Source organism: Polaromonas sp. CG_9.11 (assembly GCF_015752225.1).
Taxonomy (GTDB): Bacteria; Pseudomonadota; Gammaproteobacteria; order Burkholderiales; family Burkholderiaceae_C; genus Polaromonas.
Window position 1 is genome coordinate 55,382 of the sequence record NZ_JADOVE010000002.1, and the last position, 55,590, is coordinate 110,971.

At 63.3% G+C, this 55,590-nt stretch carries 54 protein-coding genes and 3 pseudogenes (2 of these 57 only partly in view); 23 read left to right on the plus strand and 34 right to left on the minus strand.

The annotated features are described in order from the left end of the window. Positions 1–894, plus strand: the 3' portion of a protein-coding gene (locus IWX85_RS02005) for a mechanosensitive ion channel family protein (RefSeq protein WP_196868584.1). The gene continues 219 nt to the left of window position 1, outside the view; only the last 894 of its 1,113 coding nucleotides appear in the window; the start codon falls outside the window, past its left edge; it ends in the stop codon at positions 892–894. A gap of 786 nt (positions 895–1,680) precedes the next feature. On the opposite strand, the gene IWX85_RS02010 is transcribed toward IWX85_RS02005, so the two are convergent. From IWX85_RS02010 to IWX85_RS02035, 7 genes and pseudogenes are all read right to left on the minus strand, one after another. Continuing rightward, complete coding sequence (locus tag IWX85_RS02010) at positions 1,681–1,821, minus strand: hypothetical protein (RefSeq protein WP_196868585.1); 141 nt, start codon at positions 1,819–1,821, stop codon at positions 1,681–1,683. Between the two features lie 56 nt (positions 1,822–1,877). Next, positions 1,878–3,110 (minus strand): acetate/propionate family kinase, encoded by a 1,233-nt coding sequence (locus IWX85_RS02015; protein WP_196868586.1) that lies wholly within the window; start codon positions 3,108–3,110, stop codon positions 1,878–1,880. Beyond that, the gene (locus tag IWX85_RS02020; protein WP_196868587.1) at positions 3,107–4,540 is read right to left on the minus strand and encodes a bifunctional enoyl-CoA hydratase/phosphate acetyltransferase; all 1,434 of its coding nucleotides are present in this window, start codon (positions 4,538–4,540) and stop codon (positions 3,107–3,109) included. The genes IWX85_RS02015 and IWX85_RS02020 overlap by 4 nt, the downstream gene beginning before the upstream one ends. Before the next feature lie 28 nt (positions 4,541–4,568). After that, a pseudogene (locus tag IWX85_RS02025) lies at positions 4,569–4,958 on the minus strand (SDR family oxidoreductase); the annotation flags it as partial. 88 nt (positions 4,959–5,046) lie between these two features. Continuing rightward, on the minus strand, positions 5,047–5,175 hold the full coding sequence (locus tag IWX85_RS20700; protein WP_255529364.1) for a hypothetical protein: 129 nt from the start codon (positions 5,173–5,175) through the stop codon (positions 5,047–5,049). A gap of 269 nt (positions 5,176–5,444) precedes the next feature. Next, a complete protein-coding gene (locus tag IWX85_RS02030) occupies positions 5,445–5,678 on the minus strand; it encodes a DUF2789 domain-containing protein (RefSeq protein WP_196868588.1) in 234 nt (77 codons plus the stop codon). Positions 5,679–5,772: 94 nt separating this feature from the next. Further along, positions 5,773–5,949 (minus strand): hypothetical protein, encoded by a 177-nt coding sequence (locus IWX85_RS02035; protein WP_231379471.1) that lies wholly within the window; start codon positions 5,947–5,949, stop codon positions 5,773–5,775. 189 nt (positions 5,950–6,138) lie between these two features. Between IWX85_RS02035 and IWX85_RS02040 the strand changes: the two genes are divergently transcribed. The 3 genes from IWX85_RS02040 to ddpX all read left to right on the plus strand — a co-directional run bounded on the left by IWX85_RS02040 (position 6,139) and on the right by ddpX (position 8,330). Further along, a complete protein-coding gene (locus tag IWX85_RS02040; RefSeq protein ID WP_196868590.1) occupies positions 6,139–6,471 on the plus strand; it encodes a hypothetical protein in 333 nt (110 codons plus the stop codon). Positions 6,472–7,007: 536 nt separating this feature from the next. Next, positions 7,008–7,721, plus strand: a complete 714-nt coding sequence (locus IWX85_RS02045; RefSeq protein ID WP_036808783.1) for a YebC/PmpR family DNA-binding transcriptional regulator — start codon at positions 7,008–7,010, stop codon at positions 7,719–7,721. A gap of 24 nt (positions 7,722–7,745) precedes the next feature. Next, a complete protein-coding gene (gene ddpX / locus IWX85_RS02050) occupies positions 7,746–8,330 on the plus strand; it encodes a D-alanyl-D-alanine dipeptidase (protein ID WP_036808785.1) in 585 nt (194 codons plus the stop codon). Positions 8,331–8,374: 44 nt separating this feature from the next. On the opposite strand, the gene IWX85_RS20270 is transcribed toward ddpX, so the two are convergent. From IWX85_RS20270 to IWX85_RS02080, 7 genes and pseudogenes are all read right to left on the minus strand, one after another. Further along, positions 8,375–8,572: a sensor histidine kinase KdpD gene (locus tag IWX85_RS20270; protein WP_036808788.1), complete on the minus strand. Its 198-nt coding sequence runs from the start codon at positions 8,570–8,572 to the stop codon at positions 8,375–8,377. Positions 8,573–8,735: 163 nt separating this feature from the next. Continuing rightward, positions 8,736–8,813: pseudogene (locus tag IWX85_RS20275) on the minus strand (hypothetical protein); the annotation flags it as partial. 384 nt (positions 8,814–9,197) lie between these two features. Further along, complete coding sequence (locus IWX85_RS02060) at positions 9,198–9,680, minus strand: hypothetical protein (protein ID WP_196868591.1); 483 nt, start codon at positions 9,678–9,680, stop codon at positions 9,198–9,200. A 133-nt stretch (positions 9,681–9,813) separates the two neighbouring features. Beyond that, positions 9,814–9,954, minus strand: a complete 141-nt coding sequence (locus tag IWX85_RS02065) for a hypothetical protein (protein WP_196868592.1) — start codon at positions 9,952–9,954, stop codon at positions 9,814–9,816. A 342-nt stretch (positions 9,955–10,296) separates the two neighbouring features. Then, a complete protein-coding gene (locus tag IWX85_RS02070; protein WP_196868593.1) occupies positions 10,297–11,796 on the minus strand; it encodes an AMP nucleosidase in 1,500 nt (499 codons plus the stop codon). A 71-nt stretch (positions 11,797–11,867) separates the two neighbouring features. After that, positions 11,868–13,235, minus strand: coding sequence for a glutathione-disulfide reductase (gene gorA / locus IWX85_RS02075; protein ID WP_196868594.1), 1,368 nt, complete (start codon positions 13,233–13,235; stop codon positions 11,868–11,870). A gap of 81 nt (positions 13,236–13,316) precedes the next feature. Next, entirely contained in the window at positions 13,317–14,138 is an 822-nt protein-coding gene (locus IWX85_RS02080; RefSeq protein WP_036808798.1) for a phosphatase PAP2 family protein, read from the minus strand. A 182-nt stretch (positions 14,139–14,320) separates the two neighbouring features. Between IWX85_RS02080 and dbpA the strand changes: the two genes are divergently transcribed. The 4 genes and pseudogenes from dbpA (at position 14,321) to IWX85_RS02100 (ending at position 17,903) form a co-directional block, all read left to right on the plus strand. After that, entirely contained in the window at positions 14,321–15,742 is a 1,422-nt protein-coding gene (gene dbpA, locus IWX85_RS02085) for an ATP-dependent RNA helicase DbpA (protein ID WP_036808800.1), read from the plus strand. A gap of 81 nt (positions 15,743–15,823) precedes the next feature. After that, on the plus strand, positions 15,824–16,552 hold the full coding sequence (locus tag IWX85_RS02090; RefSeq protein WP_196868595.1) for an SDR family NAD(P)-dependent oxidoreductase: 729 nt from the start codon (positions 15,824–15,826) through the stop codon (positions 16,550–16,552). A 227-nt stretch (positions 16,553–16,779) separates the two neighbouring features. After that, a pseudogene (locus IWX85_RS02095) lies at positions 16,780–17,232 on the plus strand (DUF3455 domain-containing protein). A gap of 68 nt (positions 17,233–17,300) precedes the next feature. Next, on the plus strand, positions 17,301–17,903 hold the full coding sequence (locus IWX85_RS02100; RefSeq protein ID WP_196868596.1) for an anti-sigma factor domain-containing protein: 603 nt from the start codon (positions 17,301–17,303) through the stop codon (positions 17,901–17,903). Positions 17,904–18,042: 139 nt separating this feature from the next. Here IWX85_RS02100 and IWX85_RS02105 read toward each other — a convergent pair whose 3' ends face one another. The 6 genes from IWX85_RS02105 to IWX85_RS02130 form a co-directional block, all read right to left on the minus strand. Further along, positions 18,043–19,011, minus strand: a complete 969-nt coding sequence (locus IWX85_RS02105; protein WP_036808803.1) for a branched-chain amino acid ABC transporter permease — start codon at positions 19,009–19,011, stop codon at positions 18,043–18,045. Positions 19,012–19,267: 256 nt separating this feature from the next. Beyond that, positions 19,268–20,149 carry a branched-chain amino acid ABC transporter permease gene (locus IWX85_RS02110; RefSeq protein WP_036803662.1) on the minus strand — a complete coding sequence of 294 codons (882 nt, stop codon included), beginning with the start codon at positions 20,147–20,149 and terminating at the stop codon, positions 19,268–19,270. An 81-nt stretch (positions 20,150–20,230) separates the two neighbouring features. Then, a complete protein-coding gene (locus tag IWX85_RS02115) occupies positions 20,231–21,424 on the minus strand; it encodes an ABC transporter substrate-binding protein (protein ID WP_036803649.1) in 1,194 nt (397 codons plus the stop codon). A 69-nt stretch (positions 21,425–21,493) separates the two neighbouring features. Further along, a complete protein-coding gene (locus tag IWX85_RS02120; RefSeq protein WP_036803645.1) occupies positions 21,494–22,198 on the minus strand; it encodes an ABC transporter ATP-binding protein in 705 nt (234 codons plus the stop codon). A 2-nt stretch (positions 22,199–22,200) separates the two neighbouring features. Next, the gene (locus tag IWX85_RS02125; protein WP_196868597.1) at positions 22,201–22,974 is read right to left on the minus strand and encodes an ABC transporter ATP-binding protein; all 774 of its coding nucleotides are present in this window, start codon (positions 22,972–22,974) and stop codon (positions 22,201–22,203) included. 147 nt (positions 22,975–23,121) lie between these two features. Beyond that, on the minus strand, positions 23,122–23,400 hold the full coding sequence (locus tag IWX85_RS02130) for a hypothetical protein (protein WP_196868598.1): 279 nt from the start codon (positions 23,398–23,400) through the stop codon (positions 23,122–23,124). Here IWX85_RS02130 and IWX85_RS02135 point away from each other — a divergent pair. After that, the gene (locus tag IWX85_RS02135; RefSeq protein ID WP_196868599.1) at positions 23,399–24,472 is read left to right on the plus strand and encodes a DUF6352 family protein; all 1,074 of its coding nucleotides are present in this window, start codon (positions 23,399–23,401) and stop codon (positions 24,470–24,472) included. The two genes, IWX85_RS02130 and IWX85_RS02135, sit on opposite strands and share 2 nt — an antisense overlap. 83 nt (positions 24,473–24,555) lie before the next feature. Here IWX85_RS02135 and IWX85_RS02140 read toward each other — a convergent pair whose 3' ends face one another. Then, a complete protein-coding gene (locus tag IWX85_RS02140; protein WP_196868600.1) occupies positions 24,556–25,821 on the minus strand; it encodes a glycosyltransferase family 4 protein in 1,266 nt (421 codons plus the stop codon). Between the two features lie 160 nt (positions 25,822–25,981). Between IWX85_RS02140 and IWX85_RS02145 the strand changes: the two genes are divergently transcribed. Further along, positions 25,982–26,938, plus strand: a complete 957-nt coding sequence (locus IWX85_RS02145; protein WP_196868601.1) for a polysaccharide deacetylase family protein — start codon at positions 25,982–25,984, stop codon at positions 26,936–26,938. A 140-nt stretch (positions 26,939–27,078) separates the two neighbouring features. Then, a complete protein-coding gene (locus IWX85_RS02150) occupies positions 27,079–27,240 on the plus strand; it encodes a hypothetical protein (protein ID WP_011802893.1) in 162 nt (53 codons plus the stop codon). A 127-nt stretch (positions 27,241–27,367) separates the two neighbouring features. Here IWX85_RS02150 and icmF read toward each other — a convergent pair whose 3' ends face one another. Further along, positions 27,368–30,661 carry a fused isobutyryl-CoA mutase/GTPase IcmF gene (icmF, locus tag IWX85_RS02155; RefSeq protein WP_196868602.1) on the minus strand — a complete coding sequence of 1,098 codons (3,294 nt, stop codon included), beginning with the start codon at positions 30,659–30,661 and terminating at the stop codon, positions 27,368–27,370. Between the two features lie 382 nt (positions 30,662–31,043). On the opposite strand from icmF, the gene IWX85_RS02160 reads away from it, so the two are divergent. The 4 genes from IWX85_RS02160 (at position 31,044) to IWX85_RS02175 (ending at position 35,903) form a co-directional block, all read left to right on the plus strand. After that, the gene (locus tag IWX85_RS02160; protein WP_196868603.1) at positions 31,044–32,246 is read left to right on the plus strand and encodes an ABC transporter substrate-binding protein; all 1,203 of its coding nucleotides are present in this window, start codon (positions 31,044–31,046) and stop codon (positions 32,244–32,246) included. A 114-nt stretch (positions 32,247–32,360) separates the two neighbouring features. Beyond that, the gene (locus IWX85_RS02165) at positions 32,361–33,236 is read left to right on the plus strand and encodes a branched-chain amino acid ABC transporter permease (RefSeq protein ID WP_036808816.1); all 876 of its coding nucleotides are present in this window, start codon (positions 32,361–32,363) and stop codon (positions 33,234–33,236) included. 2 nt (positions 33,237–33,238) lie between these two features. Continuing rightward, entirely contained in the window at positions 33,239–35,167 is a 1,929-nt protein-coding gene (locus IWX85_RS02170; RefSeq protein ID WP_196868604.1) for an ATP-binding cassette domain-containing protein, read from the plus strand. Positions 35,168–35,180: 13 nt separating this feature from the next. Continuing rightward, complete coding sequence (locus IWX85_RS02175) at positions 35,181–35,903, plus strand: ABC transporter ATP-binding protein (RefSeq protein WP_036813169.1); 723 nt, start codon at positions 35,181–35,183, stop codon at positions 35,901–35,903. A gap of 131 nt (positions 35,904–36,034) precedes the next feature. Here the strand turns inward: IWX85_RS02175 and IWX85_RS02180 are convergent, their stop codons facing one another. After that, a complete protein-coding gene (locus tag IWX85_RS02180; RefSeq protein ID WP_036813172.1) occupies positions 36,035–36,958 on the minus strand; it encodes a PPK2 family polyphosphate kinase in 924 nt (307 codons plus the stop codon). Positions 36,959–37,108: 150 nt separating this feature from the next. On the opposite strand from IWX85_RS02180, the gene IWX85_RS02185 reads away from it, so the two are divergent. Further along, positions 37,109–37,540: a rhodanese-like domain-containing protein gene (locus IWX85_RS02185; protein WP_036808821.1), complete on the plus strand. Its 432-nt coding sequence runs from the start codon at positions 37,109–37,111 to the stop codon at positions 37,538–37,540. Between the two features lie 148 nt (positions 37,541–37,688). Continuing rightward, positions 37,689–38,936 (plus strand): alpha-hydroxyketone-type quorum-sensing autoinducer synthase, encoded by a 1,248-nt coding sequence (gene cqsA, locus IWX85_RS02190; RefSeq protein ID WP_196868605.1) that lies wholly within the window; start codon positions 37,689–37,691, stop codon positions 38,934–38,936. A gap of 2 nt (positions 38,937–38,938) precedes the next feature. Here the strand turns inward: cqsA and IWX85_RS02195 are convergent, their stop codons facing one another. Continuing rightward, positions 38,939–39,928: a response regulator gene (locus IWX85_RS02195; protein WP_196868606.1), complete on the minus strand. Its 990-nt coding sequence runs from the start codon at positions 39,926–39,928 to the stop codon at positions 38,939–38,941. A 47-nt stretch (positions 39,929–39,975) separates the two neighbouring features. Then, on the minus strand, positions 39,976–41,175 hold the full coding sequence (locus IWX85_RS02200; protein ID WP_231379472.1) for a HAMP domain-containing sensor histidine kinase: 1,200 nt from the start codon (positions 41,173–41,175) through the stop codon (positions 39,976–39,978). A gap of 164 nt (positions 41,176–41,339) precedes the next feature. On the opposite strand from IWX85_RS02200, the gene IWX85_RS02205 reads away from it, so the two are divergent. The 3 genes from IWX85_RS02205 (at position 41,340) to IWX85_RS02215 (ending at position 43,370) form a co-directional block, all read left to right on the plus strand. Then, positions 41,340–42,008, plus strand: coding sequence for a helix-turn-helix transcriptional regulator (locus IWX85_RS02205; RefSeq protein ID WP_081932577.1), 669 nt, complete (start codon positions 41,340–41,342; stop codon positions 42,006–42,008). Between the two features lie 86 nt (positions 42,009–42,094). Then, positions 42,095–42,862 (plus strand): type III pantothenate kinase, encoded by a 768-nt coding sequence (locus IWX85_RS02210; protein WP_036808830.1) that lies wholly within the window; start codon positions 42,095–42,097, stop codon positions 42,860–42,862. A 253-nt stretch (positions 42,863–43,115) separates the two neighbouring features. Beyond that, positions 43,116–43,370, plus strand: coding sequence for an acyl-CoA-binding protein (locus IWX85_RS02215; RefSeq protein ID WP_036808833.1), 255 nt, complete (start codon positions 43,116–43,118; stop codon positions 43,368–43,370). 101 nt (positions 43,371–43,471) lie between these two features. On the opposite strand, the gene IWX85_RS02220 is transcribed toward IWX85_RS02215, so the two are convergent. The 7 genes from IWX85_RS02220 to IWX85_RS02255 all read right to left on the minus strand — a co-directional run bounded on the left by IWX85_RS02220 (position 43,472) and on the right by IWX85_RS02255 (position 50,165). Further along, positions 43,472–44,449 (minus strand): tripartite tricarboxylate transporter substrate binding protein, encoded by a 978-nt coding sequence (locus IWX85_RS02220; protein WP_196868607.1) that lies wholly within the window; start codon positions 44,447–44,449, stop codon positions 43,472–43,474. 60 nt (positions 44,450–44,509) lie between these two features. Continuing rightward, the gene (locus IWX85_RS02225) at positions 44,510–45,475 is read right to left on the minus strand and encodes a hydroxymethylglutaryl-CoA lyase (protein ID WP_231379473.1); all 966 of its coding nucleotides are present in this window, start codon (positions 45,473–45,475) and stop codon (positions 44,510–44,512) included. Further along, on the minus strand, positions 45,472–46,887 hold the full coding sequence (locus IWX85_RS20280; protein ID WP_231379474.1) for a CaiB/BaiF CoA-transferase family protein: 1,416 nt from the start codon (positions 46,885–46,887) through the stop codon (positions 45,472–45,474). The genes IWX85_RS02225 and IWX85_RS20280 overlap by 4 nt, the downstream gene beginning before the upstream one ends. A gap of 33 nt (positions 46,888–46,920) precedes the next feature. Then, entirely contained in the window at positions 46,921–47,856 is a 936-nt protein-coding gene (locus IWX85_RS02240; protein WP_196868608.1) for a LysR family transcriptional regulator, read from the minus strand. A gap of 18 nt (positions 47,857–47,874) precedes the next feature. Continuing rightward, positions 47,875–48,222: a polyhydroxyalkanoic acid system family protein gene (locus IWX85_RS02245; protein ID WP_196868609.1), complete on the minus strand. Its 348-nt coding sequence runs from the start codon at positions 48,220–48,222 to the stop codon at positions 47,875–47,877. A gap of 128 nt (positions 48,223–48,350) precedes the next feature. Further along, entirely contained in the window at positions 48,351–49,361 is a 1,011-nt protein-coding gene (locus tag IWX85_RS02250; protein ID WP_196868610.1) for a tripartite tricarboxylate transporter substrate binding protein, read from the minus strand. A 30-nt stretch (positions 49,362–49,391) separates the two neighbouring features. Continuing rightward, a complete protein-coding gene (locus IWX85_RS02255) occupies positions 49,392–50,165 on the minus strand; it encodes an aspartate/glutamate racemase family protein (RefSeq protein WP_036808847.1) in 774 nt (257 codons plus the stop codon). Between the two features lie 104 nt (positions 50,166–50,269). Here IWX85_RS02255 and IWX85_RS02260 point away from each other — a divergent pair, with 104 nt between their 5' ends. From IWX85_RS02260 to IWX85_RS02270, 3 genes are all read left to right on the plus strand, one after another. Beyond that, on the plus strand, positions 50,270–51,205 hold the full coding sequence (locus IWX85_RS02260) for a LysR substrate-binding domain-containing protein (protein ID WP_196868611.1): 936 nt from the start codon (positions 50,270–50,272) through the stop codon (positions 51,203–51,205). 79 nt (positions 51,206–51,284) lie between these two features. After that, entirely contained in the window at positions 51,285–51,596 is a 312-nt protein-coding gene (locus tag IWX85_RS02265; protein ID WP_196868612.1) for a hypothetical protein, read from the plus strand. Further along, positions 51,586–54,405: a PAS domain S-box protein gene (locus IWX85_RS02270; RefSeq protein WP_196868613.1), complete on the plus strand. Its 2,820-nt coding sequence runs from the start codon at positions 51,586–51,588 to the stop codon at positions 54,403–54,405. The genes IWX85_RS02265 and IWX85_RS02270 overlap by 11 nt, the downstream gene beginning before the upstream one ends. Here the strand turns inward: IWX85_RS02270 and IWX85_RS02275 are convergent. After that, positions 54,395–55,528 carry an aminopeptidase gene (locus IWX85_RS02275; RefSeq protein WP_196868614.1) on the minus strand — a complete coding sequence of 378 codons (1,134 nt, stop codon included), beginning with the start codon at positions 55,526–55,528 and terminating at the stop codon, positions 54,395–54,397. The two genes, IWX85_RS02270 and IWX85_RS02275, sit on opposite strands and share 11 nt — an antisense overlap. Positions 55,529–55,542: 14 nt before the next feature. Then, on the minus strand, positions 55,543–55,590 hold the end of the coding sequence (locus tag IWX85_RS02280; protein WP_231379494.1) for a molybdopterin-dependent oxidoreductase. 2,037 nt of this gene lie beyond the right edge of the window; only the last 48 of its 2,085 coding nucleotides appear in the window; its start codon lies off the right edge, out of view; it ends in the stop codon at positions 55,543–55,545.

The following is a 55,590-nucleotide window of genomic DNA, read 5'->3' on the forward strand; positions in this document are numbered from 1 at the left end:
CAGGGGGCGCCCGACAGCTTTGCGCTGATTGCCGGCATCCGACATGCCAACGGCCTGCTGCTGCTTGCCGCGCTGACCTGGCTGGGCCTGCGTGCCGTTCGCGGTGTGGCCCAGGGCATCATCGCTTTGTACCCGGTGAATGTGGACGACAACCTGCAGGCGCGCCGCATCCACACCCAGACGCGCATGCTGGCCCGCACCGCCATGTTCATCATCGTCGTGGCGGGACTGGCGCTGATGCTGATGACCTTTCCGGGCGCGCGCCAGATCGGCGCCAGCCTGCTGGCGTCGGCCGGCGTCGTAGGCCTGGTGGCGGGCATTGCGGCGCGGCCGATCTTCAGCAACCTGATCGCCGGCTTGCAGATTGCGCTGGCGCAGCCGTTTCGCATCGACGACGTGCTGATCGTCCAGGGCGAATGGGGCCGTGTCGAGGAAATCACCGGCACCTATGTCGTGCTGAAAATCTGGGACGAGCGCCGGCTGGTCATTCCGCTGCAGTGGTTCATCGAGAACCCGTTCCAGAACTGGACGCGCAACAGCGCGCAGATCATCGGCACGGTGTTCCTGTGGGTGGACTACCGCATGCCGCTGGCGCCTTTGCGCGAAGCGGCACGTCTGGCCTGCGAAGCCGCCCTTGAATGGGACCAGCGGCTGTGCCTGCTGCAGGTGGTGGAGGCGGGCGAGCGCAGCATGCAGCTGCGGGTGCTGGTGACGTCGAGCAATTCGAGCCTGAACTGGGATTTGCGCTGCAAGGTGCGCGAAGCGCTGGTGGACTGCATGCAGCGCGACTGGCCTGAGCATTTGCCGTTGATGCGGGCTGAGGTGGGGGAGCGTTCCGGGGTTGCGGCTGGTGCTGTTCCTGTTCCTCGGGCTGATGGGGTGCCGTTGGGTTGAGCTTGTGGCCTGATCGCTGATTGGTTGGCGCTGCTTTGCTTTGCTGGCCGGGGGTTGCCCGGCGGCAACTCACTTTTCTTTGCTTCGCCAAAGAAAAGTAAGCAAAAGAAAGGCGACCCGACTGTCCGGGTCCCTGCGCTTCGCTACGGGCAACCTGCGCTGCCTGAGAAAAATGGGGGGCCGCGCAAACTCGCTTCACTGCGTTTCGCTCAAACAGCGCGCGGCCCTGATCCCATTTTTCTCAGGCATCGCAGGCCCAGCCAGAACGGGGCAGGCAGGGAATGAAAATCTAAACAGCTAAACAGCTAAACAGCTAAACAGCTAAACAGCTAAACAGCCAAACAGCCAAACAGCCAAACAGCCAAACAGCCAAACAGCCACAGCACCGCGTTCTAGACAATAAACGCTACTAATTAAATAGCTGCTTACGCAGGCTTAGCATGCGCAAGCAGTACATTTGATGCGCTAAGTTCCGTATCCGTATCCGTATCCGTATCCGTATCCGTATCTGTGTCCGTGTCCGTGTCCGTGTCCGTGTCCGTGTCCGTGTCCGTGTCCGAACCCGAACCCGAACCCGAACCCGCCAGTCCCGTTCTGGCTGGGCCTGTGATAAGCGGCAAAAGCGGGATTAGGGCCGCGCGCTGTTTGAGCGCAACGCAGTGAAGCGAGTTTGCGCGGACCCCCGCTTTTGCCGCTTATCGCAGGTTGCCCGTAGCGAAGCGAAGGGACCCGGACAGTCGGGTCGCCTTTTCTTTGGTGACTTTCTTTTGGCGAAGCAAAAGAAAGTTACTTGCCGCCGGGCAACCCCCGGCCAGCAAAGCTCAGCAAAGCAAAGCAAAGCAAAGCCCCGGCACCCATCAACCAAAAAACCTGACCAAGAATCCACACCGAAAAATCAAGCTGAAAATCCAGACGTTTCCAAGCCAAAAAGTGCTTTTGCGCAATACCCGTAAGCGCAAACAGCTATGAAATAAATAGTGAAATCAGACTCGGCCACTGCGCCAGTCATGCGCCCCGCGCCCCTGCAGCACCGCCTGGGTATGCCGCGCAATCATCAACTCCTCATTGGTCGGAATGACCCACACTGCCACCCGGCTGCCCGCCGTGCTGATGCACCGGGCGCCAGAGCCACCCGCCTGGTTGGTCTCCTCGTCCAGTGCCACGCCCAGCCAGGCGGCATCCTCGCAAACCCGGCGCCGCAAACTGGCGCTGTTCTCACCAATGCCGGCGGTGAACACCAGTGCCTCCAGCCCGCCCAGCGACGCGGCCAGGCTGCCGAGCTGCTGCGCGATGCGGTACACATACAAGTCGATGGCCTGCCGGGCTTCAGGCGCTGCACTGGCTTCGACCGTGCGCATATCGCTTGAAATGCCTGACACGCCGAGCAGGCCCGACTGCTCGTACAGCAGCTTTTCCACTGCCTGAACGCTCATGCCCAGCCCACTCATCAGGTACAGCACCACGCCGGGGTCCAGGCTGCCGCAGCGGGTGCCCATCACCAGGCCGTCGAGGGCGGTAAAACCCATGGTCGAGGAAACGCTGCGCCGGCCCCGCATGGCGCACAGGCTCGCGCCATTGCCCAAGTGCGCAACGACGACGCGGCCATTCGCCACGGCGCCCAATTGGTCGGGCAGCACGCTGGCAATGTATTCATACGACAGGCCATGAAAGCCGTAGCGCTTCACGCCGGCCTCGGTGATCTGGCGTGGCAGTGCGCAGGCCTGCGCCACCCAGGGCTGCGTGGTGTGGAATTCTGTGTCAAAGCAGGCGACCTGCGGCAGGTCCGGGTACAGGCTGGCAATCGCCCGGATGGCCGACAGGTTGTGCGGCTGGTGCAGCGGCGCCAGCGCGGTGAAGCCGGCCAGCTGCGCCAGGATGGCGGGCGTGACCCGCGCCGGCCGCGTAAACAACTCGCCGCCATGCACCACCCGGTGGCCGACAGCCCCCAGCGTGCGCCCGGCCGCATGTTGGCCCAGCCACTCGAACAGCGCTTCAAACGCCTCTTCCGGCCCCAGCACCGGGTCGTCCGACACGCTGATGCGCCGGTCTTCAAGCGGTTCGCCGCTTTGCCCCCAGACCCGCAGACGCGGCGCGCTGCCGATACCCTCGATCCTGCCGTTGGCGATGCGCTGCAGGGCCGCATCAGGCAGCACGTCGTAGGCGGCAAACTTGACACTCGACGAGCCCGAGTTGATGACCAGCAGTGTCTGCGTCATGCCGGCGCCAGGGCTTTGCGCCGGTGCTCTGTCAGCAACAGGGCCATGGCGCACGAGGCAATGCGCGAATGCGCCGAGTCGGCCCGGCTGGTCAGCACGATGGGCACTTTCGCGCCCATCACCAGCCCGGCGGCCTGCGCGCCGCCCAGGTATTCGAGCTGCTTGGCCAGCATGTTGCCCGATTCCAGGTCGGGCACCACCAGAATGTCGGCGTCGCCGGCAACTTCTGACTGGATGCCCTTGGTCTTGGCTGCGGCCAGCGACACGGCGTTGTCGAAGGCCAGCGGGCCATCGACCAGCCCGCCGGTGATCTGGCCCCGGTCGGCCATCTTGGACAGGGCGGCGGCATCCATCGACGAGCGCAGCTTGGGCGTGACGGTTTCCACTGCCGAAAGAACAGCCACCTTGGGCCGGTCAATGCCCAGCGCATGCGCCAGGTCAATGGCGTTCTGAACGATGTCGACCTTGGCGTCGAAGTCGGGCGCGACGTTGATCGCCGCGTCGGTGATCAAGAGCGGCTTGGGGTAGCGCGGCACGTCAAGCACGAACACATGGCTGACCCGGCGTTCGGTGCGCAGGCCGAATTGCGCGTTGACCACAGCACTCAGCAATTCGTCGCTGTGCAGGCTGCCTTTCATCAGCGCCTCCACCTCGCCGGCGCGGGCCAGCTCGACCGCCCTGGCGGCGGCCGCATGGCTGTGCGGCACATCAATGATGCGGTAACCGGTCAGGTCCAGCCGGCATTCGGCCGCCAGGCTGCGGATGCGCGACTCCGGCCCGATCAGGATGGCCTCGATCAGGCCCAGCCGGTCGGCGTCCAGCGCGCCTTCCAGCGCCTCGCGGCTGCACGGATGGACCACGCCCATGCTGATGCGGGGAAGGGCCCTGGCGGCATTGAGCAACTGGTCATAGCGCAGGTTCTTGTCGGCCATCAGCGGCTCGGGCAGGTCGGTGCGCGCAATGCGCAGCTTCTCGGCCGGCGCCACCACCTGCGCCTCGCCATCAATCACCACGTCGCCGTCCTGGTCGGTGCAGGTGGTGTGCAGCCAGACATGGCGATGGGCCGCCTCCAGCGCGGTCACCGTGACGGCCACGCTCAAGGTGTCGCCGATATGCACCGGCTTGAGAAACTCGAGCGTCTGGCCCAGGTAGATCGTTCCCGGGCCGGGAAACTGCGTGCCCAGCACAGTCGAGATCAGCGAGCCGCCCAGCATGCCGTGGGCAATGATTTCGTGGAAGTGGCTGGTTTGGGCATACAGCGCATCGACATGCGCCGGATTCACGTCGCCCGAGACGGCGGCGAACAGCTGGATGTCGCGCTGCGTGACCTGGCGCTGCAGGCTGGCACCGTCGCCGACACGAATCGTGTCGAAGGGATGGTTTTCAAGGAAATCGGCTGGCGGGCCGGGCTGGGTGATAAGCGCATCCATGGTGTTCCTTTGTTCTCGTGCGGCCAGCTTAGCCCATGACGTGGTAGCCGGCATCGACGTAGGTGACGTTGCCGGTCAGCGCGCGGGCCGCGTCGCTGCACCGCATGGCGGTGACGGCGCCGACATCGGCAATCGTCACCAGCTGGTGCTGGGGCGCGCGGCTGGCGGCTTCGTCCAGCAGCTGCTCGAAGTCGCCGATGCCCGAGGCCGCCCGCGTCTAGATCGGGCCGGGCGAGACCGCATGCACGCGGATGCCGGCCGGGCCGAGTTCGGCCGCCAGGTAGCGCACCGACGCTTCGAGCGCGGCCTTGACCGGCCCCATGATGCCGCAGCAGTAGATGACCTTTTGCGCGCCGTAGTAGCGCATGGTCACCAGCGTGCCGCCGCCGGCCATCAGCGGCTCGGCCAGTTTGGCGACCAGCCCTTTCTTGCCGGCCAGCATCGGCAGCGCGATGGTTGTTTCTGCGTCGGAGCTGGTGTTTGCGTTGGGGATCATGGGGCGCTTTTCAAGGAAACCAGGAAACCAGGACAAAGTGGCCGGGTGCGTCTTCAACTGCCGGGTAGCCGCGCGCCGGGTTGCCCATCGGCGGCGGCGTGACGCGCTGGCCGCCGTGCTGCTGCAGCCAGTGCTCCACGGCGGGCCAGCCGTGCGGCGGCGGCCGCAAGACCTGCCGGGCCGGGCAGGACCAGGCCCAGGATTGAAATTTTCCGGCGCATGGCCGTGGTCGTGTCCGTGTCCGGCACGCATGCCGTCTGCTCCGTATTCATTGGGGTTGCTTCAAATGCTGCGGGTGAATGAAGGCGGTGGCGCCGTCATGTGGCGCCGCGGCGCTGACAGGGCGGAAACGGGACCGCCTTGGCGCGAACCGCAAACCGGACGAAACGAAGCGCGTGCCGGCCCGGTTCAGCCGCGAAGCGCCAGGTTCAGCTGGTCCACCAGCTCTGCCCAGTCGGCGTCTTCGAGCTTTTCTTCTTTCAGGAACGCCGCCTGCGAATCCGTCCAGAACGGCGCGTCCGCCAGCTCGATGTCGCTTCTCAGGGGTGAATGCGTGGCGATGAACAGCCGGATGGCCGACTCGTCGGCGGGCAAGCCGAGTTGTGCAAAGAGATCGCTGAATTGATGAATAGGCTGGTCCATGAAGATCCTTGAAGAGGTTTGAAAAGTTGACGACACCCGATTCATCACCAAAACGGGCAGAAGCCGGATTTTAAGGAAGGCCTGGGCAGGCCGCTCATTTCTCCTTGCCCGGAGCCACCCGGAATTTTTCGAGCTTTGCCTCGCAGGCCTCGGCCTCGCCGTAGTCGAGGAAATGGTTGCAGCGCGCGTGCGATCCGAGTACCCCGTGCGCGTGCCTGATCGGGCAGGAATACTGCTCGGTGCGCGCCAGGATTCCCGTCATGTAGGCCATCAGTCAAAAGCGCACGCAGAGCATCCGGCCTCCAACGCGCAAACCGCATGCCGCAGATGAGCGGCCCGGTGAGCAGGTTTTGCGGCCGGTCCCTGGCCAGCTGTTGGAGATTTACGAAAAAAAAGCCTGTTGCGTATTGTGCGCAAGCGCAGGCAGCTATTGAAAGCAGCGCCGCCACGCGTGCCTTGCATGGCGCGGTCGCATGGCGGGCTGGGCCTGGGACTCAGCCTGGACCAGCAGCGGGTGGTGCGGCATGGCGGAGACGTCAGCGCCTTCAGCAAGGGCATCGATGGCGAGGGCAGCGAGTTCGTGATCCGGCTGCCGGCCACGCCTGCGCCCGCTCCCCAGCCTGCGGCGGACAAGGGCGTCAAGCCCTTCGCCTGCACGCGGGTGCTGGTGGGGGACCCCAACCGCGATGCGGCCGAAACCATGGCGATGCGGCTCGATGCGCTGGGCCATGTCCCCAGCATGGCGCATGACGGGCTGGCCAGGGTTCGAAGCAATCAAGGCCGGTGCGCCTGACCTGGTGCTGCCGGGCATCGGCAGGATCAAGGTCGCCCGCAGAATACGCGCTCGAAGTGGCAAATCCGCCGCCGCTGATCGCCACCACCAGTTACGGCCAGAAACGCGACCGCGAAGCGCGTTGACAGACCGGCTTTTACGTCCACCTGACCAAACCGGTCAATGTCGTCAAGCGGGTGGCCTTGCCGGACCGCCGGCTGGGTGGCACGGCGGCTGAACCCGGGGCGCTGCGGGCCCAGGACGGGCCAAAGCCGCTTGCTCACTATCAAAATAATAGCAATCCATGCATGTCAGCATTGCGCGAAAGCCTTTATCAATGCCGAATCCGGGCCCAAAACCGTACGGCGGTTCGCACAACAGGCTCGTGGCCGCCAGCTCTGGCCCGTTCAGCGCCCCGGGGAGCACCCATGCCTGGGTGTATAACGGAACCCCCCTCGGTCACGCGGCAGGCCTTTTGATGGCGGCGCGCATGCCCGGGACCCCCCTGAAACCACCCCCGTCGCCGCAGAGCGCGACAACATCGAGGAACACCAGTCATGGGCGCGCAATGGAAAGCAAAAGGCAAGGACCTGGCCGCAAATGCCAGGGGCCGGGTATTTGGAAAACTGTCCAAGGACATCATGATCGCGGCGCGTAACGGCGCCGACCCGGCGTCGAACGCGCGCCTGCGGCTGGTGGTCGAGCAGGCCCGCAAGCTCTCGATGCCCAAGGAAACGCTGGACCGGGCCATCAAGAAAGGCGCAGGCCTGACCGGCGAGACGGTACATTTCGAACACGTCATCTACGAAGGCTTTGCGCCGCACCAGGTGCCGCTCATGGTCGAATGCCTGACCGACAACGTCAACCGCACCGCCTCCGAGATGCGTGTGCTGTTCCGCAAGGGTCAGCTGGGCAGCGCCGGCTCGGTGGCCTGGGATTTCGACCACATGGGCATGATCGAGGCCGAGCCGCTGGCGGCAGACGCCGACCCGGAACTGGCCGCCATCGAGGCCGGCGCGCAGGACTTCGAACCGGGCCATGAAGAAGGCACGACGCTGTTCCTGACCGACCCCGCCGACCTGGACCTGGTCAGCCGCGCGCTGCCCGCGCAGGGCTTCACCGTGCTGGCCGCCAAGCTCGGCTACAAGCCGAAGAACCCGGTCAGCCCCGCCGCCTTGAGCACTGGCGACCTGCACGAGGTCGAGGCCTTCCTGGCCGCCATCGACGCCAACGACGATGTGCAGAATGTCTATGTCGGCCTGGCCGGCTGAAGCGGCCTTTTTACTTCATCCCGCATGCCCACGCCGCCCCCTCTGGTCCAGATCACCGAGCAGAACCATGCGGTGCTGATCGACCTGATCTACGCCGGTGAGCACAACTTCACCGGCCAGGCCATCTACGACCATCCGCTGTGCTTTCTGCATCCGCAGGCCGAGGCGGGCTTGCGCCAGGCCATCGCGGCGGCCCGGGGATTTGGCCTTCGGCTGAAGATCCTCGACGCCTTCCGGCCGCAGGCGGCGCAGGAAGCGCTGTGGGCCGTGGCGCCCAACCCGGACTACATCGCCGACCCGAGAAAGGGTTCGAACCACACGCGCGGCGTCGCCATCGACCTGACGCTGGTCGGCGCCGACGGCCAGGCGCTCGACATGGGCACGCCGGTGGACACCATGAGCCCGGCATCGCACCATTTTCACGCCGGCCATCCGGCGGCCGTCCAGCTCAACCGCATGCGGCTGCTGACGGTGATGCTGGAAGCCGGCTTCGTGCACCATCCGCGTGAATGGTGGCACTACCAGCTGCCGGGCGCGGACCGGTTTGCGCTGATCGACAGCCATGACTTCATGCGCTGCCTGCATGCCGGCAGCGCCAAACCGGCGTGATGCACTGCTCGCCCTGTGCAAAACAGGTCAAACACCTTCTGCAGTCAATGCGGCGGCATGCCCGGTCCGTTGTCAATCACCCGCACTTCCGTGCTGGCGAGCCTGGCTTCGGTGCGAACGCTGATCCGGCCGGCGACAGGCGTGAACTTGGCGGCGTTGCCGATCAGGTTGGACAGGCTCTGGACGATGCGCGCATGGTCGCCCAGGACCCACGGATCGTCCGGGGTGTGTCTGTCCAGCACATGCGATTTGCCGTCGATCAGTGGCCGTAACCGCCTCGACCGCCTGGACCGCTTCGTGCACCGGCTTGATGACGTGCACCGGCTTGGCCTCCAGCTGAATCTTGCCGCTGGCGATGCGGCCCACGTCAAGCAGGTCATCGACCAGCCGGTCCAGTTGCCTGAGCTGGCGGCCAATGATCTCGCGCTTGGCGCGCCAGGCCTGGGACTCACTGCCCTCCCGCTCCCGCTCCAGCAGCGCCACAGTGTTGGAGATGGGCGCCAGGGGATTGAACAGTTCGTGCCCCCGCAGCGCCAGGAAGTTCGTGATGCCGATGCAGGTCAGCTCATGGGGCGGGTGAAGGAAACCGTCACCATGCGCAAACCCAGAGTGCCGAGGTTCGCCTGCGGAGCCCGCCGGTCGGCGAAGGGGGCCGAATAACGGGCTGGTCGAGGAAGGACGTCAGCTGCCGCTGGTTCTGCGTGCATGCCGACGGGTCCCGTGAGACGGACGATGGGCCTGGGCTGTCCCTGCCGACAGCAAGGCGTCGCTGGCCGGCTGGCGGACCGGATTCGGGGGTAAATCAGGCTTTTGCGCAGTACTGGTGAGCGTAAATTGCTATGGTTTTTGATGTGTGAGGCGATGGCGTCAAATGCCAAACCCGTTGAGCCGGATGAACAGCAGGCTCCTGGCGCGGTTCATGAAATCTCGTTCCACGGGTGACGGCAGCGTCTGGGGTTTCAGGTCGAAGTGGCAAAGGCTGCCCGTCGGCAGGGTGTTGGCCTGCGACAGCGACAGGCCATAAAAGGACGTCACCAGACTGCGGTGGCCGTGTTTTTTCATGAATGTGTCGGTCGCCGAATCGGTCACGCCAAAGGGTTCGCGCGCCGTGATGAATCGGCCCAGGCTTTCGGACGTCGCAATGGCGTTGAAACGGTTTCCGGAGTGCCCCAGCTTGTCGTAGAGAAACACGGCACGCTGCGTCGGTCCCTGGAATTTGTAGATTGCCGTGAAACGATGTTCTATGCGGCTGTTCAGGTACTTCAGCGCAGCCATGATGCCGCCGGCATCGAGCTGGCTCTTCAGCACTGCCAGGCCGTGGTTCAACCCTGAAAGTGTTGAAAGTTTCAAGAATGACGGGTCTGTATCAAAGTTACTCAACATGCAACTATTTTCGGCAACTTGTACCCCGAGTCGTGTAGGACTCGGGCGGTAAGCCTGGGCAGCGCACAGCTTCAAATGCAACGCGTATCGCCGGCGGTCCTCACTGCCGACGCAGCGCCTCCATCGCGTCCTGGCTGGCGGCAGGGCAGGCCGGAAAATAGCCGAACAGCAAGCCGGTGCCAGCCGAAAATACAAACGACACGACATTGACCGCAGGATTGAACAAATAGGGTAACTGCATCAGACGCCTCGGGTGCGGCTCAGGAAGGAGGCCGGGGCGACTCCAGCGCGCGTCCAGCCGTCGCCCAGCGCTTTTACATCCGCACATGCTCGGCGCTCAGGCTGGCGCTGGCGTTTGCGGCAGAACGGCGCTGGATGGCGCGGGAAGTTTTTGCCTGATCTTCTGTTTGTGGGGGGGCTGACTGGTTTGGCTGGCCGGGCAGCCCACGGCCAGGAAAGCTCCGCAACGCCCCTGCGCTCATCAACCAACAGAACCAGGCCAGGAATTTGCAAAAAAATCAAGAGAAAAAGCGATTCCGCGCAATACCTAAAAGCGCAAGCAGCTATTCAAACCATGGCAAAACTACTGAAACGCCACCTCCGAAAAGCTCCTCAACTTGCGGCTGTGCAACTGGCTGATGCCCTCGGCCCGCAGCAACTCCACCGCCCGCATGCCAATGCGCAAATGCTGGTCTACCCGGTCGCGGTAGAACTGGTTCGCCATGCCCGGCAGCTTGATCTCGCCGTGCAGCGGCTTGTCGCTCACGCACAGCAGCGTGCCGTAGGGCACACGGAACCGAAAACCGTTGGCGGCAATCGTCGCGCTTTCCATGTCCAGCGCAATCGCCCGGCTCTGGCTGAAGCGGCGCTGCACCTGGTTGCCGGGCAGCAGCTCCCAGTTGCGGTTGTCGGTCGAGGCGACGGTGCCGGTGCGCATGATGCGCTTGAGGTCAGCACCTTCTGCATTCGTCACGTCTTCCACCGCCTGCTGCAGCGCCTTCTGGATTTCGGCCAGCGCCGGAATCGGCACCCACAGCGGCAGTTCTTCGTCGAGCACATGGTCTTCGCGCACATAGCCGTGGGCCAGCACATAGTCGCCGAGTTGCTGGCTGGTGCGCAGGCCGGCGCAGTGGCCCAGCATGATCCAGGCGTGCGGGCGCAGCACGGCGACATGGTCGGTGATGTTCTTGGCATTGGCCGGACCGACGCCGATGTTGACCATCGTGGTGCCGGTGCGGTCTGCCCGCACCAGGTGGTAGGCCGGCATTTGCGGCAGGCGTGGTGGCGCAATGCCCAGTTCGTCGCCTTCCTGCGCGCCCAGGCCGGTGCGCCGCGTCACCACATTGCCCGGTTCGATAAAGGCGATGTATTCGCTGGCCGGGTCGGCCATTTCGGCATGCCCCAGTCGGACGAATTCGTCAATATAGAACTGGTAGTTGGTGAACAGCACGAAATTCTGGAACCACTGCGGCGACGTGCCGGTGTAGTGGCGCAGGCGCTGCAGCGAATAGTCGACGCGCGCTGCAGTGAACAGCGACAGCGGCTGCGGCTGGCCGGCGCTGGGCTCGTAGGTGCCGTTGGCAATGCCGTCGTCCATTGACGCCAGGTCGGGCAGGTCGAACACATCGCGCATCAGCATGCGCCGGGCCGGGCTCATCGTGCCCTCGATGTGGTCGTTCTCGGCAAATGAAAAATGAATCGGGATCGGCTGGCTGCTGGTGCCCACTTCCAGCTCGACCTCGTGGTTTTGCATCAGCAGGCGGAATTGCGCCAGGTAGTAGTCGCTGTACAGGTCGGGCCGGGTCAGGGTGGTTTCAAAGTGGCCGGGTCCGGCGACAAAGCCGTAGCTGAGCTGCACGATGTCGGGCGTTTCCAGGATGGCCCGGGCCACCGTCTCGGTGTGGATGCGGACAAACGGATAGCAGGCGCGCACATGGCTGGGCAGCGTGTCGCCGGCCAGGTAACGTTGCATGGCGCTGCGCAGGTGGGCGATTTGCTGGTCATAGATGGCGTGCACCTGCGCCAGCGCGGCGGCCGGGTCGCGGTAACGGATGGGGGCGATGAAGGGGGGCAGGTAGGGCATGGGCTCAATCACTTTGCGGTTTGGGCATTCAGGGGCGGCAAGGCAGGATGCTTGCCGCCGTCTGGCATTCATCAGCGCTTGAGCGCCTCGCGCATCGTCACGAACTCTTCGGCCATCGTCGGGTGGATGCCGATGGTGCTGTCAAACACCGCCTTGGTCGCGCCGGCCTTCATGGCCACGGCAAAGCCCTGGACAATCTCGCCGGCGTCGGCGCCCACCATGTGCAGGCCAACCACGCGGTCGGTGGCGTCCTCGACGATCAGCTTCATCAGCGTGCGCTCGGTGCTGCCGCTCAGCGTGTGCTTGAGCGCCTTGAAGTCGCTCTTGTAAACGCTGATCTTGCCGAATTTCTCGCTCGCTTCGAGTTCTGTGTAGCCGACCGTGCCAATGTTCGGATGCGTGAACACGGCGGTCGGGATGAAGTCGTAGCTCATGCCGCGCGGCGTCTTGCCCTCGGGCGGGCCGAACAGCGCATCGACCACGACCATCGCCTCGGCCAGCGCGACCGGCGTGAGCTGCACGCGCGCCGTCACGTCCCCGACGGCGTAAATTGACGGTACCGAGGTCTGATACTGGTCGTTCACCTCGATCGCGCCGGATTTGGCCTGTCGCACGCCCGCCGCTTCCAGCCCCAGATCCTTGACCAGCGGCACACGGCCAGTGGCATACAGCACCGAATCAACGGTGATGTGGCTGCCGTCGAGCAGCTGCACCTGCAAGCCGTCTGCGCTGCGCTCAATAGTGGCCACGTCGGTGTTGAGGTGCAGCGTCACGCCGCTCTTGACCATTTCGCTGGCAATAAAGCCGCGCACTTCCTCGTCAAAGCCGCGCAGCACCTGGTGGCCCCGGTAGAGCTGCGTGACCTCGGCACCGAGTCCGTTGAAGATCGAGGCAAACTCGCAGGCGATGTAGCCGCCGCCGACCACCAAGAGGCGCTGCGGGAAGGGCGACAGGTCGAACATCTCGTTGGAGCTGATGACATGCTCGCTGCCTGGAAATTCAGGAATGCTGGGCTTGCCGCCAGTGGCGACCAGGATGTTTTCGGCGCTGTGGCGCTGGCCGCCGACGTCCACCGTGTGCGCATCGACCAGCGTGGCCCAGCCGTTGAGGGTCTGCACGCCAGAGCTTTTGAGCAGCTGCACATAAATGCCGTTGAGGCGCGTAATCTCGCGGGCGCGGTTGGACTTGAGGGTGTCCCAGTTCAGCCTAGGTGCTTCGCCCACCCAGCCGAAGCCGTGCGACTCCTCGAAGCTTTCGGCGAAATGGGCGGCGTAACTGTAAAGTTTTTTCGGGATGCAGCCCAGGTTGACGCAGGTGCCCCCCATCTCGGCCACTTCGGCCAGCGCCACGCGGGCGCCGCGCTGCGCCGCCATGCGCGCTGCGCGCACGCCGCCGCTGCCGCCGCCAATCACGAACAGGTCAAAGTCAAAATCAGCCATGAGTTCCTTTTGTAGTCTGGCCGTGATTGTGCTGTTTTCAGATGACCTTTTGGTGGCCACGGCGTTGCGCAGGTTGAGGCCTCACGGCTGGCGCTGGCGGTAGCGCCTGAGTTCCAGCGCAACGATGCACACCGCCAGCCAGGCCGAGCCGGAGGCAAAACCGGCCAGCACGTCGCTGGCAAAGTGAACCTGGATAAACACGCGGCTGCTGCCGATGGTGAAGGCCAGCGCCGCCGCCAGCGCCACCACCGGCAGGTGCGCGCTGGCCAAGCGGGCGGGCAGCAGCCGCACCAGCAGGTACGCCAGCATGCCGTAGGCCACGACCGAGCCCGACGCATGGCCGCTCGGAAAGCTCCAGCCGTCGGCAAAGGCCAGGGCGTTGTCATGCACCGGGCGGGTTCGCTCAAAAATACCTTTCAGTGTCCGGTTCAGCAGCGCATTGCCGACGAAGGCCAGCACCCAGCCCAGGCACAGGCCGCGCTGGCGCTGGCGCAGCAGCCACAGTGTGCCGGCGATGCACAGGCTGGTCAGCGTAAGCGTGTCGCCGAAGTGGGTGAGCACGGCAAACACCCTGAACGCGCCGGTCGGCAGCGTGGACCGGAGGGTGTCCGAGAACAGCAGGTCGAGCTGGCCCAGCTTGCGGCCGTCGCCCAGGTTTTCGGCAATTTCGGCAAACAGGGCGGCAGCGCCGATGATCAGCCCGAAGCCCAGCGCCAGGTAGGCGACCAGATAAGCCAGCGGCGAAAAGCGGCTGGTGTCGCGGTGCACGCCGTAATGCTGTACCAGCCGCCACAGGCCCCAGACGGCACAGAGCAGCAGCGCCAGCGCGATGCCAAAGGCAGGGAGTGCCTGGCGGGCAAGTGCCTGGACGGCCTCGCGCACGGCGGGTGAATCAAGTTCCATGAGGCGTTTCAGTCATTCAATTCAGGGTTCAGCGCAGAGAAATATGGGGGAGTGCCGTCAGGCGACGGCGGCACGGGCGACGGGTCAGGCGCCGCTGCCGCAAGCTTAGCTGGGTTTGGCGTATCTGCCCTGACAGGCCGCGGCAGTCGCCTGTCAGCGCAAGTCACGATAATCAGGCGCATATGACCACTTCTCCTACTGACTTCAGCGCCTTGTCGCTGCCGGCCCACGTGCTGGCCAACCTGACGCAACTCGGCTACACCCAGATGACCCCGATCCAGGCCGCCAGCCTGCCGGTCGCCCTGCTGGGCAAGGACCTGATCGCCCAGGCCAAGACCGGCAGCGGCAAGACCGCCGCCTTTGCGCTGGCGCTGCTGGCCAACCTCAATGCCCGCCGCTTTGCCATCCAGGCGATGGTGCTGTGCCCGACGCGCGAGCTGGCCGACCAGGTGACCACCGAAATCCGCCGCCTGGCGCGCGCCGAGGAAAACGTCAAGGTCGTCACGCTGTGCGGCGGCGTCGCCCTGCGCAACCAGATTGCCAGCCTGGAGCATGGCGCGCACATCGTCGTCGGCACGCCCGGCCGCATCATGGACCACCTGGCGCGCGGCAACCTGAACCTTGAGGCCATGAACACGCTGGTGCTGGATGAAGCCGACCGCATGCTCGACATGGGCTTTTTCGACGACATTGCCGTGGTCGCCAAGCAGTGCCCGAAAGAGCGCCAGACGCTGCTGTTCTCGGCCACTTATCCCGAAGGCATCGCCAAGATCAGCCAGCAGTTCATGAAGAACCCGCAAACCATCACCGTGCAGGCGCAGCACGAGAAAAGCAAGATCCGCCAGCGCTGGTACCAGGTGGAAGACACCGACCATGACGAAGCGCGCCTCAATGCGGTGGCCCTGGTGCTCAATCACTACCGGCCGGTCAGCACGCTGGCGTTTTGCAACACCAAGTCGCAGTGCCGGGCGCTGGTGCAACTGCTGAAAGACAGGGGGTTCATCGCGCTGGCGCTCTTTGGCGAGCTTGAGCAGCGCGAGCGCGACCAGGTGCTGGTGCAGTTTGCCAACCGCAGCTGCTCGGTGCTGGTGGCGACCGACGTGGCGGCGCGCGGCCTAGACATTGCGCAGTTGGAAATGGTCATCAACGTCGATGTGACGCCGGACAGCGAAATCCACATCCACCGCATCGGCCGGACCGGCCGCGCCGACGAGGAAGGCTGGGCCATCAGCCTGGCGACGATGGACGAAATGGGCTCGGTCGGCAAGATCGAGCTGCTGCAAAAAACCGAGTCCGACTGGCACAAGATTGAAGCGCTGACACCCACCGCCAAGGAAGCACTGCGCCCGCCGATGGCGACGCTGCAGATCGTTGGCGGCCGCAAGGAAAAGCTCCGCGCCGGCGACGTGCTCGGCGCGCTGACCGGTGAGGCCGATGGCTTGATGACATTTACCCGCGAACAGATCGGCAAGATCAACGTCAACGAGTTCTCGACCTATGTGGCGGTGGACCGCAAGGTTGCCGGTGATGCGCTGCACAAGCTGGCGATGGGCAAGGTCAAGGGCAAGAGCGTGCGGGTGCGGCTGATGGACGACGAAGCTTGAGGCTCACCGGCTGGTTTGATGGTCAAATCAGCCATTTGCGTAATTCATGCATACACATGCAGCTATTAATAAAGTAGCAATATGAACTTTGGACAACCTGCTGGCGTTGCGCTGGTGATCGGTTCCGGCGGCGGGCTGGGCGCGGCGCTGGTGGCGCAGCTCTCGGGTGCGGCGGGGGCGCCTGAACGGTTTCAAACCGTGCTGGCGCTTGGCCGAAACAGTCTGCCGGCCATCGACTACGGCGACGAAGCCAGCTTGAAATCCGCCGCCGACTGGGTAGCGGTCCAGTGCGCCGAGCAGCAGCTCGAACTGCGCCTGATCGTGGTCGCCAGCGGCTTTCTGCATGGGCCGCAAGGCCAGCCCGAACGCAGCTTCAGCCAGCTGGACGCCGGCTACCTGACGCATGTGTTCCAGGTCAACACCATTGGCCCGGCGCTGGTGATGAAGCATTTTTTGCCGTTGCTGCCCAGGCAGGGCCGCTGCGTGGCGGCTTTCCTGTCGGCCAAGGTCGGCAGCATCGGCGACAACGCGCTGGGCGGCTGGTACGGCTACCGCGCTTCGAAGGCTGCACTGAACCAGCTGGTCAAGACCGCGTCGATTGAAATGACCCGGCGCAACCGCCAGTCGGTCTGCGTCGCGCTGCATCCGGGCACGGTCGATACCGCGCTGAGCCAGCCGTTTGCCAAGACCGGCCTGAAGGTGCGGCCGGCCGAAGAAGCCGCCAGCGACCTGGTCAACGTGCTGAAGGGCCTGACGCCCGCCGACACCGGCAGCCTGCTGGACTACCAAGGCGTGACGTTGCCTTTTTGACCGGGATTGCAAGCTTTTTAGTGCTCTAGCGCAATAGCTGTGGGTGTTTTTTGCTATTGAATTAATAGTGGTTTGATGCCGCCTTTTTTCGGTTGGTGAGCCCGCCTGCCCGGCAACTTTTTCAAAAAAACATCAACGCCACTGCATCCAAAGCGGCCGCTGGCGTGTAGTGCCTGTAGCAGCGCAGAAAAGCTGCTTCATCTGCGCAACATTTTTGGAGAACCACCATGTCCACCCAACGCTTTCCCCTGGCCCTTGCCGTTGTTTGCGCCGCCGTGCTGCTGGCCGCCTGCGGCTCCATGGCGCCGATGATGCCCATGGCCTCAGCCAGGTTCATGCAGGACAGCCTGCCGGACGCGGTCAAGGTGCCGGCCGGCCACAAGGTGGCGATGGAAACCGTCGGCGTGGGCAAGATCACCTACGAATGCCGCGACAAGGCCAATGCCCCCGGCATGAACGAATAGCTGTTTGTCGGCCCGAACGCCATGATCAACGACCGCAGCGGCAAGCTGGTCGGCAAATACTACGGCCCGCCGGCCAGCTGGGAAGCGATGGACAGCTCGAAAGTGGTCGCCACGCAAGTCGCGGTTGCGCCGGCCAGCGTCGGCAGTCCTGCCAGCAAGGGCGCCCGGGAAATCGTGAAGTACCAGACTGACTATATTTTCTGGAAAGCGGCCTGATTGTTGCGACAGGACGCAGTTTTGCGTGTCGGCTAACATCGAACGGAAATTTCCCTGGCGAACGGCGCATGAAGCGGCCGCAGCCGTTTCATTCCCAGTCAACGCCGACCGAGCCTGCCTGTGACGATTGCGCCCGACACCGCCCCTTCACCAGCCTTGACGCAATTGCCGCACCGCTCGTCACCGTTGCCCGTCTGCCCCGACGTTTGCAGGCCTCCGGCTGGGGGCACAGCGTGAAGCTCTGGCGCGGGCTCGCCGGCACCGGTTTTGCCGCTGCTGCGGTGCTGGCCACGGCGCTCGTCACGCGCCTGGGGGTGTTGCCGCCTGCCGCGCCGCAGTACCTGGTGGTGCTGGTGGCGCCGCAGGACAAGTCGCCGGGCTGGGTCGTACAGGCCAGCAGCCCGAAAACGCTGAGTCTGATTCCGCTGGGACAGGCCGACGTGCCGGCTGAAAAATCGCTGCAGTTCTGGACCAAGGGCGACAACTGGAACGGCCCGGTGTCGCTGGGCCTGGTCAAGCCCGGCCAGACGGTGCGCATCCCGCTGGACACGCTGCCGCCATTGCAGCCCAACCGATTGTTCGAGCTGACGCTGGAGCCCGCCAATGGCTCACCGACCAACCGTCCCACCGGGCCGATCCAGTTCATCGGCCGGGCGGTCAAGGTGACGTGAACGCGGGCCTTGCCGGATTTCAAGGGGAAAGTGACGCTTGCGCAGAGTGGCTGTGCATACAACGCTATAAAAAGTACAGCGCCATGAAAAAAGTGCGTAGCAAGTTGCCTTGCGCGCACTTTGTCCGGGACCGGCGGCGTCAGGCCTGCTTGGACGCCAGCTGCACGGCCGCCTTGCGGCGCTCACGGAACGCCTGCAACTCGCCGACCACGCCCTTGCGGAAGGCCAGCACGCACAGCACGAAGATCACGCCAATGATGACCGTGACCCAGGAGCCGACCTTGTCAGCCAGCAGGTTCTGCAGCGAAATCACAATGCCCGCGCCCATGACCGGGCCAAAGAAGGTGCCCACGCCGCCAAGCAGCGACATCAGGATCACTTCGCCGGACATGGACCAGTGCACGTCGGACAGCGTGGCAAAACCCATGACCAGCGTCTTGAGCGAACCGGCCAGCCCGGCCAGTGCCGACGACAGCACGAAGGCCAGCAGCTTGTAGCGGTCTACCTGGTAGCCCAGCGAGATGGCGCGTGGCTCGTTTTCACGGATCATCTTGAGCACCTGGCCAAACGGCGAGTCGACGATGCGCGTGATAAACAGGAAGCACAACACGAAAACAGCCACCACGAAGTAGTACATTGCGTTGTCGGACTGCAGCGACAGCATGCCGAACAGGTCGCCGCGCGGCACCCCCTGCAGGCCGTCTTCGCCACCAGTAAAAGGTGCCTGCAGGCAGACGAAATACACCATCTGGGCAAGCGCCAGCGTGATCATGGCAAAGTAGATGCCCTGGCGGCGGATCGCCACCGCGCCGACCACCAGCCCGATCAGTCCGGCGCCCACCGTGCCGGCCAGGATTGCCAGTTCGGGCGTCCAGTTCTGCGACTTGACAAACCAGCCGGTGATGTAGGCGGCCGAGCCGAAAAACGCGGCATGGCCGAATGACAGCAGGCCGGTAAAGCCCAGCAGCAGGTTGAACGCGCACGCAAACAGCGCAAAGCACAGCAGCTTCATCACAAACACCGGGTACAGCCCGATAAACGGCGCGGCCAGCAGCAGCGCCAGCAGGGCGATGTAGGTGATGCGGGTGATTTTTTTCGAATTGTTCATTGGATAGTTCCGAAAGGCATGGTGCGCAACGAGCTCAAGGCAGGGGATTCAAGTCTTCCCAAGTTCCGGCCGCAGGACCGGCTTTTCCGGGCCGCAGGCGGGGCGGCCCCCTCGGGGGGCAGCGCAGTACGCGAAGCGGGAAGAGTAGGGTTTTTCTTTTTCAAGCACCGGCCGCGGAACTGGCATTGCCAGGCCGCAGGCGGGACGGCCCCCTCGGGGGGCAGCGAACCACACGAAGTGGGGAGCGTGGGGGCCATCATTCTTTGCCAAACAGGCCGGCCGGGCGAACCATCAGCACCAGCACCATCACGACGAACACCACGATACTTGAGGCCTCAGGATAAAAAACGCGCGTCATGCCCTCGACCAGGCCAAGCGCCAGGCCGGTGATGACCGAGCCCAGGATCGAGCCCATGCCGCCAATCACGACCACGGCGAACACGACGATGATCAGGTTCGATCCCATCAAGGGGTTAACCTGGATGATGGGCGCGGCCAGCACGCCCGCCAACGCTGCCAGCGCGGCGCCGGCACCGTAGGTCAGCATGACCATCATTGGCACGTTGATGCCGAAGGTCTGCACCAGCGCGGCATTTTCGGTGCCGGCGCGCAGGTAGGCGCCCAGACGGGTGCGCTCGATGATGAACCAGGTTCCCAGGCAGACCACCAGCGACACCAGCACCACCCAGGCACGGTAGTTTGGCAGGATCATGAAGCCCAGGTTGGTGGCGCCCGACAGCAGTTCGGGCACCGGATAGGACTGACCCGAGGCGCCATACAGTTCGCGGAAAACGCCTTCGATAATCAAGGCCAGACCAAAGGTCAGCAACAAGCCGTACAAAGGGTCGAGCTTGTACAGGTGCTTGAGGAGCAATCGCTCGATCACCACGCCGAAGGCGCCCACCACCAGAGGTGCCAGGACCAGCGCAAACCAGTAGTTGATGCCGAACTTGTCGAGCATGATCCAGGCGGCGAATGCGCCCAGCATGTAAAGCGCGCCGTGCGCGAAATTGACCACGCCGAGCAGGCCGAAGATGACTGCCAGCCCCAGGCTGAGCATCGCGTAGAACGCGCCGTTGACCAGGCCCAGCAGCAGCTGGCCCAGGAACGCTTGATGGGGGATACCGAAAATTTCCATGGGTGACCGTCAGTTCATGCCTTGCCAGGTTAAAAAAAAGCGGCTGGTCGCTTCCTGCGACCAGCCGCCCCGTGCTTCAGCTTACTTTTTGATCAGTGCGCACTTGGATTCGGCCGCCGTGGTGAAGGCCTGGTCACCCGGAATCGTGGACACCAGCTTGTAGTAGTCCCATGGCACGGTCGACTCCTTGGCCGACTTGACCTGGTACAGGTACATGTCATGGATCATCCGGCCGTCGGCGCGAATCTGGCCCTTGTTGTAAAAGTCGTCGATCTTCATGGCCTTGAGGGTGCTCATGACCTTGTCGCCGTCTGTGGTCCCGGCGGCCTGCACGGCCTTCAGGTAGGTCGTCGCGGCCGAGTAGTCGGCAGCCTGCAGGCTCGAAGGCATGCGTTTGTATTTTTCAAAAAAGCGCTTGGCAAATTTGCGCGAGGCGTCATCTTGGTTCCAGTACCAGCTGTCGGCCAGCTGCAGGCCTTCGGTGTTGGCCAAGCCCAGGCTGTGCACGTCGTTGATGAACACCAGCAGGCCGGCGATCTTCATGGATTTGTTGATGCCGAATTCACGCGCGGCCTTCATGGCATTGGTGAAGTCGCCACCCGCATTGGCCAGCGCCAGCACCTGGGCCTTGGACGATTGGGCCTGCAACAGGAACGAGGAGAAGTCGGAGGCGTTGAGCGGGTGACGCACAGCGCCGGCGACCGTGCCGCCGTTGGCCTTGACCACGTTGGACGCATCGTTTTCGAGGGAGTGGCCAAAAGCATAGTCAGCCGTCAGAAAGAACCAGTTCTTGGCGCCAGACTTCACCAGGGCCGTGCCAGCCACCTTGGCCAGCGCCACGGTGTCGTAGGCGTAGTGCACGGTGTAAGGCGAGCAGGCTTCGTTGGTCAGACGGGCCGAGCCGGGGCCAATGGCCATGAAGGGGCGTTTCTTTTCTTCGGCGATCTTGGCCATGGCCAGTGCGGTGCCCGAATTGGTGCCGCCGATCAGCATCGACAGGTTGTCCTTGTCGATCCATTCGCGGGCCTTGGAGCTGGCAATGTCGGCTTTGTTCTGGTGGTCGGCTGTCAGCACTTCAATCGGACGGTTCAAGACCTTGCCGCCAAAATCCTGCACGGCCCAGTTGACCATTTCGGCGCCGGCAGGGCCGTCAATGTCGGCGTACAGGCTGGACATGTCGGTGATGAAGCCGATCTTGACCGGGCCGGTGTTCTGTGCAGAAGCTGCAGCGGCAAATCCGAGGGTCATCGAGAGGGCGAGTAGCTTGAGTTTCATTTTTTTGTCTCCTGATTGCGTGGTTGAAAAGGTTGAAAAGATGGAAAAAAAGGCGGGCAGGCTTGTGGCTTAAACGCCCAGGTATTCCTGGAGCATGCCCATGTTCTGGCTCAGTTCGGACTGGGCGAACTGCTTGACGATCTGCCCGTGCTCCATCACGTAGAAACGGTCGGCCAAGGGCGCGGCAAAGCGGAAGTTCTGCTCGACCAGCACGATGGTGTAGCCCTTGGCCTTGAGCGCCAAAATCATTTCGGCCAGTTTCTGGACGATCACTGGCGCCAAGCCTTCGGAGATTTCATCGAGCAGCAGCAGCCGCGCGCCGGTACGCAGAATGCGCGCCACGGCCAGCATTTGCTGCTCGCCGCCCGACAGGCGCGTGCCGGGGCTGTTGGCCCGCTCCTTCAGGTTGGGGAACATGGCATAGATCTCGTCGAGCTTCATGCCGCCCGGTGCAATCGTGGGCGGCAGCATCAGGTTTTCTTCGGTTGAGAGGCTGGCGAAAATGCCGCGCTCCTCAGGGCAATAGCCCACGCCAAGCCGGGCCACCTTGTGCGGCGCCAGCTTCAGGGCTTCCTCGCCGTTGATCTTGACCGAGCCTTTGCGCGCGCCGGTTAGGCCGACGATGGCGCGCAGGGTGGTGGTGCGGCCGGCGCCGTTGCGGCCGAGCAGGGTGACGACCTCGCCCTCGTTCACGGTCAGGTTAACGCCATGCAGGATGTGCGACTCGCCATACCAGGCGTGCAGGTCTTCGATGCGCAGAAATTCTTTGCTCATGTTCAGTGCGCTCCCTGCAAGGCGGTGTCCGCCGTACCCATATAGGCCTCGATGACCAGCGGATTCTTTGACACCTCGGCATACGTGCCGTCGGCAATGATGGCGCCGCGCTGCAGCACCGTGATACGGTCGGCGATCGACGACACCACGTTCATGTTGTGCTCAACCATCAGGATGGTGCGTCCAGCCGAAACTTTCTTGATCAGTTGCGTGACCCGGTCCACGTCTTCATGGCCCATGCCCTGCGTGGGTTCGTCCAGCAGCATCAGCTCAGGCTCCAGGGCCAGGGTGGTTGCCAGCTCCAGCGCGCGCTTGCGGCCGTAAGGCAGGTTGACCGTCAGCACGTCTGCGAACTGGCCCAGGTCGACTTCATCAAGCAGGGCGCGGGCACGGTCGTGCAGCGGATAGAGCGTGCTTTCGGCCTTCCAGAAATGAAACGACGTGCCCAGGTTGCGTTGCAACGCGGCGCGCACGTTTTCCAGCACCGTCATGTGCGGGAACACGGCAGATATCTGGAACGAACGGACGATGCCGCGCCGGGCGGTCTGCGCCGGCTTTTCAAACGTGATGTCGGTGCCGTTGAAGGTGATGCTGCCGCGCGTGGGCGTCAAAAACTTGGTCAACAGGTTGAAGAAGGTCGTCTTCCCGGCGCCATTGGGGCCAATGAGCGCATGAATGTGCCCGCGCTGGACTTTCAGGTCCACGTTATTGACCGCAACGAATCCCTTGAATTCCTTGGTCAGACTGCGCGTTTCAAGAATGAAATCCACTGGCAAATTGGCTCTCCGGCAGGTTGAATTGACTTCGCGGAGCGTCTGAAAATAGACAGCTTCGGCTCTGTGAAACACAGGCCTTTATCCTAGCCAGACACCTCTGGCGAAGATACCGGGTTAGACCCTTAGGTAGTTTTTCGTAATGAAAGGTTAGCGCGGTGTGCCTTCTTTGGTACGATTTTTTAATCGAAATCGGCCCCTTGAATCCAGCAACTTGTTGGCTGCAACGCCTCCACAGCACAGGCTGGCGGCGTCCACCTTGGGCAGCTTGTGAATGTCGAGGCGGGACACGAAAAGGAGCCAGCCAATCCATTCTTGATTTTGAGAAAAAGTGTCAATTACGCCTTGCTGGCAAGCCCGGGCAGCTATCAAAAAAATTTCACAAGCTTTCATGGCAGTGCTGCTGCGCTGTGCGACGATGGCGCCCATGCAAAATTTCTGGCCTTCCAGCGGTTTCACTCCGCTTCAGCGCAACCCTCGCGGCTGGCTGCTTCCAACCGATGATTACCTGCGGTTTTTTCTAGCCCGTCCCGAACTGGCACCAGTGGCGGAATCCTGCGAGGCCGAGCGGGCTTTGCATGCGGCCCTGCTGGCATTGCCGTCCAGGCCGGTCACGCCTGCCGATGTGCAGAATGTGCAGGACCAGGATGTCCGCGACAGCTACCAGTTCTTTTTGCGTTTTCGCGATGGCCTGCTGGCTGCCGGCACGCTTGAAGCCTATTACCTTGGCTTGTTCGCGCGCGACGGAACCGGCGTCATCACCATTCCACCGCTGTTCATCGATCTGCTGGCGCAGGCCATCACCCACAACCTGTTGCACGAGTCGGGCGACGCTTACGAAGTGCGCGCCGGCGAAATGCTGTTTCGCCCCCAGCGCATCAGCACGCAGGACGGCCAGGTGCTCAGCGGTGACCGCGAGGTGATCGACATGTTTAGCGAAACCGGCGGCCTGGGCGACTTTGGCCGCTTCCTGGCCGAGGCCAAGGCGCCGCTGCGAACCATCAGCCTGCAGGTACTCGGCGAGGCCAATGCGCCGGACTACTGGCAGCAGGCCGACCGTCATGCCTTCTTGCTCGACCTTACACATGAAGTCACTGCTGACCTGAGCCATGGGCTGGTGCTGAAAATGACCCGGGCACGCTCAGGTTTGAAGGCGTTGGCCGGTGTGCTGCAAAAATGGGTTCGTCACTTTCTGGGTGTCGGCGTCACCATCCGGCCGTTGCAAAAGATCGATGACGATGCCTGGCGCTGGCATCTGGGGCTCGATACGGAGGCGACGGCGCTGCTCAATGACCTGTATGAAGACCGTGTCGTGGCAGCGGAACGTCTGGATCGGCTGGTGAGCCTGTTTCGTCTCGATTTTGAAGATCCGCAGGAGATGCGCGCTGATGTGGCAGGCAAGCCGGTTTATATGGGGCTGATGATGAATGCCGAGGGCGTGCTTCGCATCAAGCCGCAAAACCTGCTGGTGAACCTGCCGCTGCGTTCCTGGATGCAATGAAGGCATGCGCGCCAGACTGTAATGAACCTTGCGCAATCGGCTGGGGCCTTGCCAGCAAGCCTTTTGAGATTTGGCCCGCCATTTCAAAGCGGTGCGGAACGGGTATTGATTTCTGTTCCCGCCGGCTTGCCGTCAGAAATAATTGCGTCACCGTCAGCCCGCTCCTGCAAATCCTCAACGGAAGGTGGTGTTTTCTTCATGTGGCTGGCCATCCCGAAACACCGCTGATGAACGCTGGCAATATTGGAAAAAAAACTCGACAGGCAAAAATGTTGCGCATACAGCGCACGGCCGTTTCTTGTCAGGGTCTGCTTCAGTCCGGGCGTTTTTAAAACCTTCTGCATGCCAGCGGCAATGCTCTCGGGACTGGCCACCGTCACGAACACCGCATCGACGCCGTCGGTCAGCAAGGATGGAATCTCGCCTACCGCCGTCGTGACGACCGCCACGCCATGCGCAATGGCTTCCAGGATGGCCAGTGGCAGCACTTCATCGTGCGAAGGCAATACCAGTAAGTCGGAATTCGCAAGAAGATGGCTGACTTTGCGCTGGTCGCACCAACCTTCAAACCGCACCAGATCGCTGACGCCCAGCGCGCATGCCTTGGCCTGATAAGCGGTCACATTGCCGCCCCCCGCAATCGTGACGATCAAGCCGGACGTGTCGAGCGCCGGATGCGCCAGTGCCTGCAGCAGGTCCAGCAGTCCTTTTCGATCCGACAGGTTGGCCAGGAAGAGAACACGATGCAGCGGGCTGCCGGGCACCGCTTGCGGCACGCCGTCAGGCTCCGGCACGCCATTGACAATGGTGTGCACCCTGTCAGCCGGCACATGCAGAACGTCGATGACGAGGCCCTTGGCGCCAGGACCTATCACGATCACGCCTTGCGGCAAGGAAAAAACCCAGCGTGTCAGCCAGCGAAGCACCGCCGGCAACCTGTCATAAAACCCGTTCATCTGCGCATGCAGGTGCAGCACGGTCGGCACGCCCATCGCTGCGCACGCCACGATCAAGGTGCCTTTGCGGAACAGGCTCATGCGCGTGGCCAGGTTGACATGCACGCCTGCCAGGCGGCCCTGCAGCCGGCCTGCTGCAATCCTGGCAATGGCCATCAGCAGGACCCAGAGAGAATATTGGGGGCCACCCGAACCGCGCGTGTCCAGCGCGCGCAGACGTGCCGATCCAGTGGGTAAATGCTCGGCTTGGCACTGGATCAGGTAGTCGGCCACCTTGTACATGCCACCGCCACCGGGCGACCAGGGACAAGCGATGTAGATATAGCTTGAGTGGTCAGAGGAAGAGGATGTTGCCCAGGATTGCTGGCGATCTTTAGAGGGGGAATCCTGCATTTTTTGATTTAATTGATGCAAATCGGCAGACTGTGTTGCGCAATAATGCACCAGCAACAAATGCGTATTTGGTTATTTTTATCCTGTTACATGTAAAACATTTTGGACACGACAAGGGCGTTACCTTGAATACCTTAAGGCAAACATGCTGAGGCATCTCATGAAACAAGGGTTGAAGGCAGTGGATGACTTTGCAATAGCAGCCGACCGTGGCGCCGTTGCCCCGAATGCGCTGGTCAACGTCCTGTTCCACTCGCTGTACGAGAACCAAAAACAGCTTGCCAACCGCGACCTGGCCCCGAACCAGAACGTGACAGTGGCGGACTTTCGCGGGTTTGTTGAAGAGATGCTTGAAAATGGTTACACCGTCGTGTCGCCTGCCCAGATCGATGCCGGGCTTTCACCGGGCCGGCGCTACCTCACGATCACGTTTGACGACGGCTACTTCAACAACATGCTGGCGCTCGATGTGCTGGACCAGTTCCGTGTTCCCGCAACCTTTTTTGTGTCCACTGACCATGTGCAACAGAACAAGGCCTTCTGGTGGGATGCCTTTAGCCGCGAGTTGACGCGCAGCGGCGTCAGTCCGGACCGGCAGAAGTCCGAGATAGAGCAACTCAAGGGGCTGACCCCTGAAAAGATTGATGCTTACCTGTGCCAGCGTTTCGGTCATGCGGTGCTCAAGCCCTGCGGCGACATCGATCGCCCGTTCACGCCGCGTGAGCTGGGGCGGTTCGCGTTGAACCCGTGGGTCCATGTGGGCAACCACACGCGCGACCATGCCATCCTGACGAACTGCACGCCTGCCGAAATGGTTGACCAGATCACGGTGTGCCAGAACGCACTGGCCGACCTGGTGGGCTACCGGCCTGTTGCCATTGCCTATCCCAACGGCAACTGCTCTCCTGCTGCCGTTCATGCGGCCGTGGCGGCAGGGCTGCGCGTGGGTTTTACCGTGGCGCCGCGCCCCCCCCGGTTGCCGCTGGACAGCGATTCCCGCATGCTGCTCGGGCGATTCTTTTTCCATGGCGGGCAGGACATCCGTCGGCAATGCCGCCTGTTTGGCGCCCGATTTGTTCCCAGTCATGCGCTCAAGACGATGATGCAGTCGGCCTGAAGAGCAAGAGACTGCGCCTGGCGCCACCGTTGCTGCCTGGCAGCAAGGTGGTCTTTGGCGAATTGGCCAGGTAAATGCAGGTGCCGGCGCACAGTGGCTTAAAATCAGCCGTTCAGCCCATTTTTAACCCGGAGTCTTCCATGTCCAAGAAAATCAGAGTCGAGGCCGACATCTGCGCCCCCAAGCCAGTGCCGCCAAAAGGCTACACCATCACCACTGGCAACGGCCAGAAGATCAGCCTTGAGCGTGGTTCGCACACCCGCAGCAAGAAGAACCCCGGCAAGCGCCCCCACCAGGGTTAAGCCAAGGGACTGGCCGGAGCATTTTGTGCTCGGCCAAAAAGAAACCCCGACCACCGAGGCGCGATTCGCCTCGGTGGTCGGGGTTTCTTTTTTTTAGCGCCGGTTTCAGGACCGGGGCTGGTGAGGCTTACATATTGCGCCGGTACTGGCCGCCAACTTCAAACAGCGCATTGGTGATCTGGCCGAGTGAGCAGACCCGCACCGCATCCATCAACACCTCGAAGACGTTCATGTTCTCGATCACCGCCTGCTGCAGCCGTTTGAGCTGTGTCGGCGCTTCATGGGCGTGGCGGGTGTGGAAGTCTTCCAGGCGCTTGAGCTGGCTTTGCTTTTCCTCGTCGGTTGAACGGGCCAACTCCAGCTTGTCGTGCACCGCATCGCCGTGCGGGTTGCGAAAGGTGTTCACGCCGATGATCGGCAACTCGCCGGTGTGCTTGAGCATCTCGTAGTGCATCGACTCGTCCTGGATGCGGCCGCGCTGGTAGCCGGTTTCCATGGCCCCCAGCACACCGCCGCGGTCGGCGATATTCTGGAATTCGGTCAGCACAGCTTCTTCGACCAGTTCGGTGAGTTCCTCGATGATGAACGCGCCCTGTGACGGGTTTTCGTTCTTCGCCAGCCCCCATTCGCGGTTGATGATGAGCTGGATGGCCATGGCGCGGCGCACGCTGTCTTCGGTCGGCGTGGTGATGGCTTCATCAAACGCGTTGGTGTGCAGCGAGTTGCAGTTGTCGTAGATCGCAATCAGCGCCTGCAGCGTGGTGCGGATGTCGTTGAACTGGATTTCCTGCGCGTGCAGGCTGCGGCCCGAGGTCTGGATGTGGTATTTCAGCTTCTGGCTGCGCTCGTTGGCGCCGTATTTTTCCTTCATCGCCACGGCCCAGATGCGGCGGGCGACGCGGCCCATCACGGTGTATTCCGGATCCATGCCGTTGCTGAAGAAAAAGCTCAGGTTGGGCGCAAAGTCGTCGATGTGCATGCCGCGCGCCAGATACGCTTCGACAAACGTGAACCCGTTCGACAGCGTAAAGGCCAGCTGGCTGATCGGGTTCGCGCCGGCTTCGGCAATGTGGTAACCGCTGATCGACACGCTGTAGAAGTTGCGCACGTTGTGGTGCACAAAGTATTCGGCAATGTCGCCCATCACCTTCAGGCTGAACTCGGTGCTGAAAATGCAGGTGTTCTGGCCCTGGTCTTCCTTCAGGATGTCGGCCTGCACCGTGCCGCGCACGTTGGCCTGCACCCATTCGCGGATCTTGGCGATTTCGGTGTCGGTCGGATCACGGCCGTTGTCGGTCTTGAACTTCTCTAAGTTCTGGTCGATGGCGGTGTTCATGAACATCGCCAGGATGCTGGGCGCCGGGCCGTTGATGGTCATCGACACGCTGGTCGTTGGGCTGCACAGGTCAAACCCGCCATACAGCACCTTCATGTCGTCCAGTGTGGCGATGGACACGCCCGAGTTGCCGACCTTGCCGTAAATGTCCGGACGCGGGTCCGGGTCGTTGCCGTAGAGCGTGACCGAGTCGAAGGCGGTGGACAAGCGCTTGGCGGCCATGCCGTCGCTCAGCAGCTTGAAGCGGGTGTTCGTGCGGAACGGGTCGCCTTCGCCGGCGAACATGCGTGTCGGGTCTTCGCCCTCGCGCTTGAAGGCAAAGGTGCCGGCGGTGTAGGGGTAGCTGCCGGGCACGTTGTCCAGAATCAGCCATTTCAGGATTTCGCCGTGGTCTTCGTAGGTTGGCAGGCAGACCTTGCGGATGGTGGTGCCCGAAAGCGACTTGCTGGTGAGCTGGGTACGGATTTCCTTGTCGCGGATTTTGACGACATATTCGTCGCCGGCGTAGGCTTTCTGCATTTCAGGCCACTGGGCCAGCAGCTTTTTGGCGGCTGGGTCTTGCACCTGCTCGCGCTCCACGGCCAAGCCTATAACGGCTTCGACGGCATTCGCCTGGTCGGACTTGCTGGCGCTGAGCATGCCGGAGGTGGCGCGCAACTGCTGGATTTGCCGGGCCAGCGCGGCTTGTTCGTGGCCGCGCTTTTTGTAGCCGCGCACTGTGTCGGTGATTTCGGCCAGGTAGCGGGTGCGGGCTGCGGGCACGACAGGTGTCTGGTTGGTGCTGTGGCGCACATTGGTCAGTGGCAAGGTGCCGTCGGTCAGGCTCAATCCCAGGGCACCCAGGCGAATTTTGAGCGCCTGGTAGAGCGCCGTCACGCCGTCGTCGTTGAAGCGTGCGGCCATGGTGCCGAACACCGGCATCTGGTCGGCGGGCGTGGTCCAGGCTTCCTTGTTGCGCTGCACCTGCTTGGCCACGTCGCGCAGGGCGTCGAGCGCGCCCTTGCGGTCGAACTTGTTGATGGCAACGAACTCGGCAAAGTCGAGCATGTCGATTTTTTCCAGCTGGCTGGCCGCGCCAAACTCGGGCGTCATCACGTACATCGGCACATCGACATGCGGCACGATGGCCGCGTCGCCCTGGCCAATGCCGGAGGTTTCGACGATGATCAGGTCGAAGCCAGCGGCCTTGCAGGCGGCAATCACATCGGGCAGCGCCTTGCTGATCTCGGAGCCAAAGTCGCGCGTGGCGAGCGAGCGCATGAACACGCGCTGGCCCTGGCTCCACGGATTGATGGCGTTCATGCGGATACGGTCGCCGAGCAGCGCGCCACCGCTCTTGCGACGCGACGGGTCGATGCTGATGAGGGCCACGCGCAGCTGGTCGCCCTGGTCTAGCCGCAGGCGGCGAATCAGCTCGTCGGTCAGGCTGGACTTGCCAGCGCCGCCAGTGCCGGTGATGCCCAGAACCGGTATTTTTTTAGTAGCAGCTTGCGCCCGTACTGCTTGCACAAGGGCCTCATTTGCCTTGTTTTCTTCGAGCGCCGTGATGAGTTGGGCCAGTGCGCGCCAGGCCATCTCGTTGTGGCCTTCAATGGCCTCGATGCGGCTCGGTGCATAACCGCTGATGTCCTTGTCGCAGCGCATCACCATCTCGCCGATCATGCCGGCCAGGCCCATGCGCTGGCCGTCTTCGGGGCTGAAGATGCGCGCCACGCCGTAGGCTTGCAGCTCGCGGATTTCGGGTCCGACGATCACGCCACCGCCGCCGCCGAACACCTGGATGTGCTCGCCGCCCCGGCTTTTCAGCAGATCGACCATGTACTTGAAATACTCCACATGCCCGCCCTGGTAGGAGCTGATGGCAATCCCCTGCGCGTCTTCCTGTAGCGCAGCCGTCACGACTTCGTCAACGCTGCGGTTGTGGCCGAGGTGGACCACTTCGGCACCCATGCCCTGCAGGATGCGCCGCATGATGTTGATCGCCGCGTCGTGGCCATCAAACAGGCTGGCGGCGGTGATGAAGCGCACTTTATGGATTGGGCGGTAGCTGGCAAGGGCCTTGTAGTCGGCGGACAGGTCGGTCATGGAAAGCGTCTCCTCAGGATGATGAGCACCCTGAGGTGCCGGATCTCCATGATATTACGTTTACGTAAACGTCAACTTACAAGGAGGCAACTTTTTGCGATGGATGGGCCGTCTGTTTAGCTGTTGTCTTTCAGTCAAGGGTTAACCCTTTATTTTTTCTTGTAAACCTCGAAAAACTCTGTATTTGAAATATTTTCTTGACGGGGTTAAAAAATATTCATCGTTTTTTTGATCTGGCAGCGCTTTTTTCAAGGAAAACACCCATGCGGCCTGAGGTTGAGTCGGTTAGATTAGTGACCAACCTGCGGTCCGCAAAGGGTCAAGGGGCTTTACGGCGTCAGTCGCCAAGTGCGCCGAGCTTATTTATTACTGTGGAGACAATATGACTTTTCGTTTTGCCCAACTGGCGGTCGCGTCAGCTGTTCTTGGTTTTGCTGGCATGGCCACTGCGGCCGATCCCATCAAGATCGGCGTGACAGGTCCTTTCACCGGCGGTTCGTCGTCGATGGGCGTGAGCATGCGTGACGGTGTCCGGCTCGCGGTCGACGAAATCAACAAGTCTGGCGGCGTGATCGGTCGCCAGTTGCAGGTTGTCGAGCGCGATGACGAAGCGAAAAACGAGCGCGGCGTACAGATTGCGCAGGAGCTGATCAACAAGGAAAAGGTTTCGGCCACTGTGGGTTACATCAACACCGGCGTGGCGCTGGCATCGCAACGTTTTTTCCAGGAAGCCAAGATTCCGGTCATGAACAACGTGGCCACCGGCAGCCTGATCACGCAGCAGTTCAAGGATCAGCCTGAAAACTATATCTTCCGCAATGCGGCGCACGACAACATCCAGGCGCCGATGATTGTCGAGGAAGCCGTCACACGGCGCGGTTTCAAAAAGGTCGCGATTCTGGCCGACTCCACCAACTACGGCCAGCTTGGCCGCGCCGACCTGGAGACCGCGCTCAAGGCCAAGGGCATCACCCCTGTGGCTGTCGAGAAGTTCAACATCAAGGATGTGGACATGACGGCCCAGTTGCTCAAGGCCAAGGAAGCCGGCGCCGAAGTCATCCTGACCTATGGCATTGGCCCCGAACTGGCGCAAATCGCCAACGGCATGACCAAGCTGGGCTGGAAAGTGCCGATGGTCGGCAGCTGGACGCTGTCGATGGCCAACTACATCGACAATGCCGGTCCTGGCGGCGAGGGCGCGCGCATGCCGCAAACCTTCATTCAGGAGCCGACCACCCCCAAGCGTCAGTCATTCATCATCAATTACCTGAAAACCTTCAACCCGAAGAACCAGCGCATCGACTCGCCGGTGTCGGCGGCCCAGGGTTATGACTCCATTTACCTGCTGGCCGCCGCCATCAAGCAGGCCAATTCGACCGACGGCCCCAAGATCAAGTCAGCGCTGGAAGACCTGAAGACACCGGTTGAAGGTGTGATCACCACCTACAACAAGCCATTTACGGCCAAAGACCACGAAGCCATCACGGCCAACATTCCGGTATTTGGCGAGGTCAAGGGCCAGCGCGTGGTGTATGCCTATCCTGACGACCAGAAAAAGGCATCTGAAATACGCGTCAAGAAGTAAGTCGGAAAGACTGCTGAAAACAGGCACCGCGCCAGCTGACGCGGTGCTTTTTTATTGTCCGCTGCCGCTGTGCGCGGCCTGAACAGACCGATTTTTTTGCGGAATTAAATACATATGGAAATCCTGCTCCAACTTATTTACAGCGGTATCGCGCTGGGCATGATCTACGCTGTCATCGCCTTTGGCTACCAGCTGACCTTCCAGACCTCCGACACGCTGAACTTCGGCCAGGGCGATGCGCTGATGCTCGGCGCCATGGTCGGCCTGACGCTGGTCAACCTGGGCGTGAACTACTGGCTGATGCTGCCGCTGGTGATTGTGTTCGGCCTGGCGCAGGGCAGCTTTGTCGAGCGCATCGGCGTGCGCCCGGCCATCAAGATCAAGAGCGAGTTTGGCTGGATCATGTCCACCATTGCGCTGGGCATCATTTTCAAGAACGTGGCCGAGAACATCTGGGGCCGTGACGACCTGAAATTCCCCTCGCCGCTGCCCGAATCGCCGATCAAGATCCTCGGCGCCAACGTGTTGCCGATGGAAATTCTGGTGGTGGTGGGCGCCGTGCTGATGATGCTGGCGGTAGAGTTCTTCAACCGCAAGACCATCTACGGCAAGGCTGTGGTGGCAACCTTCAACGACCGCGATGCGGCCAAGCTGATGGGTATCAACACCGGCCTGGTGATCACCTTTTCGTATGCGCTGTCGTCGGCCACTGCGGCCTTCGCCGGCGCCCTGATCGCGCCGCTGACGCTGACCGGCGCCACCATGGGCTCGGTGCTGGGCCTGAAGGCTTTTGCCGTGGCCATCATCGGCGGGCTGACCAGCGGCATGGGCATCATTGTCGGCGGCATCATTCTGGGCGTCGCTGAAACCACCACCGGCTTTTACCTGTCCACCGGCTACAAGGACGTTCCCGGCCTGGTGCTGCTGCTGCTGGTGCTGGCCTTCAAGCCGGCCGGCCTGTTCGGCAAAAACGCGATCAAGAAAGTTTGAAGATGAACCGAAAGACCCTTGTGGCCGCCCTGATCGGGCTGGCCCTGCTGGCGGCTGTGCCGCTGATGACCAGCAATTCATACTACGTCCACATGGTCGGTACGATCATGATTTATGCCATCTTGCTGTACGGCCTGGACATCGTGGTTGGCTACACCGGCCAGGTATCTTTGGGTCACGCCGGCCTGTTCGGTGTCGGCTCCTACACCGCCGGCGTGCTGTTCATGAAGCTGGGCGCGCCGCTGTGGGTCATCATTCCGGCCAGCATTGCGGTGACGGCTGCCTTTGGCGCGCTGCTGGCGCTGCCGGCACTGCGCGTGACCGGTCCTTACCTGGCCATGGTGACGCTGGCCTTCGGCACCATCATCCAGATTTTGATCAACGAGATGACCTTTCTCACCGAAGGCCCGCTCGGCATCACCATCCCCAAGCCCACGGTGTTTGGCGAAAAACTCACCGAGCATGGCTTTTACTGGCTGACCTTCGGTTTGATGGTGCTGTCGCTGGTGGTGGTGGACCGCATCCTGAAGTCGCAGCTGGGCCGCGCCTTTGAAGCGCTGCGCGGCAGCCCGGTAGCGTCGGACTGCATGGGCGTGTCGGTCTACCGCTACAAGGTCTATGCCTTCGTCATCAGCGCCGGCTTTGCCGGCCTGGCCGGCTGCCTGTATGCCTATTCCGAGCAGTACATCTCGCCCAACACCTACAACTTCGAGCTGACCGTGCTGTTCCTGCTGGCCGTCATCATGGGCGGTCGCAAGACCCGTTCGGGCGCCTTGCTGGGCGCGGCCATCATCGTGATCCTGCCCAAGCTGCTCGACGACCTGGAGCTGTTCCGCATCGTGGCCGCCAGCCTGGCAGTGCTGATGCTGGTCGGCGGCATCATCGGTGTGGCGAAGAAAATCACCACGCCCCGGGCCATGGCCATTCCGGTGGTCGGCACGATGGCGCTGGCCGGCTTTGCCTTCTGGCTGCAGTCGATCACCGACTGGCGGCTGAGCATCTTCGGCCTGATGATCCTGTTTGTCGTCTATTACCTGCAAAACGGCATCGTCGGTTTTGTCCGGGCGCTGTTCCACGTCCGCAAGCCGGTCGTGCGGCACAGTCAAGCTGACATGGGCAAGGACGCCATATCGGTCGCGGCCAGCGCCCAAGCGGCAGAACAGGGCGGCAACCTGCTGACCGCCCAGGGCATTTTGATGCAGTTCGGCGGCTTGAAGGCCATCAACCAGGTCGATCTGCACATCAAGCGCGGCACCATCCATGGCCTGATCGGGCCGAACGGCTCGGGCAAGAGCACCATGATGAATGTGCTGACCGGCATTTACGTGCCCACCGCCGGCAGCATCGACTTTGCCGGCCGTTCGGTGGTTGGCCGCACCTCGTCCGACATTGCGCTGTCGGGCATTGCGCGCACCTTCCAGAACGTGCAGCTGTTTGGCGAGATGACCGCCCTGCAAAACGTGCAGGTCGGCCTGCACCACACCTTTGACAGCAATATCGTCGATGTGGCGCTGCACACGCCGCGCTACAAGCGCGAGGAAACCTCGGCCATCCAGCGCGGCATGGGCCTGCTGGCTTTTGTCGGCCTGGCCGACCTGGCCGACGAGGAAGCACGCAACCTGCCTTACGGCAAGCAGCGGCTGCTGGAGATTGCCCGGGCGCTGGCGCTGGACCCGCAGCTCTTGCTGCTCGACGAGCCGGCCGCCGGCCTGACCGCGCCCGACATCAAGGAGCTGATCACCATCATCCGCAAGATCCGCGACCACGGCATCACCGTGATCCTGATCGAGCACCACATGGATGTGGTGATGGGCCTGTGCGACACCGTCTCGGTGCTCGACTTCGGCCAGAAAATCGCCGAAGGCAAGCCTGTCGATGTGCAGGCAGATGAAAAAGTCATCGAGGCCTACCTCGGCGGCACGGTCGCATAAGGAAAGAGACACCATGTTGAGTATCAAGAACCTGGAAGCCGGCTATGGCAAGGTGCAGGTCCTGCACGGCATTTCGATGGAAGTGCCCAAGGGCAAGGTGGTCACGCTGATCGGCTCGAACGGCGCCGGCAAGACCACCACCATGCGCGCCATCTCGGGCATGATCCAGCCGACCGCCGGCGAGATCAACCTGCACGGCAAGCGCATCGATGGCCTGGAGTCCTACGCCATTGCCAAGCAGGGGCTGGCGCATTCGCCCGAAGGCCGGCGCGTGTTCGCCACCATGAGCGTGACCGACAACCTGATCCTGGGCGCTTTTCCGCGCCTGACGGGCAGCCGCCCCAAGGGTGACGTGGCGGGCGACCTGGAACGCGCGATGGAGTTGTTTCCGCGCTTGAAGGAGCGGCGGCTGCAACTGGCCGGAACGCTCTCGGGCGGCGAACAGCAGATGCTGGCCATGGCGCGCGCCGTGATGCTCAACCCCGAGATCGTGCTGCTCGACGAACCGTCGATGGGCCTGGCGCCCATCCTGGTCGAAGAGGTGTTCCGCATCATTGCCGACCTGAAGTCGCGCGGCGTCACCATGCTGCTGGTCGAGCAGTTCGCCGCTGCCGCGCTGAAGGTGGCCGACTACGGCTATGTGCTGGAAAACGGCCGCATCTCAGTGCATGGCGAAGCGTCCAAACTGCGCGATGACCCGGCGGTGAAGGCCGCCTACCTGGGCGGCGGACACTGACTTCAGTCGGAAGCTGCTATTGAAAAAATAGCAGCTGGTGTACGCTGGTATGGCGCGGCGGGCCGAAAATGCTTAGAAAACATGCGCGCTGGAAGCGCCTGGCTTGGCCTTGCCAGGCCACTGTCTGTGTTTCAAACTACCTTCATGCCCTTGAGCGCAGGGTCTTCAGGCGGGTAGCGCAGGTCGAGTTGTTCCAGCGCCTGGCGAACACGCAGGGCAATCATCAGGTTGCGGTGGGTCTTGGAATCGGCCGGCACCACCGTCCAGGGCGCCCAGGGCGTGCTGGTGGCATTGAGCAGGTCTTCGTAAGCCTGCTGGTAGGCCGCCCACTGCCCGCGCGCCTCCAGATCGCCCATGGCAAACTTCCAGTGCTTGGCAATGTCGTCAATCCGCTCCTGCAGCCGCTCGCCTTGCGCCTTGAAGCTGATGTGCAGCATGAATTTCAGGATCACCGTGCCGGTTTCATTGAGCATGCGTTCGAAGTCGTTGATCTGCTGGTAGCGCTGCGCGGTCTGCGACGGCGTGATCCAGCCCTGGACTGGCGGCACCAGCACGTCTTCGTAGTGGCTGCGGTTGAAGATCATGATATCGCCAGCGGTCGGTACCTTCTGGTGGATGCGCCACAGGTAGTCGCGGGAACGCTCGTCTTCATTGGGCGCTTTCCAGGCGGCCGTGTGCACGCCGAGCGGGCTCATGCGGCTGAAGACACCGCGCAGCGTGCCGTCCTTTCCCGAGGTGTCAGTGCCCTGCAGGACCACCAGCAACTTGTAGCGCCGATCGGCATAAAACAGGTTTTGCAGCCCGTCGAGTTCAAGCGCCAGTGCATCCACCGTTTCCTTGTCGCGCGCCTTGTCGCTTGATGAAAACGGCTTGTCGCCCGGATCGAAGTCAGCCAGGCTGCAGGATTTGCTTTTTTTCTTGCTTTTGCCATCCTCGCCAATCAGCGGCACCTGCCAACGCAGGAGCTTTTCGGCCAGCGCCTTGCGTTCGTCCTTGCCGGCCTGGGTATCGGGTCCATTCTGTCCAGACGGTACGTCAGTCGTTTTTGAATTCATCGGGCTTCCATAAAATGAAGGGGACCAGGCTGATTCTGCGCGCCTGTGCCCTGGCAGCCTGAACGAATACACTTATTTTCGTGCCAGTGGCCGCGCCGTCCGTAAGGCGGGAACGGGCCGGCCCTGGCCTTCAACATGACAGGAATTTTTATGAAAACCGATCCGGCTACCGACGCTGGCCCGCAAGGGGCAACCGGCTACGCAGGTGACATCGCGCCAGCGCTGGCGTGGCAATGGCTGCAGTCGGGCCAGGCCGTGCTGGTCGATGTGCGAACCGATGCCGAACGCGAATGGGTCGGCTTCGTTCCGGGCGCTGTGCCCGTGGCATGGAAGCAGTGGCCGGACATGGCGCTGAATGCCGGTTTTGACGATGCCTTGAAGGCGGCGGTTCCCACTGGCACCAAGGTCGTGCTGCTGTGCCGAAGCGGCGTTCGCTCGGTGGCCGCTGCCCGCCGTGCCACGGAACTGGGGCTTGAGGCTTACAACATTCTTGAAGGTTTTGAAGGCGACGCCGACGGGGACGCCCAGCGCGGCCACCGAGGCGGCTGGCGTATGCGGGGCCTGCCCTGGATGCAGAAGTGATGGGCAACCTTGAGGTTTTCATCACCGAACGGCAAGCACTCTTGGAAGATTAGTAGACACACCAACCTGTCAGATATAGCAGGGGTGAAGGCGTGACTATTTGTGAGAAAGTTTTCAATAAGTCTGTTTTAAACAAAGGAACAGACTTATGCAAGTACTCGATCGCACCACCCGCACCGGCCCTGTTGCTCACCGCAATCCCCCCCTGTTGCCGCGCCTGCAGGAACGCTTTGAGCAGAAATTCATGGCCCACTGGGAAAGCCAGTGGGGGGGGAAACCCATCCTGCATGGCAGCAACCCTGGACCCAACTCGATCCGGCTGGATGGCAATGACTACCTGGGCATTGCGGGCCATCCCGACATCGTCCGGTCGCAGATTGCGAGCCTGCAACACAGCAACGAAAGTGTGATTCAGTCGGGCGTTTTCCTGCTCGATGCCCATCCCTGCCGGACGCTCGAAGCGTCTCTGGCGGCCTGGGTCGGCAAGGAGGACGGTTTTGTCTGTCAGTCGGGCTATTCGGCCAACGTCGGCCTGCTGCAGGCGATTGCCGACGAGCAGACACCGGTTTACCTCGACAGCCTGGCCCATACCTCGCTGTGGGAGGGCGCGCGCGCGGCACGTGCGCCGGCCCATGCATTCCGGCACAACGACCCGGAGCACCTGTCCCGCATGATTGAGCGCCATGGCCCGGGCGTGGTGGTGGTCGACTCGGTGTACAGCACCACCGGCGCGCTGTGCCCGCTGGTCCGCATGGTCGAGGTGGTCGAGCAGCATGGCTGCACGATCCTGGTCGATGAGTCGCATTCGCTGGGCACCCACGGCCCGCAAGGCGCCGGGCTGTGCGCCGAACTGGGCTTGACGGACCGCGTGCATTTCATCACCGCCAGCCTGGCCAAGGCATTTGCCGGCCGCGCCGGATTTTTCACCATTCCGGCCGCCATGCGCTACTACGTTCTGCACAACAGTTACCCCAATATCTTTAGCTCCTGCCTGCTGCCGCACGAGATTGCCGGTCTGGCGGCAACGCTGGAGGTGGTGCGCGGCTGCGACGCCGAGCGGGTGCGGCTGCATGCCAACACGCGCCGGCTGCGCGCCAGCCTCCTGGACATGGGCTACCCGATCCACCAGGGCAGCCAGCAGATCATTGCGCTGGAAACCGGCACCGAGCCGGCCACCATGGTGCTGCGCGACCAGCTGGAGGCACATCAGATTTTTGGTGCGATTTTCTGCGCCCCGGCGACCAGCCGCAACCGTGCCATGGTGCGGCTGACGCTCAATGCCGGCCTGACCGCTGCAGAAATGGACCGCATCGAGCAGACGGCGCGTACGCTGCTGCCCGTGCTCAAGCCCTGGGACTGGCCGATTGCCCGGCGGGCCCGCACCGAACAGGTGTGAGGCTACCCTTGCGACAGGCGCCTTTCGCCATGGTTGGCCAGGAAATGCGCGTAGCTGGTGCTCAAACCAGGGCTGAACGCCTCGCCGATGGCAAAAATGGCCGCGTGAAGCCGGCCGGCTTCGCCGTTTACAACGAATGCTTCGCAAGGCCCGGGCTGATGGCCGACGCCCAGCGCCAGTTGCAGTTCCAGGTCAATGAGCCAGCTGCCGCTGCGAATGTCCTGAACGACGCGCGCGTCCCAGCCCTGTGACACGGCCATCTCTGCCAGTTCGCCCAGGTTGGCGGCAGGCTCCAGCTGCAGCCAGCTGGCCTGGCCTCGGGCATTGAGCGCCAGCATGCCAAATGGCGCGCCGATGACGACGTGTTCTGTCCAGCCCTGCTGCTGCGTGAGATTGTGCAATGCCTGGAAAATGACCGGGTCGGCCAGCAGCGCAAGCTGGTCGGGCGACAGCGTGGCGCACCAGATCTGCTGGTGGCGCTGGTCCGGCTGATGGCGCAGGTCCTCGATGGCGCGCGTGAGGCAGGTGCGCAGGTCAGCCGACTGCTTGGGAAGGAACTGGTTGATTAGCCCCCGGTTGAACGCCGAAACTGCCAGTTGCTCGTCGGCACGGCCGGTGAGCAAGATGCGTGAGCCCGGCCAGTCCTGCAACTCGCCCAGCACCCGCAACCCGCTCATCGCCGGCATGGCGTAGTCCACCACGGCAACCTGCACCAGCCTGAAGCGCGCGGCCCCGTCGACCTGCCAGTAGCGCAGGATCTGCGGGATCAGCAGGGCGCCTTCGCGCCAGCGGTGGATGATTTCCTGCTGGCGCCACGCATCATTCTCGCGCTGCGCGATTTCTTGCTTGAGCAGGTCGATGCAAGCAATCGGCCGCAGGAACAGCTGCACGGACCAGCCGGGCGGCATGACCTCGCCCAGCATTTCCAGGTAATCCGGGTCATCGTCGAGAAAAAGAACGCCGCCGGGCCGGCGATAAAGGGGGAAAGACATGGCTTTAGGCTTTATCAAGGAAATAGAAACACAGGCATTGGCAGCGTTCAGGACGGCGCGAGCGGCAGGACCAGTGTGAAGACAGCGCCTATGGCATAGCCTGACTTCACCTGGATGCTTCCACCTGCGCTGCGCAGCACCTGCTGGCAAAAAGCCAGGCCCAGGCCATGCCCGGTGCTGCGGTTGCTGGAGAAAAAGGGCTTGAAAATATGCGGCAGCAAGGCCGGATCGACGCCGACGCCGTCATCTGCCACCGAAATGCGCCCGCCGTCGGGTCCGCGGTCGACCGCAATGCGCAGCGCACCAGCTGCGTAGGTCGAATCGGCAGCGGCCAGGGAGTGCAGGGCGTTTTTCATCAGGTTCATCAGCACTTGGGAAAACTGTGCAGGGGAACCGAAAAAAGTGAAATTACGCTGGATGACCACCCTGACACATTCGCGCTGGCGGTTTGAGGTGTAGGGATAGGCCGCGACGATTTCGCTGACCAGGCTGGCGGCGTCGACCGCTTCCTTGTAGCGCGGCAGTTGCAGCAGCTTGGCGTTGGCAATCTGGGTGTCGATCTGGTGGTTCATGGAGCGCACCAGCGCCTGCAGCCGCTGGCCCAGCTGCTCGAGCTTGGCTGCGCGTGGATGCGCCTGCTCGCGCCGGATTTCCATCTGCAAGGCATCCCCGATCAGCGATGCCGTGGACAGGGGCGTGCGCAACTCGTGCGCCATGATGCCCATGGTGGCCAGCGTGTGGACCAACTGGTCGCGCCGCAGGTTGGCTGAAGACAGGCCCAGCAGCAGCGCGCAGATCCAGCTGAAGACGATGACCACCGCATCGACGGGATTGGCCTGCAGGCCGTTCGGCATCAGCCAGGCAAACAGCGTCCACGACAGAAATACACCACTCACAGTGCCTGCCGTGGCGATGCGCCAGTCGGTCAGGTGGTAGTAGCACACGATGATTGTGCAGATGGTGGCCAGCCAGGCGGCGCTGCCGGCATTGCAAAAGTACATCCAGCTGAAAAAAACGGGGATTTCGATCCACATGACGAGGGTGACCAGCAACCGCGTGGCAGGACTGGAAAAATCCCGGCTCAGACCGGGCAGCAGCAGCGTGGCGCCCAGCAGGCTCATCAGGCCGCGCAGCCACAGGTTTTCGTACGGCTGCGCCAGCCAGCTTGACCAGATCCAGCCGAACAGGGGCTGGCCCAGCACCGATGCCAGGCCCAGCAGCCGCATGCGCCACGGCGAGCCATGCAAAATCGGCTCCAGCGGCGCGAGTGTCCAGCGGCTTGGCGCATGCTTTAAAAATTGTGAGGTGCGGCGAATTTTTTTCCATCTGGCGTTCAGCCAGAGCCTGCATGTCGAGCCATAACTTCTCTTGTCCTTTAAACCATTGTCCCTGTTCTTCCCCTTCATCACCGATGCAACTACCTGCTAACTTTGACAGCATCTGCCTGGATGGCATCATGAGCGACTGGCTGTCGTCCCTGCGTGAATTCTCGGTCGAGGCGCTGGTGGTGCTGGGCCCCGACCCCTTCGCCGGACAGGAGCACCGGCTGGTGCTGGCCCTGCATCCGCCGCGGCTGCTCGATGCGGCGCATGCGCTGGCTGCCAGCCAGGACTTCGGCGCGCCCTGGCGGGACTCCGATGCGCCGTTGGTGGCCTGGCAGGACATTTCCCGATCGGTTTTTGGCGACATGGGCCGCTGGCGCAGGCTGTGGCTGGCGCATGGCTTTCAAAGCGTCGTGCGCATTGCCTTTCCGCTGACCATGGGCCGGGCGTTCGAATGCTACCTGTTCAGCGCGCGCCAATGGCCTGACCGCACCGAACCGTCGCAGCTGGCCTGGTCGGCGCTGAACATCTGGCCACTGCTCAAGCGGGCGCTGGCCGAGGCGCGCAATCCGCTGAGCCCGCGCGAACTTGAATGCCTGGAACTGGCGTTCCAGGGCATGACCGCGCGCAAGACCGGCGAGATCCTGGTGTGCAGCGAGCGCACCGTCAACTTTCACCTGGCCAACGCCATGGGCAAGCTCCAGGTCGACAACAAGCTGGCGGCGGTGCAGCGCGCCTGCTGGTTCGGCCTGATTTGATCCGGCGCTGCAGGGTACCCCCTTGCTGGAGAACCTTCATTGGTCAGGCGCTGGCCATGGCCTAAACCTGTTCATAATTCAGCCCAATGACTTTCCTAGCGCTTGATGTGGGTAACACCCGCCTGAAATGGGCCCAGTACGACGCCCCGGTAGTGGGCGCCAAGCTGCTGGCCCATGGCGCGGTGTTCCTCGAGAACATCGACCGGCTCGCCGAGGAAGACTGGCAGGGGCTGGCCGAGCCTTCGGCCATCCTGGGCTGCGTGGTGGCAGGCGACGCCATCAAGCGGCGCCTGGCCGAGCAGATGGAACTCTGGGACGTGCTGCCCCGCTGGGTGATTTCCAGCCCGCAGGAGGCCGGCCTGAGCAACGGCTACGACCATCCGGCGCGGCTCGGCTCCGACCGCTGGGTGGCCATGATCGGCGCGCACCACCGGCTGCTGGCGCGCGGCATCCGCAAGCCCTGCCTGGTGGTGATGGTGGGCACTGCCGTCACGGTCGAAGCCATCGACGCCTCGGGCAAATTCCTGGGCGGCATCATCTTGCCCGGCCATGGCATCATGCTGCGCGCGCTTGAATCGGGCACGGCCGGGCTGCATGTGCCGACCGGCGAGGTGCGTGATTTTCCGACCAACACCAGCGATGCACTGACCAGTGGCGGCACCTTTGCGATTGCCGGCGCGGTCCAGCGCATGGTGGACAACCTCACGCACCACTGCGGTGAAGCGCCCGAATGCATCATGACCGGCGGCGCCGGCTGGAAAATGGCGCCGAGCATGACCGTCAGCTTCGAGCTGGTCGAAAACCTGATCTTCGACGGACTGCTGGAGATTGCCTCCCGGCGCTTGAATGCTTGATGCTATTTAATTGATAGCTGGTTGCGCCCGTGGATAAGGCGCAGAGCGCTGATTTTATTCATATTAATGCGTTTGAAATTCAAGTTGGATCAGCCTGCCCTCCTGCCGGGTCTGATGGCAGCATCGGCGTCAGCATCGACAGCCGGGTGAAGCCGCCCGACTATTTGCGGGGAACTTGTCGCTAAGATAACCGGCAGTTACCCGAAGCCTTCCCTTCGGGGACTCGCAGCAAAAAACCAACGGAGCATTTCCCATGTCAGACTTGAAAGCGGCTTTCGACCAGGCCATGCTGGATTCCAAAAATCTCAGCGAACGGCCCGACAATGCCACCCTCTTGAAGCTCTATGCGCTCTACAAGCAAGGCAGCGCTGGCGACAACCTGGAGAAAAAGCCCGGCTTCAGCGACATGGTGGCGCGCGCCAAATGGGACGCCTGGAGCAAGCTCAAGGGCACGCCGCAGGACGCGGCAATGCAGCAGTATATCGACCAGATCAAGGAACTCGGTTAAACCGGCTTGTGGCATAAATAAACCATCAAAAAGGCCTTTTGCGCAAGTGGGGCGGGCGCATCCAGCTATTGATTTGATGGTTTTTCGTGCGCCGGGCTGTTTCAGTCCGCCTTGATGTTGGCGAGCTTTGTCACGCGGTTCCACATGTTGCGTTCGCTGGCGCCGAGCGCGGCCAGCTCCGCTCCGTCCATGGCGACGGCCTTGGCGCCCTGGTCTTCGGCACGCTTGCTGAAATTTTCCGATTCCACCACCTGCCGGATGGCCAGCGACAGCCGGCCCTGCAAGTCGGCGGGCAGGCTGTTCGGGCCATACACCGCGAACCATGAAGTGGCAACCAGCGGCACGCCGGCCTCAAGGGCGGTTGGCACCTTGGGCTGGGCGGCCAGGCGCGTGCGGCCGGTCACCATCAGCGCCTTCAGCTTGCCGGCGCGGAGGTGCGGCAGCAGCGGCGGTGGCGTGGTGATGGTGAAGTCCACCGTGCCGGCCAGCAGGTCGTTCAACGCCGGGCCGGTGCCCCGGTAGGGAATATGGGTGATGAAGGTCTTGGTCAGGTCCTTCAGCAGCTCGGTCGTGACATGCTGCAGCGAACCGCTGCCGCTGGACGCGTAGTTGACCTTGCCGGGGTTGGCCTTGACGTATTTGATGAATTCGGCAAACGTATCGGCCGGAAAATCGGCGCGCACCACCAGCAGCTGCGGCGCGTCGATCAGGTGGCCGAGCGGCTTCAGGCTGGTGGCCGGATCGAAGCCGGCCACCGGCTGGATCAGCGGCGTGATGCACTGGTAGCCCGAATACTGCACCAGCAGGCTGGTGCCGTCGGCCGGCCCGCGCGCCACCAGCTGGCCGGCGATGTTGCCATTGCCGCCGCTCCGGTTGTCCACCACCACCGGCGTCTGCAGGATGCGGCCCAGCGGTTCGGCCAGCATGCGCGCGGCAATGTCGGTGGTGCCGCCAGCCGCCGCGGGAACGACCAGCGTCAGTGTCTTGCCGGCGAGCTGCGCGCGCACCGGATTCAGCCAGGCGGCCGCGCCGAGGGTGGCCATGGTGGTGATGAGGGTTCTGCGGGAAATAGGGGTCATGGTGGTCTCTGGGTGGTTTTGTTATTGGTCAATTGTCTGGCCAAGGCCCGGGCGGCACGTTCAGGCGGGCTGCCCGCGCAGCGCCGCCACGAAGTCCGGCGCCGGATGCAGGTCGGTGATGCGGCCGGCCTTGGCGACCTGGCCGGGCACGTCGTGGCCGACGATCTGCGGCATCAGGCGCGCCACGGCCAGCAGTTGGGGCAGGTTGATGCCGGTGTCGTAGCCCATCGCGTCCAGCATGTGGATCGCGTCCTCGCTGGTCACGTTGCCGCTGGCGCCGGGCGCATACGGGCAGCCGCCCAGGCCGCCCAGCGAGCCGTCCAGACGCGTGATGCCGCTTTGCACGGCGGCCAGCACATTGGCCAGGCCCATGCCGCGCGTGTTGTGAAAGTGCAGGGTCAGCTGCAGGCCGGAAAAATGCTGTTGCAGGGCCTCGGCCATGCGGCTGACCTGTGCCGGATGCGCCATGCCGGTGGTGTCGCAAATCGTCAAGCCGCGCACGCCCAGGCCGGCAAAGCGCTCGGCCCAGCGCAGCAACTCGCCCTGCGGCACATCGCCTTCCATCGGGCAGCCAAAGCCGCAGGACAGCGAGACATTGATGGGCGTGGCGCCATCGACATGGCGAATCACCTCCGACAGCGCGGCAAGGCTTTTGTCGCGCGGCATGCGCAGGTTCGCCAGGTTGTGCGTCTCGGACACCGACATCACCAGGTTCAGCTCGTCGGCGCGCGATTCGAGCGCACGCTCGGCGCCGCGCAGGTTGGGCACCAGCACGCTGTACTCGACGCCAGGGGCGCGGTGGATGCGGCCCATCACTTCCTCGGCATCGCGCAGCATCGGGATGGCCTTGGGCGAGGTGAACGATGTCACCTCGATCTTGGCGTAGCCGCACTCGCCGAGCGCATCGACCAGCGCGACCTTGTCGTCGGTGGCGATGAAGCAGGGCTCGTTCTGGAAGCCGTCGCGCGTGGCGACCTCATTGAAATAAATGCGTTTCACCGGGGTCACGGGGCGCATCGGGTTCATTGGCTTGCTCCTGCAACGATGCCCTGGTCCTTGAGGGTTTTGATCTGTTCGGGCGACAGGCCCATCTCGCGCAGCACGGCGTCGGTGTCCTGGCCAATGCCGGGGGCGTTGCGACGGTGGCTCCCCGGCGTGCGCGACAGCTTGGGCACGATGCCTGGCACGGCCAGCAGGCTGCCGTCATCCAGGCGCACTTTGTCCAGCATGCCGCGCGCCTGGTAATGGGGGTCGGCGGCGATGTCGGCGACGGTGTAGATGCGGCCGGCCGGCACGGCGACGGCGTCCAGCGCCGCCAGCACCTCGTCCACCGTGCGATCGGCGGCCCACTGGCCGATGGCGGCGTCGATTTTTTCCACCTGGGCGACGCGGCCGGCGTTGTCGGCCAGTGCCGGGTCGGCGCCCAGTTCAGGACGGCCGATGGTGTTCATCAGCCGCTTGAAAATGCTGTCGCCATTGCCGGCAATCAAGACATAGGCCCCCACGCTCCCCGCTTCGCGTGGTTCGCTGCCCCCCGAGGGGGCTGGCCTGGCTTGGGGCGGCCCGGCACTGAGTCCCTCGACCCCCACGCTCCCCGCTTCGCGTGGTTCGCTGCCCCCCGAGGGGGCTGGCCTGGCTTGGGGCGGCCCGGCGCTGGCGGCCGGGGCGCCCTCATCCTTGCAGCGGTAGGCATTGCTGGGCGCGATGCCGGGCAGGGCGCTGCCGGCTGCGCCGCGCACCGCGCCGAACGCGCTGTACTCGGGCAGCAGGCTTTCCATGCAGTTGAACACCGCCTCGTACAGCGCCACGTCGATCACCTGGCCCTGGCCCGAGCGCTGGCGCTCCTGCAGCGCCAGCAAGATGCCGATCACGCCATGCAGCGCGGCCAGCGTGTCGCCAATGCTCACGCCGACGCGCACCGGCACGCGGCCCGGCTCGGCGGTCAGGTGGCGCAGGCCGCCCATGGCCTCGGCCACCACGCCGAATCCGGGCTTGTCGCGGTAGGGGCCGGTCTGGCCGTAGCCGCTGATGCGCAGCATGATCAGGCGCGGGTTGAGTTTTAGCAGCGCGTCGGGGCCGAGGCCCCAGCCTTCCATCGCGCCGGGGCGGAAGTTCTCGATCAGCACGTCCGATTCCGTGGCCAGCCGGCGCACGATGTCCTGCGCCTGGGCTTGCCGCAGGTCCAGCGCCACCGAGCGCTTGTTGCGCGACTGCACCTGCCACCACACCGAGGTGCCGTCTTTCAGCAGCCGCCACTTGCGCAGCGGATCGCCGGTGCCAGGCGTCTCGACCTTGATGATGTCGGCGCCAAAGTCGGCCAGCGTCTTGGCGGCGAACGGGCCGGCAATCAGCTGGCCGAGTTCCAGCACTTTCAGGCCGGCCAGCGGACCCGGGACGGGTGAGGGGGTTGAGTAGGTTGAGTAGTCTTGGGTAGGCATGGCGGCGAGTGTGCCGCTGCAGGCGCGCGCCGTCTATTCCTGCTTTGGCGTGTGGACGTTCGCATTTTGCGAAGGCTCGGCCAGGAAGTCCACCAGCGACAAGATGCCCGCGTCAAGCTGGCCCTGCGCGCAGGCCACCAGCAGGCGGCGTTGCGCCCACGGATCGGCCAGCGGGCGCCAGCTGATGTTCATGGCCTTGACCATCGGCAGGCAGGCCGCTTTGGGCAGGATGGCAATGCCCAGGCCGGAGGCGACCATGTGGCACACGGCATCAAAACTGCGCACTTGCATGCGCAGCCTGAACGGCCGGTGCGCGGCCAGCGCCGACTGCTGCTGCTGCTGCAGCATCGCCGCACCGGCGGTCAGGCTGATCCATTCCTCGTCGAGCGCATCGGCAAAGGCCAGCGGCGTTTTCCGGGCTGCCAGCCGGTGCCCGGCGGGCAGCACCAGCACCAGCTCGTCGTGGCGAAACAGCCGCGTGTCCAGGCCACGGGTGTCCGGTCCCTCGACAAACACGGCGACATCCGTGCGCTGTTCACGCAGCGCGGCGGCCACGGCGTCGGACACCTGCTCTTCCACATCGACATGCACCTGCGGATGCAACTGGCCGTAACGCGCCAGCAGGGGCGGCAAAAACTGGCTGATGGCCGCGCTGCTGGCGCAGAGGTGGAGGTGGCGTGCGGTGCCCCGGCGCAGGTCGGCGAGTTCAGCGCCCAGCTGGTCCAGGGTCTGCAGCAGCCTCAAGCCGTGCTTGACGAAGACGCGCCCGGCGGCCGTCGGCTGCAGGCCGCGTGCATGGCGGTCAAACAGCGCGTCGCCCAGCGCAGCTTCGAGTTCGCGAATGCGCCGGCTGGCCGCGCCCAGCGCCAGGTGCGCGCCGCGCGCCGCTGCCGTCAGGCTGCCGGTCTGGGCGCAGTCCACCGCCAGGCGGATAGACACCAGGTCAAACCGGGCAAGGTTGTAGCGCATGCTGCCGGGCCCGGGCGTTCAAATGGCTTTCTTGCGGGGTGCCGGTTTTTTGGCTGTCGCCTTGGGCGCAGCGGCCTTTGTGGCAATCAGCGCATCGAGGTTCCTGACAATCTCGGTCTCTATTTTTTCCTTGAAGGCGCCGAGCAAGAAGCCGAGCTTTGCTGCCAGTTCGAAACCGTCTTTCGTCACGCTCAGCGTGCCATGAACACCGGTCCGGCTGAAGCTGACAAGGTCGCTGCTCGTGCCTTCCTCGTAGGTGCATTCCATGCCGAATTCCGCTTCGGCCTGCTCGGACCATTGGACGGCGATCTGGCGTGCTTCCTGCAGGCCCAGGGTGTGCGCGCGATCGATGTGAATGTCAGCCATGGGGTTCTCCAGGGGTCAGGATGGGGTGCCGCCTGTCATCAGGGCAATCGGGCGGACCGCTTGGCCGCATCATAAAACCGACTTTGTGGAACAGGGCTGCGAAGCACCCCGGGTGCACCCCAATAAAGTCACTCCGCCTGGATGTTTGCGCTTGTTATGGTCCGGGCCCAGAATTCGGTCTCTTTTTTCACCAGGGAGGCCAGCGCTGCCGGCGGCAGGTAGCGAAGCTCCACGCCAGCGCCGTCGGCCCGGGTTTTGGTTTCTGGCAGTTCAAGCGCTGCCTTGATTTGTTCACTGAGCCTGGCCACGACATCGGCAGGCGTGGCCGCCGGGGCAAAAATGCCGACCCAGGCTTCCAGCTCGAAACCCTTGAGACCGGCTTCGGCGGTGGTGGGCACGGCAGGCATGCCCGGGTGGCGGGCCTTTCCGGCCACGGCCAGACCCCTCAGCTTGCCGACCTGCACCTGACCCATCACTGAAGGGGGCGTGGTGATGAAGACCTGCACCTGGCCCGACAGCACGTCCTGCAGCGCCGGGCCGGAGCCCCGGTACGGAATGTGCACCATGCTGGTCTGGGTCTGCAGCTTGAACATTTCCGTGCCGATGTGCGAGAGCGAACCGTTGCCCTGGCTGGCATAGCTGAGCTTGCCGGGGTTGGCCTTGAGGTAGCTGATGAATTCGCCGAGGTTTTTGGCCGGCACCGAAGGATGGACGGTGATCACGTTGGTGGCCACCGTGATCAGCGCCACCGGCACAAAGTCCTTTTGCGCCCAGGGCAGCTTGGGCGTGAGGTTGGGATTGCCCACATGGTAGGCCGAGTAGGAGTTGAGCAGCGTGTAGCCGTCGGGGTTGGCGCGGGCCACGTACTGGTAGGCCACGTTGCCGCTGCCGCCGCCCCGGTTGTCCACCACCACCGCCTGGCTGGTCACCTTGGCCAGCGAATCCGACAGGATGCGGGCCGACGCGTCGACAAAACCGCCGGGCGGGTTGGGCACCACCAGCGTGATCGGCCTGACGGGATAGCCCTGCGCCAGCGCCGCGCTGGCGAGCAGGGCCGCTGCAGCGCCTGCCAGCAGCTGGCGAAGGGGCGCAAGACCCAAGGGCGGGGTGTGGGTGTGGGTGTGGGTGATCGTGTTCATGCGGCAAGTCTCCATTTTTATTTAGGTTGATCAGTAGCGGCCCGAAAGCAGTGCGCCGGCGCCGGGAACGCGTCGTTCAAGCCCCAGGCTCTTGAGCAGGGCGTAAGTGGTGCAGACCGCGCTGGAAACCACCGGCAGGCCGCTGGCTGCCTCGATCAGGGGCACCGAAGCCAGCGAGGGCATCTGTACGCAGGCCGAGGCGACGATGGCGTCGGCCCCCTGGATGTTGAGCTGTTTCCAGAGTTCCGCCGGGGCCTTGGGATCGCGGGCGCCCACGGCCAGGTTGTCGTGGATTTCGAGCGAGATGCTGTCGAGCACTTCGATGCCTTCGTTTTCGATGTAGTCAATCACCAGCCGTGTCAGGGGTTTCATGTAGGGCGCGATGATGGCCACGCGTTTGGCGCCCATGGCCTGCAAGCCTTCGACCAGCGCGCCGGCGCTCGTGATGACGGGTGTCGGTGCGCCGTTGGCCACGGTGACATCGTGCAGACGGCGCTGGGACTCGCGGTGGTAGCCCTTGCCCATGCTCATGATGGCCACCAGGCAGGCATAGCCCATGGCGTCCATGCGCGCGTCCGACAACTCCAGCGCGCAGCGGTCGGAGTCACGGTCCATGGCTGCCAGTTCTTCCTTGGTGACTGATTTCATGCGCATGCGGCTGGAATGAAACGTGAACCGCTCAGGCAGTACCTGCTCGCGCGCGCGCAGCATGGCCGGGATTTCGGTTTCCATGGTGGTGTTCGAACTCGGCACGATCAGGCCGATCCGGTAAGGCTTGGCTGCCGGTGGTTCATGGGATTGCATGGGGTGTCTCCTGATAACGGTAGGCGCTGATTCTTTGCTGTTTAATCCATACTTGCAAATACATTATTCAGATAAATCCATACTGAAACAAGATCAATCACACCATGGAATTGCGCCAGATCCGGTACTTCTCGGTGCTTGCTGAAGAGTTGAGCTTCACCCGCGCAGCACGCCGGCTGCATGTGTCGCAGCCGCCCCTGAGTTTTCAGATCGCCAGTCTGGAAGCCGAACTGGGCGCCAGATTGTTCGACCGTACCAGCCGCAGCGTGGCCCTGAGCGCTGCGGGACAAGCTTTTTTGCCGCATGCGCAGGCCGTGCTGGCGCGGCTTGACGAGGCGCGCAGCCATGTGGCGCGCGTGGCCAGTGGCCTGCAGGGCCGGGTGCAGGTCGGCCTGGCCGGCTCCCACTTTCTCGGGCCGTTTCCCCAGTTCATCCAGCAGTTTCGCCGCCAGCGGCCCGAGGTGGAGCTGGTGCTGCATGAGATGAAACCGTCCGCACATGTGCAGGCGCTGTGCGATGGGCGCCTGGACCTCAGCATTTCGCGCAACCCGCTCAGTGACGCGCAGGTCAGCGCTGCGCTGCTATGGCGCGACCCCGTGGTAGCGGCCTTCCCGCCAGGGCATCGGCTGGCTGGCCGTGGCCAGATCAGCCTGGCGCAGCTGCATGACGAAGACTTCGTATTTCTGCGGCTCGATTCCTCGCCGTTTGCCATACGCCTGTTTGACGCCTGCGTGCAGACCGGCTTTGCGCCGCGCATCGTGCAGCAGGTGGTGGAAATTCCCGCAGTGCTCAACCTGGTGGCCGCCGGGCTGGGCGTTGCGCTGGTTCCGGCTTCCCTGGCCATGCTGCGGGCCGATTCTGTGTGCACCAGCAAACTGGTTTTTCCGGCAGCAAGCCGCGATGCGCCGCGTGCCGGCAAGGCATCCGCCCCTGCGCTGAATGGCGATGTTTACGTCTTGTGGCGCAGTGAAAATACCGTGCCCGCAGTGGCTGCCTTCAAAAAACTTCTGCTCGACTGGGCCGGGGGGTTGCCTCTTTGAGGCGGCTGTCCGCATGCACTGCGCGGTTTGGCCCCGGCGCTGGGCGGGCAAGCGGCGCAGAAGTACGAAGCAGCCCGCCTTGCCTTTAACTCACAGGCTGCGTTTACCCCTAAAATTCGTTAAAAAATTGAAATTAAAACAAAAAATTGTTAATTTGATGTTTAAAAACATATTTGATTCAATACACGAAATGACCATGAATTTTTTTGACCTGATGCGCAAGGCGATGCTGAAAAAAGCAGCTATTTCCATCAGCGCTGACGCTGTCCGGGCATTGGCCGCCTTGGCATGGTCAATGGCATCGCGGCATCAGGCGTGCTCCCGTTTCATGGGTCGCGGTAGTCCGGCCAGTGACAGATTTCCCCAGCCAGGACCTTGCCATGACGCTTGAAGGCGAGCCGATGGGGCCGTCCATCACGGCCTCGCTGCTGGCGGGGGTGCTGGAGTCGGCCATGGACGCCATCATCACAGTCAATGCGCAGCAAAAAATCATCTTGTTCAACCAGTCGGCCGAGAAGATGTTCGGCTGGCCCCGGCAGGAGGTTCTGCAGCAGCCGTTTGATCGGCTGATGCCAGGTCGCTTCCGCCGCAATGTCGGGCTGCTCGCTCAGTTCGGGACCACCGGCACGACGTCCCGCCGCAGGGGACGCCTGGGAACGGTCATGTATGGTTTAAAGGCCAATGGGGACGAGTTTCCGATCGAGGTTTCGATCTCGCAAGTCGATACGCCCGAAGGCACGCTGTACACCGCGATGGTGCGGGACATCACCGAGTTGCACGCCTCGCAGGCGCAATTGCGGCTGCTTGAAGCCAGCATCGCCCACTTGAATGACGTGGTGGTCATCACCGAAGCCGATCAGGTGGACGAGCCAGGGCCGCGCATCGTTTTTGTCAATGCCGCGTTCGAGCGTCAAACCGGTTACAGCCGCGAAGAGGTGATCGGGAAAACGCCGCGCCTGCTGCAGGGCCCGCTGACGCAACGCACCGAACTTGACCGCATCGGCACGGCCCTCAGGACCTGGCAGCCGGTTCGGGCCGAGCTGATCAATTACACCAAAAGCGGTGAGGCTTTCTGGGTCGAGATCGACATCGTTCCCATCGCCGATGCCAAGGGCGGGTTCACGCACTTTGTTTCGGTGCAGCGCGACGTGACCGAGCGCAAGCGGGCCGAGCAGGCGCTGGTAGACAGTGAAAGGCGCTATGCCACGCTGTTTTCCTCGGCGCCGCTGCCGATGTGGGTGTTCGACCAGGCCGATGGCCAGCTTCTGAAGGTCAACCAGGCGGCCATCGAGGACTATGGCTATTCCGAAGCCGAATGCATGACGATGACGCTGTCCGATATTCACAGCGGCACCGAACCGGTGTGCCGGCCCCAGGATTCAGCCGGCGCTGCGCAGAAGCGGCAAGGGCCGTACCCGCATCGACGCAAGGACGGGTCGCTGTTTTTCGTCGATGTGGTGGCACGGCCGATCCAGTTCGATGGCCAGCCGGCGTGTTTCCTGGTGGCACTGGACACCACGGCCCGGGTCAAGGCCGAAGACGAAGTGCGCGAGCATCTGTTCACCCTGCAGCGTGCCGCCGACGCCGCCCAGGCGATCACCGTGCACCTGACGATCGACGGCATGGTGCAGGAACTGGCGGATCAGGCGCGTGGCGTGATCGGCGCGCACCAGGCTGCGGTCAGCCTGGCCGTGGACGGCAACTGGGCACAGGCAGTGCATGCGCTGTCGCTGTCCGGCGACTACCTGCCCGACCGCAGCCAGCTGCCGCTGGCCCACGGCAGCGGCATCTACACCCGTGGCGCCAACCACACCCGCCTGGTGCGCCTGACACAGGCCGAAGTGCAGGCGCATCCCGACTGGTGCCGGGTCGGCAGCCCTGCCGGCAGGAACCGCATGATGCGCGGCTGGCTGGCCGTGCCCCTGACAGGCCGCGATGGCCGGCTTATCGGCGTGCTTCAGCTGTCTGGCAAGTACGCGGGCGATTTCACCCAGCAAGATGAGTACGTGGCGACAGAAATGGCACAACTGTCATGCATCGCCGTAGAAAATGCCGGCCTGCTGCAGGAGGTCAGCCAGCTCAACACCGGGCTGGAGAAGAAGGTCGCCGAACGCACAGCCGCGCTGGCGCATCAGGAGGCCCTGTTCCGCGCCTTGGCCGGGCAGGCGCCGCAGATCATCTGGACCGCCGAACCGAGCGGCGATGTCACCTACCTGAACCAGGCCTGGTTCGATCTGATGGGCCGCACGCTGCAAAACTGGACGGGATGGCAGTGGCTTGCCGCCCTGCATCCCGAAGACATTGCCGGGGTGAAGCAGAACTGGACGCTGGCCAGTGCAGGCAATCTGCCTTTTTCCGGCATTCGGCGCTGGCTGTGCCAGGATGGCAGCGTTCACACCATGGCTTACCGGGCTTCCCCGGTGCTTGACGCGCAGGGCCGGGTAGCCTTCTGGGTCGGCATCGATGCCGATGTGACCGAGTTCAAGCTGATCGAGGCGGCCCTGCGCCGCTCCAACGAGGAGCTTGAAGCCTTTTCCTATTCGGTGTCGCATGACCTGCGCGCCCCGCTGAGCACCATCAACGGCTTTGGCGCCCTGCTGGCCAGGCAGCTGACCGGAGACGGTAACGAAAAGGTCAGGCATTACCTGGCCCGTATCCAGCATGGCGTGGCGCAAATGGGCAGCCTGATCGAGGACCTGCTGTCGCTGGCGCGGGTGACGCGCACCCGCCTGTGCTACCAGCAGGTCGATCTGTCCGCCATGGCGCGCCGCATTCTGGACGACTGGCGGGTGCGCCAGCCGGCGCGCGTGGTCAGCACGCAGGTCGAAGCCGGCCTGCTGGCCCACGCGGACGAAGCGCTGCTCCGGGTGGTCATGGAAAACCTGCTGGGCAACGCCTGGAAATTCAGCGTCCGGCAGGCCGAGGCCCGGATCAGCGTCGGCCAGCAGCTTGACGCTGCCGGACAGCCGGTGTTTTTTGTGCGTGACAACGGCGCCGGGTTTGACATGGCGCACGCCGAAAAGCTGTTCCTTCCCTTCGAGCGACTGCATACGCCATCGGAGTTTCCCGGCTCCGGCATCGGCCTGGCCACTGTCAGCCGCGTCATCGGTCACCACGGTGGCCGGCTGTGGGCAGACGCCACGCCCGGGCTCGGGGCGACGTTTTACTTCACGCTTCCCCGGCCGGCGCTCACGGCCTGAACAGCAGATCACCGGGTTCGGCCATTTCGGTCCATGCGGGCAGGAAATCGCCTTTCAGGCGTGCATCGCGCTCGGCCCGGGGCAGCGCCGCCAGCCGCCTGACGGCGCCGTAGAACCGTTGCCAGTCGCGTCCTTCGCGTTCAAACAAGGCTTCGAAAGCCGGCACGCTTTCGTCATACGCCGCCTGGGCGCCGAAGGACGCATTGTTGGCGCGCGCCACCCACAGGTCGTAGCCGGCATAACCGTCCCATGTGGCGCGAAGCTGTGCATAGTCTTCCCTGAAATGCTGCATTGCTATTGTTTTAAGAGCTAGTTGTGCCCGCAGATCCTGCGCAAAACCCTTTTTTGGCTTGTAAATGGCGTTCAACTCCCGGCGCGTGGCCGCTGCCAGTGCCCGGAACTGCCGGCGCCGCCCGTCAAAGCGCTGGTAAGCCTGGCGAGCCTCGTCGCTGCCCCCGCCGGCAGGCGCGTCCAGCCAGCGCTGCACGCCCAGCCGCTCGACGGCCGTGGCGAACGATTCGTTGAACCCGGTGTCGCCCGGCGCGTAGGCCACCTGGTGCGCCAGCTCGTGGAACACCAGACGCGCCAGTTCGCCGTCCGGGTAGCCGATGAAGGTGCTCAGCAGCGGGTCGCCGCCGGCCCAGTTCATCCAGCCCAGCGTGGAATAGGCCGGCACGCCATAGACGCTGGTTTCCAGCCCTTCAGCGGCCAGCCGTTCCGCCTCGGCCCGGGCCTCGGCCTCGCTGAAATACCCCCGGTAGCCGACGCAGCCGGCCACCGGAAAACACCAGGTCTTGAGCGTCAGCGACAACTCGGGCGCCGCCACCACGTTCCAGACGACGGCGCTGCGGTGCAGGTCGGCATAGCGCTGGTAGCTCGGGTTGTCGGGCAGCCCGAGTTCGGTCACGGCAAAGCGGCGGATGCGCTGCGCCAGCGCCAGCCGGTTTTTCAGCAGCGCGGGCGTCTGCGCATCGCCCAGCCAGTCGTTCACCGGGCGGGCCGCATTGAGCATCGTCAGGTGGCCGTTGACCGACTGCCAGTAGTAGCCCAGGTCCGCGCAGCCCGCCAGGCTCGCCGCAGCCAGTGCCGCAGCCAGCAACTTTTTGCGTCGGGTCCAGGCCATGTCCGGATTCCCTTTCAATCCGCCTGCACCTGCACCAGGCAGTCGTAAAACACCGGCCCGCG

What these genes read in the sequence shown, in the direction of transcription:
- IWX85_RS02015 (WP_196868586.1), bottom strand. Translation starts at nt 3,110, where the DNA reads ATGACGCAGACACTGCTGGTCATCAACTCGGGCTCGTCGAGTGTCAAG.
- IWX85_RS02250 (WP_196868610.1), bottom strand. Translation starts at nt 49,361, where the DNA reads ATGAACACGATCACCCACACCCACACCCACACCCCGCCCTTGGGTCTT.
- IWX85_RS02255 (WP_036808847.1), bottom strand. Translation starts at nt 50,165, where the DNA reads ATGCAATCCCATGAACCACCGGCAGCCAAGCCTTACCGGATCGGCCTG.
- IWX85_RS02210 (WP_036808830.1), top strand. Translation starts at nt 42,095, where the DNA reads ATGACTTTCCTAGCGCTTGATGTGGGTAACACCCGCCTGAAATGGGCC.
- IWX85_RS02220 (WP_196868607.1), bottom strand. Translation starts at nt 44,449, where the DNA reads ATGACCCCTATTTCCCGCAGAACCCTCATCACCACCATGGCCACCCTC.
- IWX85_RS02145 (WP_196868601.1), top strand. Translation starts at nt 25,982, where the DNA reads ATGAAACAAGGGTTGAAGGCAGTGGATGACTTTGCAATAGCAGCCGAC.
- IWX85_RS02275 (WP_196868614.1), bottom strand. Translation starts at nt 55,528, where the DNA reads ATGGCCTGGACCCGACGCAAAAAGTTGCTGGCTGCGGCACTGGCTGCG.
- cqsA (WP_196868605.1), top strand. Translation starts at nt 37,689, where the DNA reads ATGCAAGTACTCGATCGCACCACCCGCACCGGCCCTGTTGCTCACCGC.
- IWX85_RS02065 (WP_196868592.1), bottom strand. Translation starts at nt 9,954, where the DNA reads ATGCAGTTACCCTATTTGTTCAATCCTGCGGTCAATGTCGTGTCGTTT.
- IWX85_RS02270 (WP_196868613.1), top strand. Translation starts at nt 51,586, where the DNA reads ATGACGCTTGAAGGCGAGCCGATGGGGCCGTCCATCACGGCCTCGCTG.
- IWX85_RS02105 (WP_036808803.1), bottom strand. Translation starts at nt 19,011, where the DNA reads ATGAACAATTCGAAAAAAATCACCCGCATCACCTACATCGCCCTGCTG.
- IWX85_RS02240 (WP_196868608.1), bottom strand. Translation starts at nt 47,856, where the DNA reads ATGCGCTACAACCTTGCCCGGTTTGACCTGGTGTCTATCCGCCTGGCG.
- IWX85_RS02185 (WP_036808821.1), top strand. Translation starts at nt 37,109, where the DNA reads ATGAAAACCGATCCGGCTACCGACGCTGGCCCGCAAGGGGCAACCGGC.
- IWX85_RS02070 (WP_196868593.1), bottom strand. Translation starts at nt 11,796, where the DNA reads ATGCCCTACCTGCCCCCCTTCATCGCCCCCATCCGTTACCGCGACCCG.
- IWX85_RS02080 (WP_036808798.1), bottom strand. Translation starts at nt 14,138, where the DNA reads ATGGAACTTGATTCACCCGCCGTGCGCGAGGCCGTCCAGGCACTTGCC.
- IWX85_RS02110 (WP_036803662.1), bottom strand. Translation starts at nt 20,149, where the DNA reads ATGGAAATTTTCGGTATCCCCCATCAAGCGTTCCTGGGCCAGCTGCTG.
- IWX85_RS02100 (WP_196868596.1), top strand. Translation starts at nt 17,301, where the DNA reads ATGAAGCGGCCGCAGCCGTTTCATTCCCAGTCAACGCCGACCGAGCCT.
- IWX85_RS02135 (WP_196868599.1), top strand. Translation starts at nt 23,399, where the DNA reads ATGCAAAATTTCTGGCCTTCCAGCGGTTTCACTCCGCTTCAGCGCAAC.
- IWX85_RS02040 (WP_196868590.1), top strand. Translation starts at nt 6,139, where the DNA reads ATGGCGCGGTCGCATGGCGGGCTGGGCCTGGGACTCAGCCTGGACCAG.
- IWX85_RS02020 (WP_196868587.1), bottom strand. Translation starts at nt 4,540, where the DNA reads ATGGATGCGCTTATCACCCAGCCCGGCCCGCCAGCCGATTTCCTTGAA.
- IWX85_RS02160 (WP_196868603.1), top strand. Translation starts at nt 31,044, where the DNA reads ATGACTTTTCGTTTTGCCCAACTGGCGGTCGCGTCAGCTGTTCTTGGT.
- IWX85_RS02150 (WP_011802893.1), top strand. Translation starts at nt 27,079, where the DNA reads ATGTCCAAGAAAATCAGAGTCGAGGCCGACATCTGCGCCCCCAAGCCA.
- IWX85_RS02030 (WP_196868588.1), bottom strand. Translation starts at nt 5,678, where the DNA reads ATGGACCAGCCTATTCATCAATTCAGCGATCTCTTTGCACAACTCGGC.
- IWX85_RS02175 (WP_036813169.1), top strand. Translation starts at nt 35,181, where the DNA reads ATGTTGAGTATCAAGAACCTGGAAGCCGGCTATGGCAAGGTGCAGGTC.
- dbpA (WP_036808800.1), top strand. Translation starts at nt 14,321, where the DNA reads ATGACCACTTCTCCTACTGACTTCAGCGCCTTGTCGCTGCCGGCCCAC.
- IWX85_RS02140 (WP_196868600.1), bottom strand. Translation starts at nt 25,821, where the DNA reads ATGCAGGATTCCCCCTCTAAAGATCGCCAGCAATCCTGGGCAACATCC.
- IWX85_RS02195 (WP_196868606.1), bottom strand. Translation starts at nt 39,928, where the DNA reads ATGTCTTTCCCCCTTTATCGCCGGCCCGGCGGCGTTCTTTTTCTCGAC.
- IWX85_RS02035 (WP_231379471.1), bottom strand. Translation starts at nt 5,949, where the DNA reads ATGGCCTACATGACGGGAATCCTGGCGCGCACCGAGCAGTATTCCTGC.
- IWX85_RS02245 (WP_196868609.1), bottom strand. Translation starts at nt 48,222, where the DNA reads ATGGCTGACATTCACATCGATCGCGCGCACACCCTGGGCCTGCAGGAA.
- IWX85_RS02120 (WP_036803645.1), bottom strand. Translation starts at nt 22,198, where the DNA reads ATGAGCAAAGAATTTCTGCGCATCGAAGACCTGCACGCCTGGTATGGC.
- IWX85_RS02045 (WP_036808783.1), top strand. Translation starts at nt 7,008, where the DNA reads ATGGGCGCGCAATGGAAAGCAAAAGGCAAGGACCTGGCCGCAAATGCC.
- IWX85_RS02260 (WP_196868611.1), top strand. Translation starts at nt 50,270, where the DNA reads ATGGAATTGCGCCAGATCCGGTACTTCTCGGTGCTTGCTGAAGAGTTG.
- gorA (WP_196868594.1), bottom strand. Translation starts at nt 13,235, where the DNA reads ATGGCTGATTTTGACTTTGACCTGTTCGTGATTGGCGGCGGCAGCGGC.
- IWX85_RS02215 (WP_036808833.1), top strand. Translation starts at nt 43,116, where the DNA reads ATGTCAGACTTGAAAGCGGCTTTCGACCAGGCCATGCTGGATTCCAAA.
- ddpX (WP_036808785.1), top strand. Translation starts at nt 7,746, where the DNA reads ATGCCCACGCCGCCCCCTCTGGTCCAGATCACCGAGCAGAACCATGCG.
- IWX85_RS02165 (WP_036808816.1), top strand. Translation starts at nt 32,361, where the DNA reads ATGGAAATCCTGCTCCAACTTATTTACAGCGGTATCGCGCTGGGCATG.
- IWX85_RS20280 (WP_231379474.1), bottom strand. Translation starts at nt 46,887, where the DNA reads ATGCCTACCCAAGACTACTCAACCTACTCAACCCCCTCACCCGTCCCG.
- IWX85_RS02090 (WP_196868595.1), top strand. Translation starts at nt 15,824, where the DNA reads ATGAACTTTGGACAACCTGCTGGCGTTGCGCTGGTGATCGGTTCCGGC.
- IWX85_RS02170 (WP_196868604.1), top strand. Translation starts at nt 33,239, where the DNA reads ATGAACCGAAAGACCCTTGTGGCCGCCCTGATCGGGCTGGCCCTGCTG.
- IWX85_RS02225 (WP_231379473.1), bottom strand. Translation starts at nt 45,475, where the DNA reads ATGAACCCGATGCGCCCCGTGACCCCGGTGAAACGCATTTATTTCAAT.
- icmF (WP_196868602.1), bottom strand. Translation starts at nt 30,661, where the DNA reads ATGACCGACCTGTCCGCCGACTACAAGGCCCTTGCCAGCTACCGCCCA.
- IWX85_RS02115 (WP_036803649.1), bottom strand. Translation starts at nt 21,424, where the DNA reads ATGAAACTCAAGCTACTCGCCCTCTCGATGACCCTCGGATTTGCCGCT.
- IWX85_RS02180 (WP_036813172.1), bottom strand. Translation starts at nt 36,958, where the DNA reads ATGAATTCAAAAACGACTGACGTACCGTCTGGACAGAATGGACCCGAT.
- IWX85_RS02205 (WP_081932577.1), top strand. Translation starts at nt 41,340, where the DNA reads ATGCAACTACCTGCTAACTTTGACAGCATCTGCCTGGATGGCATCATG.
- IWX85_RS02130 (WP_196868598.1), bottom strand. Translation starts at nt 23,400, where the DNA reads ATGGGCGCCATCGTCGCACAGCGCAGCAGCACTGCCATGAAAGCTTGT.